General features: G+C 51.3%; 49 protein-coding genes, 1 rRNA gene, 1 riboswitch and 1 other annotated feature. Of the genes, 5 read left to right on the forward strand and 45 right to left on the reverse strand.

Going from position 1 to position 53,468, the window contains the following annotated elements; translation table 11 throughout:
• The 33 genes from A3844_RS21605 to A3844_RS21765 form a co-directional block, all read right to left on the reverse strand.
• A 16S ribosomal RNA gene (locus A3844_RS21605) occupies positions 1 to 265 on the reverse strand; the annotation flags it as partial.
• 456 nt (positions 266 to 721) lie between these two features.
• Positions 722 to 2,098 carry a LysM peptidoglycan-binding domain-containing protein gene (locus tag A3844_RS21610; RefSeq protein WP_425270620.1) on the reverse strand — a complete coding sequence of 459 codons (1,377 nt, stop codon included), beginning with the start codon at positions 2,096 to 2,098 and terminating at the stop codon, positions 722 to 724.
• A 612-nt stretch (positions 2,099 to 2,710) separates the two neighbouring features.
• Entirely contained in the window at positions 2,711 to 3,592 is an 882-nt protein-coding gene (gene ilvE, locus A3844_RS21615; protein WP_074086597.1) for a branched-chain-amino-acid transaminase, read from the reverse strand.
• 4 nt (positions 3,593 to 3,596) lie between these two features.
• On the reverse strand, positions 3,597 to 4,484 hold the full coding sequence (gene pheA, locus A3844_RS21620; RefSeq protein ID WP_074086596.1) for a prephenate dehydratase: 888 nt from the start codon (positions 4,482 to 4,484) through the stop codon (positions 3,597 to 3,599).
• Positions 4,481 to 5,461, reverse strand: coding sequence for a homoserine kinase (gene thrB / locus A3844_RS21625; protein ID WP_074108430.1), 981 nt, complete (start codon positions 5,459 to 5,461; stop codon positions 4,481 to 4,483). The genes pheA and thrB overlap by 4 nt, the downstream gene beginning before the upstream one ends.
• Before the next feature lie 57 nt (positions 5,462 to 5,518).
• Positions 5,519 to 6,805: a homoserine dehydrogenase gene (locus A3844_RS21630; RefSeq protein WP_074086594.1), complete on the reverse strand. Its 1,287-nt coding sequence runs from the start codon at positions 6,803 to 6,805 to the stop codon at positions 5,519 to 5,521.
• Between the two features lie 32 nt (positions 6,806 to 6,837).
• Positions 6,838 to 7,275 carry an ACT domain-containing protein gene (locus A3844_RS21635; protein ID WP_020429271.1) on the reverse strand — a complete coding sequence of 146 codons (438 nt, stop codon included), beginning with the start codon at positions 7,273 to 7,275 and terminating at the stop codon, positions 6,838 to 6,840.
• Between the two features lie 427 nt (positions 7,276 to 7,702).
• The gene (gene obgE / locus A3844_RS21640; protein WP_074086593.1) at positions 7,703 to 9,013 is read right to left on the reverse strand and encodes a GTPase ObgE; all 1,311 of its coding nucleotides are present in this window, start codon (positions 9,011 to 9,013) and stop codon (positions 7,703 to 7,705) included.
• A gap of 15 nt (positions 9,014 to 9,028) precedes the next feature.
• Positions 9,029 to 9,769: a Spo0B domain-containing protein gene (locus tag A3844_RS21645; RefSeq protein WP_074086592.1), complete on the reverse strand. Its 741-nt coding sequence runs from the start codon at positions 9,767 to 9,769 to the stop codon at positions 9,029 to 9,031.
• A 205-nt stretch (positions 9,770 to 9,974) separates the two neighbouring features.
• A complete protein-coding gene (gene rpmA, locus A3844_RS21650) occupies positions 9,975 to 10,286 on the reverse strand; it encodes a 50S ribosomal protein L27 (RefSeq protein ID WP_020429282.1) in 312 nt (103 codons plus the stop codon).
• Positions 10,287 to 10,304: 18 nt separating this feature from the next.
• A complete protein-coding gene (locus A3844_RS21655; RefSeq protein WP_074086591.1) occupies positions 10,305 to 10,640 on the reverse strand; it encodes a ribosomal-processing cysteine protease Prp in 336 nt (111 codons plus the stop codon).
• Positions 10,641 to 10,652: 12 nt separating this feature from the next.
• On the reverse strand, positions 10,653 to 10,964 hold the full coding sequence (rplU, locus tag A3844_RS21660) for a 50S ribosomal protein L21 (protein ID WP_074086590.1): 312 nt from the start codon (positions 10,962 to 10,964) through the stop codon (positions 10,653 to 10,655).
• 14 nt (positions 10,965 to 10,978) lie between these two features.
• Positions 10,979 to 11,063: a sequence feature (ribosomal protein L21 leader region), on the reverse strand.
• Positions 11,064 to 11,166: 103 nt separating this feature from the next.
• Positions 11,167 to 12,408 carry an Rne/Rng family ribonuclease gene (locus A3844_RS21665; protein ID WP_074108431.1) on the reverse strand — a complete coding sequence of 414 codons (1,242 nt, stop codon included), beginning with the start codon at positions 12,406 to 12,408 and terminating at the stop codon, positions 11,167 to 11,169.
• Positions 12,409 to 12,474: 66 nt separating this feature from the next.
• The gene (locus tag A3844_RS21670) at positions 12,475 to 13,317 is read right to left on the reverse strand and encodes a M50 family metallopeptidase (RefSeq protein ID WP_074086588.1); all 843 of its coding nucleotides are present in this window, start codon (positions 13,315 to 13,317) and stop codon (positions 12,475 to 12,477) included.
• Positions 13,310 to 14,173: a M23 family metallopeptidase gene (locus tag A3844_RS21675; protein WP_074086587.1), complete on the reverse strand. Its 864-nt coding sequence runs from the start codon at positions 14,171 to 14,173 to the stop codon at positions 13,310 to 13,312. The genes A3844_RS21670 and A3844_RS21675 overlap by 8 nt, the downstream gene beginning before the upstream one ends.
• Positions 14,174 to 14,426: 253 nt before the next feature.
• A complete protein-coding gene (gene minD / locus A3844_RS21680) occupies positions 14,427 to 15,221 on the reverse strand; it encodes a septum site-determining protein MinD (protein WP_074086586.1) in 795 nt (264 codons plus the stop codon).
• 5 nt (positions 15,222 to 15,226) lie between these two features.
• Positions 15,227 to 15,886, reverse strand: coding sequence for a septum site-determining protein MinC (gene minC, locus A3844_RS21685; protein ID WP_074086585.1), 660 nt, complete (start codon positions 15,884 to 15,886; stop codon positions 15,227 to 15,229).
• A gap of 81 nt (positions 15,887 to 15,967) precedes the next feature.
• Complete coding sequence (mreD, locus tag A3844_RS21690) at positions 15,968 to 16,498, reverse strand: rod shape-determining protein MreD (protein ID WP_083606960.1); 531 nt, start codon at positions 16,496 to 16,498, stop codon at positions 15,968 to 15,970.
• On the reverse strand, positions 16,498 to 17,376 hold the full coding sequence (mreC, locus tag A3844_RS21695) for a rod shape-determining protein MreC (RefSeq protein ID WP_074086584.1): 879 nt from the start codon (positions 17,374 to 17,376) through the stop codon (positions 16,498 to 16,500). The genes mreD and mreC overlap by 1 nt, the downstream gene beginning before the upstream one ends.
• A gap of 56 nt (positions 17,377 to 17,432) precedes the next feature.
• Entirely contained in the window at positions 17,433 to 18,467 is a 1,035-nt protein-coding gene (locus A3844_RS21700; protein WP_074086583.1) for a rod shape-determining protein, read from the reverse strand.
• Positions 18,468 to 18,507: 40 nt separating this feature from the next.
• Positions 18,508 to 19,197, reverse strand: a complete 690-nt coding sequence (gene radC / locus A3844_RS21705) for a RadC family protein (protein WP_074086582.1) — start codon at positions 19,195 to 19,197, stop codon at positions 18,508 to 18,510.
• 15 nt (positions 19,198 to 19,212) lie between these two features.
• On the reverse strand, positions 19,213 to 19,827 hold the full coding sequence (locus tag A3844_RS21710; RefSeq protein ID WP_074086581.1) for a Maf family protein: 615 nt from the start codon (positions 19,825 to 19,827) through the stop codon (positions 19,213 to 19,215).
• 35 nt (positions 19,828 to 19,862) lie between these two features.
• The gene (locus A3844_RS21715; RefSeq protein WP_074086580.1) at positions 19,863 to 20,108 is read right to left on the reverse strand and encodes a DUF4321 domain-containing protein; all 246 of its coding nucleotides are present in this window, start codon (positions 20,106 to 20,108) and stop codon (positions 19,863 to 19,865) included.
• Positions 20,109 to 20,395: 287 nt separating this feature from the next.
• The gene (locus A3844_RS21720) at positions 20,396 to 21,562 is read right to left on the reverse strand and encodes an SPOR domain-containing protein (protein WP_074108432.1); all 1,167 of its coding nucleotides are present in this window, start codon (positions 21,560 to 21,562) and stop codon (positions 20,396 to 20,398) included.
• Between the two features lie 76 nt (positions 21,563 to 21,638).
• Positions 21,639 to 22,811, reverse strand: coding sequence for a glycosyltransferase (locus tag A3844_RS21725; RefSeq protein ID WP_074108433.1), 1,173 nt, complete (start codon positions 22,809 to 22,811; stop codon positions 21,639 to 21,641).
• Positions 22,812 to 23,003: 192 nt separating this feature from the next.
• Positions 23,004 to 24,185, reverse strand: a complete 1,182-nt coding sequence (locus A3844_RS21730) for a glycosyltransferase family 4 protein (RefSeq protein WP_074108434.1) — start codon at positions 24,183 to 24,185, stop codon at positions 23,004 to 23,006.
• Between the two features lie 201 nt (positions 24,186 to 24,386).
• Positions 24,387 to 25,565 (reverse strand): GGDEF domain-containing protein, encoded by a 1,179-nt coding sequence (locus tag A3844_RS21735; RefSeq protein WP_074108435.1) that lies wholly within the window; start codon positions 25,563 to 25,565, stop codon positions 24,387 to 24,389.
• A gap of 49 nt (positions 25,566 to 25,614) precedes the next feature.
• Positions 25,615 to 26,775, reverse strand: a complete 1,161-nt coding sequence (locus A3844_RS21740; RefSeq protein ID WP_074108436.1) for a GGDEF domain-containing protein — start codon at positions 26,773 to 26,775, stop codon at positions 25,615 to 25,617.
• A gap of 139 nt (positions 26,776 to 26,914) precedes the next feature.
• Positions 26,915 to 28,291: a UDP-N-acetylmuramate--L-alanine ligase gene (gene murC, locus A3844_RS21745; protein WP_074086574.1), complete on the reverse strand. Its 1,377-nt coding sequence runs from the start codon at positions 28,289 to 28,291 to the stop codon at positions 26,915 to 26,917.
• 7 nt (positions 28,292 to 28,298) lie between these two features.
• A complete protein-coding gene (locus tag A3844_RS21750; RefSeq protein WP_074108437.1) occupies positions 28,299 to 29,675 on the reverse strand; it encodes a bifunctional folylpolyglutamate synthase/dihydrofolate synthase in 1,377 nt (458 codons plus the stop codon).
• 6 nt (positions 29,676 to 29,681) lie between these two features.
• On the reverse strand, positions 29,682 to 32,318 hold the full coding sequence (locus A3844_RS21755) for a valine--tRNA ligase (RefSeq protein WP_074108449.1): 2,637 nt from the start codon (positions 32,316 to 32,318) through the stop codon (positions 29,682 to 29,684).
• A 561-nt stretch (positions 32,319 to 32,879) separates the two neighbouring features.
• Positions 32,880 to 34,148, reverse strand: a complete 1,269-nt coding sequence (locus tag A3844_RS21760; protein ID WP_083606962.1) for a LysM peptidoglycan-binding domain-containing protein — start codon at positions 34,146 to 34,148, stop codon at positions 32,880 to 32,882.
• A gap of 139 nt (positions 34,149 to 34,287) precedes the next feature.
• The gene (locus A3844_RS21765) at positions 34,288 to 35,703 is read right to left on the reverse strand and encodes a glycosyltransferase family 4 protein (RefSeq protein ID WP_074108438.1); all 1,416 of its coding nucleotides are present in this window, start codon (positions 35,701 to 35,703) and stop codon (positions 34,288 to 34,290) included.
• Between the two features lie 161 nt (positions 35,704 to 35,864).
• Between A3844_RS21765 and A3844_RS21770 the strand changes: the two genes are divergently transcribed.
• Positions 35,865 to 37,106 carry a GGDEF domain-containing protein gene (locus tag A3844_RS21770; protein WP_074086570.1) on the forward strand — a complete coding sequence of 414 codons (1,242 nt, stop codon included), beginning with the start codon at positions 35,865 to 35,867 and terminating at the stop codon, positions 37,104 to 37,106.
• 144 nt (positions 37,107 to 37,250) lie between these two features.
• Here A3844_RS21770 and ypfJ read toward each other — a convergent pair whose 3' ends face one another.
• The gene (gene ypfJ, locus A3844_RS21775; RefSeq protein WP_074108439.1) at positions 37,251 to 38,099 is read right to left on the reverse strand and encodes a KPN_02809 family neutral zinc metallopeptidase; all 849 of its coding nucleotides are present in this window, start codon (positions 38,097 to 38,099) and stop codon (positions 37,251 to 37,253) included.
• A 233-nt stretch (positions 38,100 to 38,332) separates the two neighbouring features.
• Here ypfJ and A3844_RS21780 point away from each other — a divergent pair, with 233 nt between their 5' ends.
• Positions 38,333 to 38,539 carry a hypothetical protein gene (locus A3844_RS21780; protein WP_074086568.1) on the forward strand — a complete coding sequence of 69 codons (207 nt, stop codon included), beginning with the start codon at positions 38,333 to 38,335 and terminating at the stop codon, positions 38,537 to 38,539.
• Between the two features lie 210 nt (positions 38,540 to 38,749).
• Here A3844_RS21780 and A3844_RS21785 read toward each other — a convergent pair whose 3' ends face one another.
• The 10 genes from A3844_RS21785 to A3844_RS21830 all read right to left on the reverse strand — a co-directional run bounded on the left by A3844_RS21785 (position 38,750) and on the right by A3844_RS21830 (position 49,833).
• On the reverse strand, positions 38,750 to 39,688 hold the full coding sequence (locus A3844_RS21785; protein ID WP_074108450.1) for an RluA family pseudouridine synthase: 939 nt from the start codon (positions 39,686 to 39,688) through the stop codon (positions 38,750 to 38,752).
• 23 nt (positions 39,689 to 39,711) lie between these two features.
• A complete protein-coding gene (gene hemL / locus A3844_RS21790; RefSeq protein ID WP_074102313.1) occupies positions 39,712 to 41,013 on the reverse strand; it encodes a glutamate-1-semialdehyde 2,1-aminomutase in 1,302 nt (433 codons plus the stop codon).
• Between the two features lie 61 nt (positions 41,014 to 41,074).
• The gene (gene hemB / locus A3844_RS21795; protein ID WP_074108440.1) at positions 41,075 to 42,073 is read right to left on the reverse strand and encodes a porphobilinogen synthase; all 999 of its coding nucleotides are present in this window, start codon (positions 42,071 to 42,073) and stop codon (positions 41,075 to 41,077) included.
• A gap of 209 nt (positions 42,074 to 42,282) precedes the next feature.
• Complete coding sequence (gene cobA, locus A3844_RS21800) at positions 42,283 to 43,830, reverse strand: uroporphyrinogen-III C-methyltransferase (RefSeq protein WP_074108441.1); 1,548 nt, start codon at positions 43,828 to 43,830, stop codon at positions 42,283 to 42,285.
• Between the two features lie 5 nt (positions 43,831 to 43,835).
• Complete coding sequence (hemC, locus tag A3844_RS21805) at positions 43,836 to 44,786, reverse strand: hydroxymethylbilane synthase (protein ID WP_074108442.1); 951 nt, start codon at positions 44,784 to 44,786, stop codon at positions 43,836 to 43,838.
• 63 nt (positions 44,787 to 44,849) lie between these two features.
• Positions 44,850 to 45,116: a hypothetical protein gene (locus tag A3844_RS21810; RefSeq protein WP_074108443.1), complete on the reverse strand. Its 267-nt coding sequence runs from the start codon at positions 45,114 to 45,116 to the stop codon at positions 44,850 to 44,852.
• Positions 45,117 to 45,278: 162 nt separating this feature from the next.
• Positions 45,279 to 45,926, reverse strand: coding sequence for a precorrin-2 dehydrogenase/sirohydrochlorin ferrochelatase family protein (locus A3844_RS21815; protein ID WP_074108444.1), 648 nt, complete (start codon positions 45,924 to 45,926; stop codon positions 45,279 to 45,281).
• A gap of 531 nt (positions 45,927 to 46,457) precedes the next feature.
• A complete protein-coding gene (gene ccsA, locus A3844_RS21820) occupies positions 46,458 to 47,282 on the reverse strand; it encodes a cytochrome c biogenesis protein CcsA (RefSeq protein WP_074102307.1) in 825 nt (274 codons plus the stop codon).
• 5 nt (positions 47,283 to 47,287) lie between these two features.
• Positions 47,288 to 48,679, reverse strand: coding sequence for a glutamyl-tRNA reductase (gene hemA / locus A3844_RS21825; RefSeq protein ID WP_074108445.1), 1,392 nt, complete (start codon positions 48,677 to 48,679; stop codon positions 47,288 to 47,290).
• 311 nt (positions 48,680 to 48,990) lie between these two features.
• A complete protein-coding gene (locus A3844_RS21830) occupies positions 48,991 to 49,833 on the reverse strand; it encodes a protein phosphatase 2C domain-containing protein (protein WP_074108446.1) in 843 nt (280 codons plus the stop codon).
• A 173-nt stretch (positions 49,834 to 50,006) separates the two neighbouring features.
• A riboswitch (purine riboswitch) is annotated at positions 50,007 to 50,109 on the forward strand.
• A 127-nt stretch (positions 50,110 to 50,236) separates the two neighbouring features.
• Between A3844_RS21830 and A3844_RS21835 the strand changes: the two genes are divergently transcribed.
• From A3844_RS21835 to hpt, 3 genes are all read left to right on the forward strand, one after another.
• Entirely contained in the window at positions 50,237 to 50,797 is a 561-nt protein-coding gene (locus A3844_RS21835; RefSeq protein WP_074108447.1) for a phosphoribosyltransferase, read from the forward strand.
• A gap of 32 nt (positions 50,798 to 50,829) precedes the next feature.
• Positions 50,830 to 52,344, forward strand: coding sequence for an IMP dehydrogenase (locus A3844_RS21840; RefSeq protein WP_074108448.1), 1,515 nt, complete (start codon positions 50,830 to 50,832; stop codon positions 52,342 to 52,344).
• Between the two features lie 70 nt (positions 52,345 to 52,414).
• A complete protein-coding gene (gene hpt, locus A3844_RS21845) occupies positions 52,415 to 52,945 on the forward strand; it encodes a hypoxanthine phosphoribosyltransferase (RefSeq protein ID WP_074086556.1) in 531 nt (176 codons plus the stop codon).
• A gap of 113 nt (positions 52,946 to 53,058) precedes the next feature.
• On the opposite strand, the gene A3844_RS21850 is transcribed toward hpt, so the two are convergent.
• Positions 53,059 to 53,468: transposase (locus A3844_RS21850; RefSeq protein WP_208619447.1), on the reverse strand; the 410-nt coding region annotated here is incomplete at its 5' end.

Below are 53,468 nucleotides of genomic sequence, written 5' to 3' on the forward strand. Positions count from 1 at the left end.
TTACCCCACCAACTAGCTAATGCGCCGCAGGCCCATCCTCTAGTAGCAGATTGCTCCGCCTTTCATCCCTCGCCCATGAGGGTGAAGGAATTATCCGGTATTAGCTACCGTTTCCGGTAGTTATCCCAGTCTAGAGGGTAGGTTGCCTACGTGTTACTCACCCGTCCGCCGCTAAGCTTACCCCGAAGGATAAGCTCCGCTCGACTTGCATGTATTAGGCACGCCGCCAGCGTTCGTCCTGAGCCAGGATCAAACTCTCCAAATTGGTATTTAGAAAGAGCGATTGCTCATTTTGAAACATCTGACGAGAATAAAATATTCTCTATTTTTGGATCCCACTTGCGTGAAATCCCACTCACTCGTTGTTCAGTTTTCAAAGATCAAGCTCGTCATCGGCGCCGATTATCTCGTCACCAGCAACTCTTATAATATATCACGTTCATCAATCAATTGCAACATCTTTTTTTGAAGCATATCAGCATATTGATAGATATTCATGATTCCAATCATCAAACTTTTTTATCATGTCTGCGACTGGATTTATAATATAACATGAATCCTATACTAAATACAACCTCAATTTTTACCAATACAAAACAGTCCTTAGGCCTAATTAATATCACTATGTATGAATTCGCGCCCATGACAACAAAGCATGCTGTAATGCATGAACAATGCATTACAGCATGCTTATAGAAGCTGGACTCAGCCTAAAAAAATGTTAGTTCGAAATCCATGGATTTCGGCTCTTTTTCATAGTACCTTTACGGGTATTCTGATTGGAACGTTGCTTGCCGGCGGTTTTATTGACAGCAGTGGTAGTTTGGCCTGAAGTTTTAACCTTTTGTGCGGATGCTTTTGCTGTACCACCTTTACTCTTCACCGCAGGTTCAGAAACTCCAGCTTCTGCTGTACGAATTGTTTCCTGCTGAATAAATTCCGGCTCCTGTATCTCAGGTATCCGATTATGCGCATAATTCTCCATGCCCGGATACATTGGATATGCCGGAATATTTGATACCATAGGAGCTGCAAAAGTATTGGGAGATACAAAGTTTCCTTGAGGCCCCATATCTACTCCGTAAGGCGAAACCATTCCTGGCATTGGATGCATATAGTCGGGATAAGGATTAACCACAGGCTGCTCATAGGAATATGGCTGAATCGGCTGCAAAGGCATCACTGAACCGCAACCGCAGGAGGGCCATGGCAAATTGACAGGCTGTTCACCATACTGCGGCATAGCAAAAGAGGGGTTTTCGCTGAAAGGACTATTATTAGGATATTCCGGTGCTGAATTCGGATACCAGGCTCCCTGAAAATCTGATACTGGATTCATGCCGTATAGGGAAGCACACTCTGGCATATAGTTCACTGGCTGCATAAAGTTCGGCGCTGAATTCATCCCCATAGCAGCCATGGGCTCGTAGTTCGGATATGCCGGTGGAAAATCCACGAAATATGGATTCCCACTCAGTCCGGGATACCCTAGCGAATTGTCACATGCCGGTGTTTTATTTTCATACCAGGAAGTCGGCTGCACTTCTGATTTCGACTTTTCCATTGGCATCTCATACTTCATTGCTTCCTGTGCAGGCACTGAAATTTGCACAAACAAACTTTGTGTTTCATGAATCATTTCATGAACAGGTGACACTTCCGGTGCTTTGTTTACTATAGGTGAGACCTCAGGCGCTTTGTTCACTATAGGTGAGACCTCAGGCGCTTTGTTCATTATAGGTGAGACTTCAGGCGCATTGTTCATTATTGGTGAAACTTCAGGCTGTACAGGTAAAACTTCAGGCATCTTATTCACTGTGGGTGAAACTTCAGGCTCTTTATTCGGTGAAGGTGCGGGCAGTGTTGTTGAAACAGGGGGCACCACGGCAGAAGGCTGCTCTTTAACTCCGGTGTAATCTTTGGAACCCAGCTTTGTTTTGTCAATTATAGCCGTTGCTTCGGATTGTGGCTCGCCCGCAGAAAGATTGCCCTTCTTAGGAATATTGACAACTTCACCAACCAGCAGTGCATTGGGATTCTTTAGTTGCGTGTTAGCATCAATCATATCCTTTAGTGAAATCCCCCATGCTTTGGACAACTTCCACAGGGTATCTCCTTGCTTAACGTTATGTTTGTAGTAGACCTCATTGTTTTCCGGAACCTGGACGGCTGTCGTAGGGATTTTGACCTTATCTCCAACGGCGAGCACATCCGGATTGCTGATCTGTGGATTGGCCTCAATAATTTTTTGCAGCGGTACTCCGTACTTTTGCGACAATGCATATAGCGTATCGCCTGATTTGACAATGTGTATTTTCACGCAGCAATAACCTCCTAAAAGTTTTATGAGCATTACTTCCCGGCCTCGCCTTGTACAAAACTCCCTTCGAAAGCATACTGAATTTTATTCGAATGGCTTTCTGAATCAACTTCGTGCAAGACTTAACTCCGAAAGAATCTGCCAAGTTTTGCGGGCTCATACTTCTGTGAACGGCGCCTGCACTCAAATAGCTTAGCTGTAATCTCTGATGCCGAATGCCTATCTCAGGATATTCTGCTTCCCAGCTTCTTTATTGCGTACAGCCGCCTCCTTCGTTACTACATCTTATGCAGCCCATAGGCGATTGACATCCCTTAAGCAAAAAAAATCCTTTCATGCATGGCATGAAAGGATTTTTACTGTAACATAAATTTTTGCTATAGGCCCGGCTTATTCCCAAACCTTGTAGCCGTCTTTGTCCACAACATTGCGGAATTCTTCAAGCAGCTGCAACGTAATTGGGCCTGCATGACCTGCGCCAATAATCCGGCCGTCGATTTCACGGGCTGCAATAACTTCGGCTGCTGTACCGGTGAAGAAAACTTCATCCGCAATGTATACATCATGCATAGTGAACGGTTCTTCTTTCAGGGTCAGACCGAGCTTGTCGCACAGCTCAATGATTGCCAGGCGGGTAATACCCTCAAGCGCTCCCAGGTAGCAAGGAGGCGTATAGACTATACCCTTTTTGACGATAAAAATATTGTCTCCTGAGCCTTCGGTTACATACCCTTGAGCGTTCATCATAATCGCTTCGTCAGCCTCTGCCAGATTGGACTGGATTTTGACAAGGATATTATTGAGATAGTTCAGGGATTTGATCTTCGGATTCAGCGCATCCGGAATATTACGGCGCTGTGAGACAGAAACCGCACGAAGTCCGTTCAAGTAAGCCTGCTCCGGATAAATAGCCAGCTGTTCTACAATAATGATGACACTGGCTTTGGGGCAGCGGCGGGGGTCCAGACCCAAATTGCCGGGACCGCGTGATACAATCAGACGGATATATCCGTTATGCATTTCATTAAGACGAATGGTTTCAGCCATGGCTTCCAGCATTTCATCGTAGCTCAACGGAATGTCCAGCATGATGGATTTCGCCGAATCATACAGCCGGTCCAGATGCTCCTTGCATTTAAAAATGTTGCCGTTGTAGATACGGATGCCCTCAAAAATACCGTCTCCGTATAAAAATCCGTGATCAAACACGGATACCTTTGCATTTTCCTTCGTTACGTGTTGTCCATCCAGATAGATCCATTGCTCAGCCATGAACTTACTGCACCTCCGCTTTCTCTTCCTCATAGGTGTATGTGGGATACGAGCCCAGAATCCGCACCTGGCAGCCCAGGGCCTTGATCTCTTCAATTGCCCCGGGGAGCAGGACCGATTCTATCGGTTCCAGCACATCAATATAAAAATAATAAGTACCCAATTTCTTCTTCGTCGGCCGTGACTCTATACGCGATAAATTCAGCCGCCGCCAAGCAAATGCAGCCAGTACCTGATGGAGCGCCCCCGGAAAGTCCTCCGGCAGAGTCACCAGAATGCTTGTCTTATCACCACTGCTTTTCCGTGGAAGTTCCAGCTTCTGATGACCTACCAGCACAAACCGTGTGTAATTGTTATTATGGTCCGTAACCTGCCGCTCTACAATCTCAAGCCCATGCGTTGCTGCACCAAGCGCTGTACCGATTGCTGCCCAGCCAATACCTGGATTCTTGGACACGATTTCAACCGCTTCGGATGTGCTTCCGACCGACTCCAGTTCTGCCCAAGGGGCGTGTTGACGGATAAATTGCAGACATTGCGCCATGGCAACGGGATGAGAAAGGATTTTGACCACTTTGGTGTAATCCTTATGGCCTTCAGCATCTGTGAATTCCTTAGGATTACTGATCAGATTCTGTATGGATGGAAAAATCCACTCTGCCTGCATTGGCAGATCCACTTCGTTGATGAGCCAATCAATATGCAGACTTACCGAACCTTCGATAGTATTCTCAATAGGAATTACGCTGTAGTCCGCCATACCACTAGCCGTGGCCAGAAAAACATCAGAGATAAGCTTATGATGCTCAATATTTACAGGCTCATCACCAAATAAATGCAGCAGCGCTTCGTGCGAGACCGAGCCCTGCGGCAACACTGCTATTGATTTCATAACTGTTTTTCTCCTTTTATCATATCCAAAAATGACCCATTTTGCATCTGGTTTGTTTCAATCAGCTCTGAGACAACTCCTGAAGTACAAGGCAGCAGCCAGCAGGTACGTGCAGGAATACCATGCTCCTCCATCGTTTGTTTCAGAAAGAGCTCCAGCTCCTCCTTACGACTCCCATTCCGCTCAACCATACAGAGCAGCGTAGGTCCGGCACCACTCAATGCAATGCCCAGTGCCCCATGCCCTGTCGCTTCGGCCAGCAGCTTCTCCATGCCGGGCACCAGTGGTGCCCGATAAGGCTGATGCAGGCGATCCTGCATGGCGCGGCCAATGAGATCAAGCCGGCCTGCAGCCATAGCAGCAGTCAAAAGCGAGGTCCGGCTGATGTTATGCACAGCATCTCCTACCGTGATCTCCAATGGAAGCACACCACGCGCTTTGGTGGTAGAGAGTTCGAATTGAGGAATTACTACCAGAACCTCAAGGTCCCGGGGAGGCTCAATCCGGATATAATCCGCATGCTCGCCATCCCAGACAGCTGTGATAATCCCGCCGAAAAGCGAGGCCCCCACATTATCGGGATGCTTCTCCAGGGCAGTTGCCATATCGAACAGCTTGGCTAGGCTCAAAGGGGAACCAATCATTGCATTGGCTGCCGCCATTCCGCCAACAATCGCTGATGCGCTGCTGCCCAGTCCTCGAGTAAGGGGGATCTCGGAGTACATGGTAATGGAAAGCTCCGGAATCTCTACACCGGCTTCGGCAAAGACCATTTGTGCCACCTGGTAGAGCAGATTGCTTTTATCCGTGGCCACACCTGCCATCTCATCTCCATAAAGATGAAATACGGTATCTGCGGATTCCTCCATTTCAATCCAGGCATACAGGGAAAGCGCCATGCCCAATGTATCAAAACCCGGCCCCAGATTTGCGGTACTGGCGGGGACTTTAACTCTAGACCTTCCGTACATACTCATAGCTGGTAAAATCTCCTTCATTATTTTTGCGTAGAGCTGTCAGCAGGGATTTAAGGTTCAGCCTTCCACCCGATAGTGGCTCTTAATCCGGTGAATAACCTTAAGTTGCTCGAGATGCCGCATTACTTTATTCATACTCGCCTTGCTCGCATTGTGCGTCACGATAATAATTTCTGCGTCCGGATTATGCGAATTCGCCTGCTGCACCACGGAATCCAGACTGACATCGTACTCTGCAAATACCTGCGTGATTTTGGCCAGTACCCCTGCCTTGTCATCCACATGAAGCAGCAGGAAATTCTTATAGAAGATGTCTTCGTCACTCTTGAGCTTCTTTTGTTTGTAAGGAACAATCTGCTTTAACCCGTTAACACCCAGCTTAAGATTCTTAATGACGGCAACCAGATCCGCTACTATGGACGTTGCTGTTGGCATTGCGCCCGCTCCTGCACCATAGAACATGGTTTCTCCCACGGCTTGACCATATACATACACCGCATTGTACACACCGTTCACGGAAGCAATCGGATGGCTGGCCCGAATCATCGTAGGCTGCACACTGATACTGAATTCATCTTCGTGGCTCTCGGCGATGCCCAGCAGCTTCATCTCATAACCAAGTCTTTTGGCAAAAGCAATATCCTCCTTGCTCACTCCAGAGATGCCGCTGACACTGACATCACTCAGCTCAACATTGGTACGAAAACCAAGGGTGCCGAGAATAGCCATCTTTCGTGCAGCATCCAAGCCCTCGACATCGGAGGTTGGATCTGATTCGGCATATCCCAGTTCCTGTGCTTCCTTCAAGACATCAAGATAGGATGCGCCTTCCTGGCTCATTTTGCTCAGTATGTAATTAGTAGTCCCGTTTACGATGCCCATAATCTTCACGATTTTGTCAGAGGAAAAGCCTTCGATCAATGTACGGATAATCGGAATCCCTCCGGCTACACTGGCCTCATAAAAAACATCGCACTGTTTCTCCTGCGCCTTAGCCAGAATCTCGGAGCCATGCAGCGCCATTAAATCCTTGTTGGCGGTCACGATATGCTTGCCGCGTTCCAGTGCCTCCAGAATATATTCCTTCGTTCCTGCGATCCCGCCCATCACTTCCACAATAACGTCAATCTCCGGGTCCCGGATAACCTCCCAAGGATCATCGGTAATTATAGCGGCATCCACTTCGATATCACGGGCTTTCTCGGTATTCTTCACAGCAATGCGCTCAATAACAATCGGTGAACCCACCTGACTGCTCAGATCTTCCTGATTTCCTTCTACGATACGGACTACGCCCGTACCTACTGTTCCCAGACCCAGTAACCCCACTTTGACCGGCTTCATTTGAATCCTCCTAAAAGTTTTATGAAGCTATACTACCCTTGCCCGATAATTAAAGCACGTTTCACTCCGGGTATCGCCTTCAGACTGTCCAGCATATCCCCGAGCTCTTCGTTCAAATGCGATATCTCCACAGAGATAACCACATTGGCCCGTCCCTGGAGCGGAATACTCTGATGAATTGTCAGCACATTGGCACCATGAACTGCCACAGATCCCAGCACTTTGGACAGCATACCAGACTCGTGCTCCAGATCAATGGAGATTGTGACAATACGCTCGCGTTCGAGCTGATGGATCAGATGAATACCATCCTTGTATTTATAAAATGCGCTGCGGCTAAGCCCAACCTGTTCTACACCCTCATGTACCGTCTTGGCATCTCCCGCCTCAAGCAGCTGCTTGACCTGCATAGTCTTCAGCACAGCGTCAGGCAATATGTCCTCTCGGACCAAATAATAGCGTTCTTTCACGAACGTCCTCACCTCAAAGACTTTTGTGTTTATATAGTGGACATTATACGGGATGGCTGCTGTAAAATGCAACAACAACTTTTCACATATAACAACCTAGCACTCCGTTGCAGTAAGTTCACACTCAACTCTCTCCGAGCTGCAAGTTGCATTGCCCTTCTGGTATAATACAGCAAAATCCCCGAAAATCCGGGGGTGATCCCATATAAAGGCCACCCATTGCCTAATCAGGCAATATTGGAGAGAATCGGAACGTTCGTATGTCTGCTGGCTGTAAAGAAACCCAATGCCTGACTGCCCTTGAACAAAATCGCTTCTTGGGATTCATTGACGATCAGTTGGGTCCAAGTAAAAAACGCCGGCTGTACCTCCCTTTTCCGGGAAAGCACAGTCGGCGTCTGGTATTAAGCGTCAAGCCGGCAACTACTTAATAGTAGCTGCTATTCTCAACAAACTCGAATTCAAAATCAGCGATACGGACAATGGTTCCTTCCACAGCCCCACGTTTGCGGAGTTCCGCATCTACACCCATGTGGCGCAATGTACGGGCAAGCTTCAGTATAGCATCATGTGTACTGAGCTGCATCCGTTTCAGCATCCGCTCAATCCGAGGGCTGCTGACGACAAAGGCATCATTGTCACGCGTAATGGTAAAGGAGTTATCCTCTTCTGCTTCCAGCTTGTAGACCTTGCGTTCTTTGGTCTCTGCCACTTCTTCCACAACCGGAGCCACAGGAATACTGTCGAGGACATCCGTTGCCCGGTAAAGAAGTTCTTGAACCCCTTGGCGGGTAAGGGAAGAAATCGGCATGATCTCCATATCCGGCCGGAGCTCAGATACCTTCTCACGGAAAGCAATCAGATTAGCCTCTGATTCAGGCATATCCATCTTATTGGCCGCTACAATCTGTGGACGGTCAATAAGACCGGCATTATATTGTCTCAACTCATCATTAATCTTCACCCAATCCTCAAAAGGATCGCGTCCTTCGGAACCGGACATATCCACAACATGAATGATGATCCGGGTGCGCTCAACATGACGCAGGAATTCATGTCCCAGACCTACACCTTCACTCGCACCTTCAATGAGTCCCGGCAGATCGGCCATTACAAAGCTTCGGCCATCGCCTACATCCACAACTCCCAGGTTCGGTGTAATGGTTGTGAAGTGGTACGCTCCGATCTTGGGCTGAGCAGCAGAAACGACAGAAAGCAGAGTAGATTTACCCACACTCGGGAAACCCACAAGCCCTACATCTGCCATAACCTTCAGTTCCATCACAATGTAGCGTTCCTGGCCTTCTTCACCATTCTCCGCCAGCTCAGGAGCTGTATTATTAGCTGTGGCAAACCGGGTATTTCCCCGTCCGCCCCGCCCCCCACGGGCAACCACGACCTGCTGTCCATGTCGGGTCATGTCGGCTATCACTTCCTGGGTGTCATCGTCAATCAGTACAGTTCCTGGCGGAATGCGAACAATCATGTGCTCGGCGTTCGCTCCGTGCTGGCTTTTGTTACGCCCCTTGACCCCGCGCTCTGCTTTGAAGTGGCGCTGATAACGGAAGTCCATCAGTGTACGCAAACCTTCATCCACCCGGAAAATAACGTCTCCTCCACGGCCGCCGTCCCCCCCGGCTGGTCCGCCTTCCGGCACATATTTCTCCCGGCGAAAGGCCACAAGACCATCGCCGCCGTCGCCGCCTTTTACATAAATCTTAGCTTTATCTACGAACATTCATATTCACCTTCCTTACATTTCCAGCGGCAGCCGCAGCTCTACATAGCTCTTGTCCCGTCCGGGCTGTTCCGCTTTGATAATTTTTCCTTGAACTATATTATAAATTTGCCCCTGCAGCAGCTCGGGACTGCCATGATCGCCGTCGCCTTCGAAAGAGATAAGAATGTCTCCTCCATCCTGTGTAAAACCAAGCCGGAGCTTCCTTGTGTCACCATGCAAGGCTAGCCCACTGTACTGATAGGCCCTCACCGTTTGCATAATCACCTGTGTAAGCTCTTCCCCCGTGTCCGCACTGAGCTTGTCCTCCAGCTGCAGTCCTTCTTCTACCAGCACTTCAAGCTCTAAGCTGCTTCTGAAGGTTCGGAAAGACTGCAGATAGAACACGAGCGAAGGAATGCCGAGCTTAGCGATACGGCTGTCCAGTGCGATCCGTTCCTTTATTCTTCCCACACACTCCAGGGATTTATCAGGCTTGCCGAGCTGGATATATCCGTAAAGTACCTGCAGATCATTCATCCAGTCATGACGATGATGATTGAGTGTCCGGTTCGCCGCCTGCTGTAGCGTCTTCTCCTGTACACGCAATTCCTCTTCAAAATGACGCCGGTAGTATACGGAACTGAAAGCAAGCACTGCGGCTATCCATATGCCGAGCAGCAGACATGTAAAAAGGGAGGTGTGCCAATACAAAAGTCCTAAAGGAAGCATTACGGATAACATGACTGCCCAGATCAACCATTTCCAGGATTTCATTCTTTCTCCCCGTCCCTCAGTTCGCAAAATTCATGCCCATTTAGCCGTTCTCTTCACTTGATATTTACCATTTTTCAGTATAACACAGGGTTTCTCAGCAATCACCAGCAATTCAAATTCAAATTCAAATTCAAAAAGATACTCCTGAAAAAAAGCCCCCGGCACTCATGCCGGAGGCTTCTACTTGCAATTTGATTCCGAAAGCTTACGCTTCCAGTGCCGCTGCTACCGGAGCGACATCAACCGGGTACACGCTCACTTTTTTGCGATCGCGGCCCCAACGTTCGAACTTCACTACGCCATCAACCAAAGCGAACAGCGTATCATCTTTACCGATGCCTACGTTAGTGCCCGGGTGGATTTTGGTTCCGCGTTGACGAACCAGAATGTTCCCGCCGGTAACTGCTTGACCGTCAGCACGTTTTACGCCAAGACGCTTGGAGTGGGAATCACGTCCGTTCTTTGTAGAACCTACACCCTTTTTCGATGCGAACAATTGAAGATCCAATTTCAACATGTTGGTCAACCTCCTTCTTTAAATAATGACTTCCTGTATCTTAATATACTTCCCATATGAATCTGCGATATCACCAAGCATGAGTACCATCGACTCCAGTAGTAACTGGACCTTGGCAGACACTTCAGGATGATCTATGGGAACGATTGTCCCGCTAAGAAATCCATCCTTCATCGAAGTATCCAGAACAACGCCTGTCAGACGTTCAATCGAATTCACCGTTCCAACCGTGATGGTGGAAACGCCGGCGCAGACGATATCCCTGCCGTTCTTTGCGTATTCCGCATGCCCTTTTACGGCAAAACCGACAATCGCACCTTGAGCAGAAGCCCGTGTAATCCGCACGTTAATCATTAACGCACCTTCTTACGCTTGAATCTTCTCGATAGTTACTTTAGTGTACGGTTGACGATGACCTTGTTTCTTGTGGTAGTTCTTCTTCGGTTTGTATTTGTAGACTACAACCTTCTGACCCTTACCATGTTTCTCGACTTTAGCTGTTACAGACGCGCCGCTTACCAGCGGAGTTCCTGCAGTCAGACCACCATCGTTAGAAACAGCCAATACACGGTCAAACGTTACGCTTGCGCCGTCTTCAGCTTCCAGCTTCTCAATGAACAACACGTCGCCCTCTTGGACTTTGTATTGTTTACCGCCAGTTTCGATAATTGCATACATTGTACTTGCACCTCCTCATGTCTCAGACTCGCCTAGTCTAGGTGGCAGTTCCCAGGGGGAACGCGCTTATGTACCCGATCGGAGCGGTTGCAGCATGTGTAGGATTAGAACAACCAAACACATACTTGAAGATAATAGCATACATAATCCATACAGTCAATGATTCAAAAATTATAAATTGCATGCACCGGGAGTCCATGGCTCATTCCAGCCACGAACCAATTTTGCCTGTACCTCCGCAGCATTGGCAGATCACCGGGGCAAAACCCGCAGAATCATGTCTCGCCTTCTTGCGGGTCATCTCGAGCAATCCCAAGTGCGTCCAGCCCAGAATATGCGTCTGTGTGCGGTCGCGGCTGATGACCCCCTCGAGCCGTTCCGTAACCATCCGCCGGTGCTCCTCGTGCTGCATATCAATAAAGTCGATGATGATAATGCCTCCCGTATCGCGTAAGCGAATCAATCGTCCGATCTCTTCCGCCGCCAGGAGATTCGTACGTGTTACAGTCTCCTCGAGCGTAGATCCGCCGATGTATTGCGCGGTATTGACATCAATTACAGTTAACGCCTCTGTCTCATCCCAGATCAGCGTTGCTCCACCCTCCAGCGTAATCTTCCTTTCGAAACTTTTGTGGAGCTGTTCCTGCACCCCGTAAGCCGTAAAGATGGACTCCTGTCCATGATAAAACCCCACAGGCTTGTATTTTCCAGGTGCCATGTCATTCAGAAAGGCTTGCGCCTCCCGGACGGCCTTGGCCGAATCAATCATCAGTTCATCACGCTGTGGGTTAAAGGCATCCCTGATGAAGCGCTGCACAATACTGAGATCAGAGTGAAGAAGTGCCGGCGCCACGGCTTCCTGTGACCGGCGGATGATCATTTCCCACTGTGCCCGCAAAAATGAGAGGTCGCCTTCAACGGCCTCCACCGGCTCATCCTCCGAAACAGTCCGCATGATAATACCCTCTTCACGCCTGCGGAGCCGTTCACCCATTCCTTTTAGTCTGGTGCGTTCCGATTCACGGCTGATTTTTTTGGATACACCGACATATTCTGCATAAGGCATGTACACCATCCAGCGTCCCGGAAGTGTATAGTGGGTTGTGACACGCGCACCTTTGCCGCCCCGCGGCTCTTTTCTCACCTGGACCACAATTTCCTGGCCGGGCTCCAGCAGCGTTTCAATGGAGGGCTTCACCTCAGGCTGCCTCTCCAGATGGGGATGCAGCACGTCATCCACATATAAAAAGGCATTCTTCTTCTGTCCGATATCAACAAAAGCAGCCTGCATTCCTGGCAATACATTCATAACCCGGCCCTTGTAGTAGCTCCCGACCAGTCCTTGCTGCTGATCTCGTTCAGCCGCATATTCCACCAGGCTCCCATTGTCCAGAAGAGCCATCCGGGTAACATGCTGCGTGCAGTGAACGATCATTTGTTTCATGGCTTCACCTCTGGTTTGAATCAATCTTCCACTGTCCATTACTAGCTGGACGTTTCATGTCCACATTTACATTCCAAAATAAGAAGAGATCAATTTCTGCTCCGGCACAACGGCCACTATGGTCTTTTCTTCATTCATTACATAGATAAAATGATAATGGTTACGTTTAAATAGACGCAATATATCATCCAAAGGTTTCGCGGAAAAGGCAACTATCGGACGCACCGCGCTTCCCGACTGCCGGTAACGTTCATAAACCGCCTCCCTGTTCATCAAAAAAGAGACAAACCGATACGGTAAATTGCGCTGATCCGTAATGTTCGAATAAAGAAGAAACGCACCGATCATCAGGAGATTCAGACGGAGCCCTCCGCCCGTACCCAGCGGCAGGATGGAGTACAACACCACCAGCAGACTCGCCGCGATGCTCACTCTGCCACACCATAGTAATGTGACATAATAGGGAAGCAGCAGACTAAGCGTCGCCTGAAATATTTTCCCGCCATCCAGAGGGAGTACCGGCAGCAGATTAAACAGACCGATAATGGCATTGGCTTGTATGAAATAAGCCAGGAAGCCGCTGCTTCCATATCCAGCCTGCTGGAGACCATAGGCCATCAATATCAGCAACAGATTCTGCAAAGGTCCAGCAACCGCAATGCCTATCTCCCGGGTCGCGTTAAGCCGTCCATGATCCTCCATTACCGCTACCCCACCAAAAGGAAGCAGCTGTATGGATTTCACGTGTACCCCGCAGAGCAGCGCAGCACACACATGTCCCAACTCGTGGATGAATACAATGGTGAACAACGTCAACAGCTCCAGGAACTGTCCTGTGATCACGGAGAGCAGCATAATCAGAACGAATAGGGGATGCAGCGACAATTCAATACCTCTGATCCTAATCAAACGATACCACTTCAGCGGGATCAATATAAGTCTTGTCTTTCATAATTGCAAAAAAAAGCAGGGGTACAGAAGCATTCTCCTGTTCCTCAAGCCAGCCAATGGTATCTCCGCTCTGAACCCAATCATCCGCAGCCAGCTTCGTTCCGCTTAGATGCCCATATTCAGCCGTTACATCTCCGGTATGCCGTACCGTAATCCGTATTCCGCCCTCTGCTTCTTTGGCAACGGACAAAACGCGTCCTGTATCTACACTTTTCACCGTGAGTGAACTGTTAGAATTTACTGCTGGCATAATCTCCACACCCTTTAATGTTGCTGCAAAGGGACGGACAATGCTTCCCTCAAGAGGAGCATTCAGGTCATGAGCAGCAGTCACTTTCTCGGCTGGAGGATTCTTATCACCAAAAATCGGAATAAACGCCGGCGCTCCGCTGAAATGCTCTTCATACCAAACCTCAGCGGCGGCAAAGTCCATATCCCGGGTGAGGGCATCGGCAATAAACACCTGCACTTTCAGCGCCCAGGGCTGTTGAACGTTGAAGATCCCCCATACAGCACCAAACACAACGAGGCTCGCAATAGTCTTCCGCATAAAGCCCGAAGCAAACCCAGGCTTGTCTCCTCCGCCTTCATCCACCCAGTTATTACGCCGCTGCTTCCACATGGCCTCAGGATCGGGCTCAGGAATCTTGGAAAAATCATGGGAGGCTCCTTCTCCCCATTCCTTGAAGGTTGTTGTCTGGTCAGGCAGTGCGAACAGCGGTGGTACCGCTGCCTTCTGCGAAGCATCATCCTGCTCCAGCAGGTTACGGATACGCTGTTTGCGGCGGCCTTTAATATCTGATTTCTGTTCCATATCGATCCCTCCGGCGGGCTTGTTTACTTTCATTTTATGAACGTCGCAGGCTGCTTTAGAACAAGCCCCGGCCGGACGGGTACAGAAATGGGATGAATGGTATTTAGCTGGAGACTTATTGTCGGCATTCCTGAAAATTGTTAGCGTACATCCTATAAAATCCCTTAAGGTTCGAAGCAAAAATCCCGCCGCAGACTAATCTGCAGACGGGATCTTTGCTGACTCTTGGTACTACTTAGACTATGATTCCGCTTCAGCCCATACCGAAGAACTTCTTCAGCTTCTTGAAGGTACCTGGCTTCCGGTCAAGCTGCATCAGTGGTACCGCATCACCCAGGATACGCCGGGCAATATTGCGGTAAGCGATTGCCGCTGCCGAATCAGGGTTCATTACAGTTGGCTCTCCGCTGTTCGCCGCCTTGATAACCAGTTCATCATCAGGAACAATACCGATCAAATCAATATTCAGTACCTGCAGAATATCCTCAATATCAAGCATATCCCCTGATTTCACAAGTCCCGGCCGAATCCGGTTAACTACCAGCTTCGGCGACTCTACATGGGATTGCTCCAAAAGGCCGATAATCCGGTCCGCATCCCGTACCGCGGCATGCTCCGGAGTAGTCACGACAATGGCCTTGTCTGCCCCAGCAATAGCATTACGGAACCCATGCTCGATTCCAGCGGGACAATCAATCAGGATGTATTCGTATTCCTTCTTGAGTTCAAGAATAATATCCTTTACCTGCTCTGGTGTAACAGAGGTCTTGTCTTTGGTCTGCGCTGCAGGCAGCATGTACAGTTCATCAAAACGCTTGTCCTTCACCAGTGCCTGGTTCAGGCGGCAGCGTCCTTCCGCTACATCCACAAGATCATATATGATGCGGTTCTCCAGCCCCATAACTACATCCAGATTCCGAAGTCCAATGTCGGTATCAACCAGACATACTTTTTTGCCCTGCAATGCAAGCGCGGTGCCAATATTGGCCGTTGTGGTTGTTTTGCCAACTCCGCCTTTGCCCGAGGTTACGACAATCGCTTCTCCCATGGAGGCTACACCCCTTTAAACACATTTAAACCCTGACGTAATTTGACTATATTATGAATTTTGTCGATCTGCATAGCACCGCTCGATAAATAGGCAAATTCCATGCTGCTCTCACGGGTACCCCATTCATCTGGCGGGCGGCTAATGACATCGGCAATCCGCAGTTGTGTAGGTGACAGCAAAGATGCAGCAATAATTGCCTCCTGGTTGCCATCTACTCCGGCATGAGCCATTCCGCGGAGCGCTCCGAGAATATAAATATCACCCGTACAGGTAATCGACCCTCCGGGATTCACATCACCCAAAAACAGAAGATTTCCTTCATGATGCAGCACTTGGCCCGAGCGAAGCATTCCACTGATCAGAAACAGGGCATCACTGTCCTTCTCACCGGGTTCCTCCAACGCTTCAACAGAACGGATCAGCAGATTGCCCTGGCTCTTCAGAATGTTGAGAATGGCTTCTTTATCTTCTTCAGTCACGGGACGGCTACCCAGCTTAATGTCCACATGCACAATAGGTCCGGTCAATATATTCTGATGGCTGTGCTCCAGTTTATAGCGAAGTTCACTTAAGAGATCTTCAAAGGGACACTTGTCGTCTAGCAGGAATACCAGGCCATCCTTGATGCCCTTGATCCTTACATGCTTGGATTGTACTGTCATATGCCTGTCCCCCCATTCTCATTCATTCGTGCCGGGCCAGGCAAATTCCTTCTTTCCCATGTAAGAAAATGCAGTCCGGCTTCACGCTGCCTCTTCCTTGCGGGTCTCTTTCTTCAGCAGTTCAATCTGCCTCCGGAGAGGAACATAAAGGAGCAGGGCAATAGCAAAATGAAATAACATGGTAGGCAGCATGTGATGCAGCAATGCCCAGTTATAAGGAACCTGGCCTAAATTAAATACACTGTAAATGGCAAAAAGCACACTATCCTCAAGAAGGCTGCCCAGCAGCACCACCGTCATCATCAGCGGCAGCGGGGCGCGCGGAATCTGAAATATCAGGCCAATCAGATAAGCGGACAACCCCATTGCGAACGAATGGGCACCAAGAATCCTGCCGTAAAAGACCACATCGTGCAGCATACCGAAAGACAAACCAAGAATAAGTGCCGTATGTCGGTGATGGTATACTGTCACAAACAGTATAACGATAAAAACGAGATTAGGAATAATCCGCATCTCCCAGGCATTCGGAAGCAACCAGGGCATTATCGTGCCTTCAACAATAAATAATAGAAATAATAACAGAATTAATACGGATCTGCGCATCTTCACTATTCGGCACGCTCCTGCGTAAAGACAACGAAGAGTTCCTTCCAGTCCTGGAATCCTGCCGCCGGCTTAATGATTGCAGTAGAAGTCAACCCGTATTCTCCTACCTTAACACTCTCAACTGTTCCGATGGACATTCCGCGCGGGTATATTCCCCCAATACCTGAAGATATGATGGTATCACCTTTGACTACCGGATTTCCAACAGGGATTTTGTTCATGATGAGCATCCCGGATTGCTGGTCGTAGGATTCAATCATTCCGAAGGTCGTCCCTTCCTTGTTGAAGACAGTCGCCGCAATTGGAGGCTGGGAGTTGGGATCATTGAGATCCATCATGGTCATCAGCTTCACCGTGGAAGTGAAATTGCTTACTTTGCTGATTACGCCAACCAGTCCCTCCACAGAGGTGACGGACATATTCAGCTTAATTCCATCCTTAGCACCAAGGTCAATAACCAGCGTGTTGTTGCTCGGCTCTGTGGTCAGACTGACCACATTAGCGATCCGGTAGTCATATTTGTACAAATTCTTCTGAGCATTCGTAAACTTAAGATCGATTTGATATCGATCGTATTGTGCCTTGATGAAGTTATACTGCGCTTTATCCCTGGCGTATTGAGCAGCAACGATTTTGAGCTGCTCATTCTCCTCAGCCAGGTCATGCAGATTTCCGATATCTTGGAACAAGCCCGCTACATATCCAGCGGGCTTGTAGAACAAATTCTGCACAAAACCAGTCGTATCTCTCAGGAAATTCTCCGGCCAGGACAAGGATTTTCTCGTCCCCAGACTGAACCCCATAACAACGATAAACATGACCAGTGTGATCAATAATATGAACAGACGTTTATTGTTAAACAGTTTAAACAGTTTCAACACCCTCTAACAAACGTATTTCTCCCATATTAGGGGTTGACGTTCACAAGCATATACAATTAGCGCTTGGAGCGGAGGCCTGAGCTGCTGCGGCTCTTGAAGAGATGAATATTCTCCAGGGCTTTGCCTGTTCCAATAGCTACACAATCCAGCGGATTCTCAGCAACAATGACCGGCATACCGGTCTCGCGGGCCAGCAACTTATCCAGGTTCCGCAGCAGAGCGCCGCCGCCGGTAAGTACAATTCCCCGATCCATAATATCAGCAGCGAGTTCAGGTGGACATTTCTCCAGTGTTACCTTTACAGCCTCGACAATGGCATTTACGGTATCTGACAATGCTTCGCAGATCTCATCTGAGGTAATGGTCAACGTCTTAGGCAGACCGGTCACGAGATCACGTCCGCGGATCTCCATGGTTTCGGTCTTCTCCAGAGGCAGAGCAGAGCCCACATCCATCTTGAGCTGCTCGGAGGTACGCTCCCCGATCATGAGATTATATTGGCGCTTGATGTATTGAATGATGGATTCATCCGCTTCGTCGCCGGCAACCCGAACAGACCGGCTGGTCACGATACCACCAAGGGAGATAACAGCCACTTCAGTAGTCCCTCCGCCAATATCGACAACCATACTGCCTGTAGGCTCCCATACCGGAAGATCTGCACCAATGGCAGCTGCAAAAGGTTCCTCGATAATATAGGCCTCACGAGCACCCGCCTGCTTGGTAGCATCCTCAACAGCACGCTGCTCCACAGCTGTGATGCCGGACGGTACGCACACCATTACATTTGGATGGCGCTGGAACATCGAGCGCTGTTTCTGCGCCTGACGGATAAAATATTTGATCATAGTTGCCGTGGTATCAAAATCAGCAATTACTCCATCCTTCATTGGACGAATGGCACGGATATTTCCCGGCGTACGGCCGATCATTTTTTTGGCAGATTCGCCAACGGCTTCAATGGTCTTAGTATCTGTATTAATGGCCACAACGGAAGGCTCTCTGACAACAATCCCCTTACCGCGTACATAGACAAGCGTATTCGCTGTCCCCAGGTCAATTCCTAAATCTTTCGTAAAACCACCTAACATGCTTGTATTCTCCTTTTCCTTGTATCTCTGGACAATTGTATTACATAAAACCTTTTTCCTTCAAACTTACAAAACTGCTGTCTCCAATAATCAGGTGATCCAGCACATCGATCCCGACAATCTCCCCGGCCTGAAGCAATCTTGAGGTTAAGGAGATGTCCTCCGGACTGGGCGTAGGATCACCGCTCGGATGATTATGTGCGCATATGATAGCTGCGCTGCTGCATTTCATAGCTGCCCTGAACACCTCACGGGGATGCACAATGGAGGCGTTGAGGCTACCCATGGATAATGTCTCCTGCGCAATAACATGATTTTTCGTATTCAGAAAGAGGCAGACAAAATGCTCCTTCTGCAGATAACGCAGCTGCTCGGTTAATATCTCCGCCGCATCCTGTGGAGAGCGGATAATGACCGGATCGGTCAGCCGGGAATTCGCCATTCGTCTTCCCAGCTCTATGCCAGCTTTGAGTTGCACCGCCTTGGCAGGGCCGATGCCTTTGATATTCGTCAGTTCTTCAATGCTCAGGTCCGCCAGCCCGCGAAGACTGCCTGCCTGTCCCAGAATCCGCTGGGCAATATGAATAGCCGATTCTGCCCGCGTACCTGTACGCAGCAGGATGGCCAGCAGCTCTGCTTGACTTAGTGATTCTGCCCCATAATGCATCATGCGCTCTCGTGGTCGTTCTTCATGGGGGAGGTCCCGCAGCATTAATAATTGCGACTCCATCCCTATCCCTCTTTCCTAATCCGATCCTTGAAGGCCAAGCACTGAGATGCCAAAATCGGACAACATCTCCCCAAGCAGTGACAGCGGCAATCCGACCACGTTAAAATAACAGCCTTCAATCCGTTCCACCAGGGTGGCGCCCAGCCCTTGGATCGCATAGGAGCCAGCCTTATCGGCAGGCTCTCCGGTCGCTATGTAAGCGGAGATTTCATCCAAGCTCATCGCTCTCATGGTTACAGAGGTTACCCGGTGCCGGACTACAGTCTTCTCTTCAGGCAACCCTATGCAGGCTACTCCGGTATACACCTGGTGTGTCCGGCCCTGCAGCAGCTTAAGCATGGCTCTGCTGTCCTGCGGGTCCAACGGCTTGCCGAGCACTTGGCCGTCCAGTACCACGATTGTGTCACTGCCAACGATAACGGATGCACGTTCACCAGCAGATGACAGGACTGCCTCCGCTTTGCGGAGCGCGAGACTGCGCACAATATCCTCAGGTGCAAGACCTGGAGCCGTGCTCTCATCCGCATCGCTCGAGATCACCTTAAAGGGCAAGCCCAGCAGCGTTAGCAGTTCCCGGCGGCGCGGAGAACCGGAGGCAAGAATAATCTGTCGTGAGTTGTCATGCTCCACTGTAGTAGCGTCCCTTCTGAAGTGAACAGCGAATGCTATAGTCTCCGGTAGAGCCAAAGGGCCGTAATAATTCCTGCAAGACTGAGCAGACACAATTTCAAATGAATAGTGATGTCGTAAGTTATGATGTCCAAATCGGCTTGCGGCGACCATTTGAGTACAGTCGAGGCTGTAAGAAAAGACAAAGCTTTTACAGGTTCCAGCAGTTTGGCGATCCACGCCCCGGCTAGCCAGCCCAGAATTAGAAATAACAGCAGTATTCCCACATTTTTCTTCTTCATCTAAGTCTTCCCTCGCCATTTTTTGACACCCTAATTATTATACGGTGAAACGGAGTTCAATACAAACGTAAAATCCGGTACGGAAATGATTACCACTTCCCCAATGGAATTCATAGCTGTATGCCAATCATTGGTATGTTATATAGCACATCTGTATCGGCTGGGACCTGCGAAATAGACTACATAGCATCAGTGAATCATTCAGCTCCCCAAAATAACAGTACTCCCCCGCCCGGCAGATTGCCGGAATCGGGGGAGTACTGTTTCTAATTCATGAAAAGAAGCATTTAGGTCAGGGCTGCCAGCAGGCTCTTCTGACCGGTGAGGAAACTCATCATGGCCTCCTGCACCTCCCACAACAAACCTTGAGCTTGGTTCTTGTTATACTCGTTCAGCGCGGAAATCCCCTGGCTCATAGATTTCTCCAGCCCGGCACAAAGCTTTTGAGCTTCAGCGGGCAGGCCCGGCTCCAATGCTTTGACCGCTTCGGTCCACTGCATATGAAGTGTACTGACCTCTGTACTCTCCGCAGCCTCTTCCTGCCCGCTTAGTTCGGCCGCGGAGAGCCTGCTGAGCTCACCCAGCAGCTTCCCGCTGGCAGCGAAGTAGTTATTCACAGTTTCTGCTTGCCCGGTGTAAGCGGCTTCTGCCGCTGCAGGGAGTGAAACCTCCCTAACATATAGCTCAATACCCTGGTTCTTCAGACCGCTGCTGAGGAGCTTGGCCTGCTCACGGTCCGGCGACATTCCCGCATATACCCGGTTGCCGTCAGCCGGATCGAGACCGGCTGCAAGTCCTGCATCCAGCAGTTCCTGACGGGCCTGCTCTGCTCCTGCCGGAGTGCTGAACACACCGTACTGCAGGAGATAATAGGTCTGTTCTGCAACCTGTACAGAAATGGGGTTCACTCCCGCATTTTTGCTTATATCCTGCGGCAGAACAGCAGTTGTACCCTTACCTTCCTGCACAGCAGAGTTAACTCTCGGCGTGTTGGAACTGCCTGTAAGGCTTCCGCCGCCTATAAAAGACAAGGCAGCATATCCAAGTAGAATGCCGATCCCCAAGGCTCCGGCTATGGATAGGGCTAGCTTCCACCAATAGGAGGGACGGCGGGTATGGTAGGAACCTCCAAAGCCACTCCCTAGAGCGGAAAGGTCACTATAGTGCTCCGTCTCCGTTGCCCAGGCTGTAGCATAGTTGCGTTCCTCCTGGTCCACTTCATGCTCCTGTGCCGGAACAAGAGCAAACTGCGGTTCCCCCTCCCATAAATCAGGCGCATGACCGGATGGAAAAAAATGCGATTTGGGTTCTTCGAAGGTCCCCATTCCGTCCCGCTGCTCTATTTCCGTGTAATCTCTGGCAGTACCCAGCCCGGCTCCTGATCTGCGCTCGTTTGATTCAGGTTTCTTGCTGTTATCCACTTCAAACTTGAACGTCATTCTTCCGTTACTCAAAGCACACACCTCACTATCGTCTATTCTATAAGGAAATATATGATAGACGAGAGATGGATATGCTATGTTGATATAATTACACGAGGCTTAGTACTTTGGCCTGAACTTTCTTCATCTCATAGTGATTTACCAGCGTCCGGTAAGCACGGTCAGCGATAAGGGAGCCAAGCTCGGGGGACTGCAGCAGCTTGATTGCATGTTCGGCCATAGCAACAGTGGTACCGGCCAGCAATATATTCCGCCCGTGCTCACAGTTTAGCGCCTCCGCACCTTTAAGGCTGGTTACTACCGGAGTCCGGAGTGCCCAGGCTTCCAGAATCTTTTTCTGACTGTGGCTGCCTTCACGCAAATATACCAAGACTGCCTTGGACCGGCGTATGTATTCAGCAGCTTGTCCGGGTTCTTCAATAACCTTCACGGAAGAATCCGCTCTGGAGAGGGCCAGCACCTCGGGATGTACTGCGCTGCTTACAATATAGCATTGAACATCAGGTACCTCGGCCCGGATCAACGGGTAAATTTTCTTATGAAACAACATGACGGCGTTCTTGCCTTGAACAGTATGCATGTCCCAGTGAAGCATGATGCCGTTCTCTTTGCATACCGGATCGGTAAATTGATACTCCTGCAGATTCACAAATGGAGGTACAACGTGTACCTTGCCTGCATTGGCAAAAGACAGTGCCTTAAATGACAAGGCATCCCACTCGCTGGCGGCCAGCAGCAGACCGGTTTTGCTCATCAGCTTCCGCTCATCGTGCCGGACCCGGGCCTCGTTTATTTTGCGGTAATGATGCCTGATCTTACGCTGGACAGTCCCTTCCCTTTCCACAGTCCTGCTCACGGTTCTCTGGGCATCCGTAACAATGACTGCACCGGGAAGCAAGGTAGCAATCAGGTCGATAAAGTTGCCCAGCAGACTGTGGGATATAAATACATGACTGTAGGCGTGCTGGCTGCAGAGTTCCTTAATCTCCGTCCGCAGTTCTTTTCCGGCGTCATGGGAGGTTTGGGAACGGAGCCTGTCCAGCGGACGCAGCAGTGTTCTCCGGGGATCAACGGCCTTACCTGCCCGGTGGAGGGTAAGCGCAGGACTAAAATTAGCAAACCGCTCCCGGGCTCCCGGGCAATACTCCAAAAGGTCGATATCAAATTTCTCCAAAAGGATCACAAGAAAACTTTCTGTCCGAAGCTCCGCTCCCTCACTGCATTGATTATGGGCTGAAAGGAACAGCATTCTTTCTCTCATGGCTCTGTCTCCTTGATAATCTATGAAATACTTCAGTCGTCATGTGCAGATATTTGCGCAGAAAAAAAGCAAGCGGATGACATCCCGCCGCTTTTCATGAAACTTTAGATGTAGAACAATAGTACCGTATTCCCTCGCGAAATATTGTCGATTTATGGAGTAAAAAATTCTTTTTTTGAAAAACGATACCATTCAGACCAAACTCAGCAGCTTCTCCCGTACACTTTCGGCCTCATAATTGGCAATCAATGTTTGATAAGCCCGGTCCGCCAGCACTATTCCGCGTTCATGATCCTGAAGAAGCTGAATCACACTGTCCGCAAAGGTTGCGGGGTCATCGGCAATCATAATGTTCCGGGAATGCTCATAGAGCAATCCTTCTGCTCCTTTCGTGGTTGAGACGACGGGTGTCTTCAACGCCCAGGCCTCCAGGATTTTTAGGCGGGTGCCGCTTCCCTCCAGCAAGGGCGCAATAACAACTTGAGCTTTACGCACATAATCTGCAACACTGTCGACATAACCGGTGATCACAATCGAAGGGTCATTTTCAGCCAATGCTGCGACCTCCGGGTGTACATCCCTGCCCACGATATACCACTTAATCCCCGGCACCTTCAATTTGATGAGCGGGTAAATCTCACGGTTGAAATACGTTGCTGCGTTAATATTCGGAAAGTAGTTCATATTACCCGGTAAAATAATCCACTGCTCTTTGGGAGTTTTCACATTAGCCAGATAATCGCCCATACGGATAAAGTTGGGAATCACATGGACTTTATGCGAATTCCCGAGAGAAAGTGCTTTGAATGCCAGTCCATCCTGTTCCGAAGTGGTCAGCAGCAGGTTCGTTTTGTCCATCAGCTTAAGCTCATCCCGCTTCGTCCATACGGCATTGAGAGTATAAAACAGTTTCGCTGCACCTTTCTTCCCGGCTGCCAGCTGTCCGGAGAGTCCACTCTCGAAATTGTGGGCATCCGTGGTGATTACAGCCTCAGGTAGTGCTTCACGCACGATATCAATGCAGCTTCCAAGCAGGCTATGGGATATAAAAATATGACTGTAGCTGTTCTCACGGCACAACCCCATAATCTTGCTGCGCATATCTACATCCACATGACTCATGTAGGAACTGTTGCGCCATTTATATAAGGAGCGGAGCATAGCTTTACGGTAATTCATTGTTCGCTCTACTTCGTGTATTGCAAGTCCCGGCGTTTTCTCCTTTTCCGCTGAAGACTTTGTGTTGCTGTAAGTAAGCAGATCCACATCATATTTGGCCAGTAAAATATTCAGTATATTTCCAGTTCTCAGCTTGCCGCCGCTGTCCTGGGGAAAAGGATTTTCTGCGGATATGAATAGCAATTTCTCCCTCATTGTTTTCGTCTCCTACTCTCCAATAGTCTGATATCTATCTACTTCGTGAAGTATTTAAGATATATTACCCCAATTTGCACCGTTTTTTTGTCGTTTCATGTATTTTCCAAAAATAATTTTCAAAAAATGGATTTCCACACCAAAAAGCGCTCCTGCCCCGGCTGAGGTGAAAGAACGCTCCTGTTATTGTTGTTATTTAGGTTACGAACTCCCAGGGGTTTCCCGGCTTCGCACCACTCGGTTTCTTCCTTGCTGCTTAGCTTGATACAACGCCGCATCGCTTAGTCTGTACAGTGTATTCAAAGGAACCCGCTCCCCCGAGTGGACCGTGATGATGCCGATGCTCACCGTGTAAGGCATCGGAATGCCATCGATCACAGCATCCAGCACACAGCGGCGCAGCTGTTCGGCGGTTCTTCCACTGGTTTCCTCATCCGAGCAATACAGCAAAACAGCGAATTCCTCACCGCCAAATCTGCCGAACAGGTCGCTATCACCAAGCTGGCCCTGTATTTTACGGGAAAAATCCCCTAGCACCTTGTCCCCGGTATCATGTCCGTAAGTATCATTCACATTCTTGAAATGATCGATATCGAGTAATAGAAAAGAAAAGGGGATATTCCCTTTGGCCAAATCGGCAATCTTGGAGCGGGCACGCTGTACAAATGATCTGCGGTTAAGGATTCCGGTCAGTTCATCGAAGGTGGCGACCCTTTCCAGCTCCGCATAGGATTGTTCGCGGGACAGAAGCATGAAACCTGAAGTGCCCAGAAACATCAGCAAATACACACCGATATAGTACAGGGTTTGAAGGATTTCCGGAGCAAAGGAGTTTCTAGCCGCCGGCGTATAGAATGTTAAGGCTGCCCGCCCCAGCAAAGTCAGGATCACTATTCCATAGAGCAGGCCCATCATTTCCTGCAAAGGTGTTTTTTTGCCCTTTATCCCTAGGATGTAAGCTGGATACACTATAAACAACACCCCGGACAGCGTTGCCGAGGCGATGTGCAGTGGCTTGTCAGGATACAGAATATAAATAAGCAGCAGGGAAAGAGCGGACAATCCCGCCAGGGAAAAATAATAGGTTCTGATCCGGCCCGAATAGGCCCCCAGCAGTTTCAGGAGGGAAAAAGCTTCCACCGTGCCTGCCGCCAAGCTCAGGAGGACGTTAAGCGGAAGAGTGAACCGGAGGCCAAGGAAGTCCTCTTGCATCAGGAGCAGCACGATAACCAGTTGAAGAAGCTTTGCCGCCACAAACAGTCCGGTGGTTCTATCTTTTGACTGGCGTGAACGGTAAGCTATAACAAGAAGGACTGTAAATAAATTCCCGAAAAATAGACAAACCAGCAGTGTATTCAGATCCAGATGGACGGCTATCAAACTCACTCCTTGGTGGTGGAACCCTATGTATGCCGCTATCCCGGCCATTCTAACCAGACCGTACTACACGGTTTCGGCCTAGCTGCTTCGCCTGATACAACGCCTGGTCACTAAGCTTATACAACATGTTCAGGGAAGTGAGGGGGCCCGGAAGGACTGTAACGATACCAATACTGACTGTGTACTCCCCGGGATATGTAAAGCTGGAGGCACCCTCCTCCACGGCTTGCCTTAGCTGCTCAGCCCTGCAACCGCTGTCTTCTTCGTCAAGTCCGCAGAGTAAAACGGCAAATTCCTCTCCGCCTACTCTGCCGAACAGATCAAAGGTTTTGAGATTGCTCTGGATGGTGAACACGAAATCCTGCAGAACTGCATCGCCAACGTCGTGGCCCTTCGAATCATTCACTCTTTTAAAATGATCAAGATCCAGCAGCAGCAGAGAGAAAAATTCCTGTTTCTTCACTGCATGGGCCAGTTTCTGTTCCGCTTCCTGCATAAAAGTCCTGCGCCCCAGGATTCCAGTCAACCCGTCATAGGTTGCCATTCTTTTTAACTTCTCATAAGTGTGTTCATTGGATAAAAGAATAAAAGCTGACGAACCTACGATCAGCAAAAAGAACATGCCCAGAAAATATAAATACTGCGGCAGGTTGGGCGAGAGCGCTCCCATACCGGGTTCCAGAAACAGCGCAGTCATCGACCGGATCAGCATCACCACCGCAAAAAGGAAAAAAATGAACCCCATCAGTCCCTGCAGAGGCGAGCCTTTTCGATTCTTCATCAAACGGAATGCAGGATAAACCATAAACAGCACCGCCCACAGCGACGTGGTGGCTACCCGTATATTCGGTCTGTTATAAAACAAGGCAACACTTCCGTAGCTGATCACACTGCAAACGGAGATTGTCCAATAATACAACTTAGCTTTGCGTCCAAACAGCCCCGTCATCAGAAGAAGCGCAGCAATCTCCAAGCCTCCCCCGGCTAGAATCAGAGCGTTGCTAAGAGGTATTGCTATATAGCGGGGCATCACATTCCATACCAGGAACGAGGACCAATAGGCCACTTGCAGCCATTTCGCAGCTATAAACAGGGTGGAGGCTTTGTCTCTGGACGAATGAAGACGATAGAAGCTTGTAAGCAAAGCCGTAAACAGATTTCCAAAGATAAATAGATATAACAGTGTTCGGATATCAAGCTGTACAGCCATAAGTCACACCACCATGTGCGGGGGAATAGATAAATGCTTGTCCCATTACAAGCAAAAACGGTATAGCCGTCCCTTTAGTATAAAGAGCGGTATCCGTTTCTGCGTAAAATGTGCAAATATTAGATTGTAGGCTTCAGGCTCAGTGTTTTTTCAGTTCCTCTGCCAGTGCGTACCCAACCTTCCAAATGTCTCCCGCTCCCATCGTAATCACGAGATCACCTGGAGCAATCCGGCCCTGCAAGTCAGCTAATACAGCTTCCTTGGTCGGCAGATGTCTTGCGCTGGCATTGCTGTTCTGAACAATTAATTCCACCAGCTTGGCGGAACTGACACCTTCGATCTGCTTCTCTCCGGCCGGTGAATAAATGTCAGTGAGAATCACTTCATCGGCTTCACTGAACGCACGGCTGAAGGCATCCAGCAGGAAAAAGGTCCGTGTATAGCGCTGCGGCTGGAATACGGCAATAATCCGTTTGCCCGTTGCCTTGGCTGCGCTGATGGTTGCCTGAATTTCTGTAGGATGATGCGCATAATCATCGATGACAAGAATATCATTGATCTCCCCGAGCACTTGAAAGCGGCGTTTGGCGCCATGGAATTTCACGATGGACTCTGCGATCGCCTGGAATGGAATTCCGGCTTTCAGACAGGCAATCACTGCTGCCATGGAGTTGTACAGATTGTATTTTCCGGGAATGGACAGCTCAATGCGTCCCAGCACCGTACTGCCAAAATTCATGGTATAGGCCACCTGCCGGTCACCTAAAACGATGTCCGTCGCAATGTAATCTGCTACACCCGAATGAATGCCGTAGGTGATGACGCTGCCTTTGACCTCAGGCAACAGCGAGGTTGCTGTTTCATCATCCGCACATACAATCGCCGTACCGTCCTCACGCATCTGATTCATGAATTGAACGTAAGCAGCCTTCAAGCGGCCAAAATCACCCCCGTAATTCTCCAGATGATCCGCTTCAATGTTCGTTACGATCCCCAGCCAAGGATGGTACTGCAGGAAGGAGCCATCGCTCTCATCCGCTTCGGCCACGACGTACTCCCCTTGTCCGGCCTTGGCATTCGTGCCGACATTCATAATTTCCCCACCGATAATATAAGTTGGGTCCACTCCGCAATCTTCCATAATCAACGCAATCATGGAAGAGGTCGTGGTTTTGCCATGCGCACCGGCAATGGCTACGCCCTTGCGTTCATTCAGCAGCCGGGCCAGCATTTGCGAGCGGTGCAGGACCGGAATCTTGAGCCGTTCCGCTTCTACCCATTCCACATTATCACTTGAAAGGGCCGTGGAGTATACGACAAGATCCGCGCCTTTTACTTGCTCGGCTGTATGTCCAATATACACTTTGGCGCCTTTGGCTATTAATTTCTCGGTCAGTTCCTGAGCCACCACGTCGGAGCCCGTTACCGTATATCCCATTTCCAGCATTACCCGGGCAATCGCGCTCATACCATAGCCGCCGATCCCTATAAAATGCACACGTTCAGTAGTATCCAACAGTTCGTCACCAGCCTTTTTCAGAATTGGGTTGCCGTAAAAGCGTACTGCGCACATCAGAAATCAAATACAGCGTTCCGGAGACGACTGCAAGGTCTTTCTCCGCTGTGATCGACTGCAGAAGCTGCAGCGCCCTACCCCAATCATGTTCTACTATAATTACCAAATTTTCTTTGGCATATTTCTCCCGCAGACGTTCTGCGATAGCCTGCAGATCTTCCGCGTCCATTTTCTTCCGGAAATCCGGTTCGGTCAGGATGAGCGTATCCACTATAGGCAGTATATGCTTGAAGTATGACTCATGATGCTTATTTGCCAGCATCCCCATGAGCAAATTTAATTGATTGTACTTGTAAAACTGCGGCAAACTTTTGGCCAGACTCTCCGCGCCTTCGGGGTTATGTGCCCCATCCAGCACGATCCGCGGCGAAGAATGCACTTCCTCGAGTCTTCCCGCCCAAAAGGTGCTGCGGAAGCCTTGCTGCACATCCTCGTCTTCCAGCATAAAAGCCATGTATTGACGCAAGACCTCCAGCGCCATCATCGCTCCGGCTGCATTACTGAGCTGGTGCTCGCCCTTCATTGCGATGTCAAGCTCAAGCGAACGGAAAGGACCCTTGAAGGTAAAAGACTGCAGGCCTTCCTTGAATGTAGCGTTGCTGTAGCTGAAATCATCTCCGGCAAGGTAGAGTGTGGACCTGCTGGCAGCAGCTTTTGCCTTGAGTACTGCGATTGCTTCCGGCTGGCTAACACAGCTGACGGCAGGAACACCCGGTTTGATGATCCCGGCTTTTTCACCCGCAATCTCTTCTACAGTATCCCCCAGAACATCGGTGTGATCGTGACCGACATTTGTAATGATAGACACAATCGGGGTTACAATATTCGTTACATCCAGCCTTCCCCCAAGACCAGTCTCCCATACGACAACATCGGGGTAGCAGACTTCCGCATAATAGAGAATGGCCAGAGCGGTAGCAACTTCAAACATTGTGGGTGAGCCCAGCTCAGTCTGTGCAATCTCTTCGACCAGCGGATGCAGCTTGTTCGCAAGCTCTGCCAGCACCTCTTCAGGAATATCCGTTCCATTGTACTGAAAACGGTTCGTGAATTTGGTGATGTAAGGGGACGTGAAGGTGCCCACGCTGTACCCGCTGTTCATGAGTACACTGGTCAAAAATGCACAGGTCGAGCCTTTGCCGTTCGTACCCGCCACATGAATGAATTTCAGCTTGCGCTGGGGCTGGCCCAGTAACTCCATCAGCCGTTCAATCCGTTCCAGGCCTGGGCGGATGCCGAAAGGAATCAGGCCGTTAATCCAATCCACTGATTCTGTATAAGAACTTAAGGGAGCGGTTCCGCCGCTCCCGATCCACTCATCCATAGTCGATTATCCTCTCAGCTCTGCGATGCGGGCTAGCACTTTTTCACGTTTGGCAGAGTAATCCCCCTGCTTTGCCCGTTCCTCTTCGATGACTTTAGCTGGCGCTTTGGCAACAAAGCCCTGATTGCCGAGCTTCTTCTCCACGCGCTCTACTTCGCTGTTTAGAAGTTGCACTTCTTTTTCCAGTCGGGTAATCTCTTGTTCGATATCAATCAGACCTGCAAGCGGCAGCAGCAGCTCTGCTCCCGTAATCACAGCGGACATGACCTTATCCGGTGTTTGCGGATTAAGGCCTGCCTCGAAGGAAGAGGTGTTACAGAAACGCCCAATGTAGTTATCGTTGCGGGCGATAATGCTTAGTGTTTCTTCGCTCGCGGCTTTGATGATCAGCTCTACCTTTTTGCTCATCGGAACGTTGACTTCAGCACGGACATTGCGGACCGCACGGATCACATCCATCAGCAGGTTCATTTCCGCCACAGCCTGTGGCTGCTCCAGTGCAGCTTCGTACTTCGGCCATTCGGCCAGCATAATGGTATCCCCTTCATGCGGCAGATGCTGCCAGATTTCCTCAGTGATGAACGGCATGAACGGATGAATCAGACGCAGCGTACGGTCAAGCACATAGGCAAGCACTGATTGAGTCTTAGCCTTGGCCGCAGCATCCTCACCATACAGCGTAAGCTTGGAGAACTCGATGTACCAGTCGCATAGGTCATCCCAGATGAAGTTGTACAAGAGACGGCCGGTCTCGCCATACTCGTACGCGTCAATTAGACGCGTAATATCACGAGAAGTTTCGTTCAAACGATGTAAAATCCAGCGGTCTGCTGTCGAAAGCTCACCCGTAATGTCAATATCTGCAAAGTTTACGCCCTCCAGATTCATGAGCGCAAAGCGCGAGGCATTCCATATTTTGTTGGCAAAGTTACGGGCCTGCTCGACCTTCTCAATACGGAAACGAAGATCCTGGCCGGCGGTGATACCCGTGGAAATCATATAACGCATGGCATCCGCGCCATATTGTTCAATAACATCCAGCGGATCAATCCCGTTACCGAGCGACTTGGACATTTTGCGTCCTTCTGCATCTCGTACCAAACCATGTATCAGCACATCGGAGAACGGCTTCTTCCCTGTAAATTCAAGCGCGCTGAAGATCATCCGGGCTACCCAGAAATAGATAATATCGTAAGCGGTAACCAGCACATTGTTCGGAAAATAACGCTGATAGTCGCTGCTGTTCTCATCCGGCCAGCCCATTGTGGCAAACGGCCACAGATTGGAGCTGAACCAGGTGTCAAGAACGTCCTCATCCTGCTTCAAGTCATCAAGTCCGCTGATTTCGCGGGCTTCCTCTTCGGTATCTGCTACAAATACTTCACCCGTAGATTCCGAGTACCATGCCGGAATGCGGTGTCCCCACCACAGCTGGCGTGAAATACACCAGTCACGCACATTTTCAATCCAGTTCAAATAGGTTTTCTCAAAACGCTCCGTAACGAAGTTAACTCCGGACCCATCCTTTTGTGCGGCGATGGCTGCCTCGGCCAGCGGCTTCATCTTTACAAACCACTGGGTGGACAGATAAGGCTCAACTACGGCTCCTGAACGTTCGCTGTGTCCAACCTGGTGTACATGGTCTTCAATGGACACCAGAACGCCCTGTTCCTTGAGGTCCGCGACGATATTCTTGCGGCATTCACTACGATCCTGGCCCTGGTAAGGGCCGGCTTCTTCGTTCATCGTCCCGCTCTCATCCATCACATTGATCTGCGGCAGATTGTGGCGCAGTCCCACCTCGTAATCGTTCGGGTCATGGGCCGGGGTGATCTTCACAGCCCCGCTGCCGAATTCCTTATCAACATAATCATCGGCAATAATCGGGATCTCTCTTCCAATGATCGGCAGAATCAGCGTTTTGCCAATAAGATCTTTATAACGTTCATCCTTAGGATGTACCGCTACCGCTGTATCGCCAAGCATGGTTTCCGGACGTGTGGTTGCTACCGTAATGAAGCCGGTGCCGTCTTTAAGCGGGTAACGAAGGTGATACAGATGTCCGTTAACTTCCTTATATTCCACTTCGATATCAGACAAAGCCGTACGTGCGGCCGGGTCCCAGTTAATAATCCGTTTCCCTCGGTAGATCAGGCCTTTGCGGTACAGCTCAACAAAGACTTGGCGTACCCCTTTGGTCAATCCTTCGTCCAGAGTAAACCTCTCGCGCGAATAGTCCAGAGACAGCCCCATTTTGGCCCATTGTTCATGAATGGTCTCGGCATACTGGTCCTTCCAGGACCATACCTGCTCCAGGAATTTCTCACGTCCCAAGTCATGCCGGGAAATGCCCTGCTGGCGCAGCTTCTGCTCCACCTTCGTCTGGGTCGCGATACCTGCATGGTCTGTTCCCGGCAGCCATAGCGTATCGAAGCCCTGCATCCGCTTCGTGCGGATCAGAATATCCTGCAGCGTGAAATCGAGCGCATGCCCGATATGCAGCATGCCCGTCACATTCGGCGGGGGAATAACAATACTGTAGGCTTCTGCTTCCGGACGTTTACCGGCTTCAAAGAAGCCATGCTCCATCCAGTAAGCATACCATTTCTGCTCTGCCGCCTTCGGATCATATGTGGTCGGCATATCGCTTTGTTTGCTGCTTGGCGCTTGTGGCTGTTCCGCATCCTGCAAATCAGTCAGCTCAGCCGTTCTGTTCTTGTGGTCAGCCATAGTTGAACCCTCCATTTGAATAACAAGTTATAAACACAAAAAGACCCTTCGTCTCAAAGGACGAAAGGTCATTCTTTCGCGGTACCACCTTTGTTTCGCACTATACAAAAAATAAACCCTCGCCCCGGTTCCTCACGGTTCCAAAAGCTTAGCGCGACACTCATGCAGATAACGGCTGCGTCCGGCCACATCCTACCCTGTGCATCACATCTGCGCAACAGGCTTAGAAGGGCGACTCCGGGGCGACTTCGGGGGCTGCATCCTGCGGAAATTCACAGCAACTACAAATTCCGCTCTCTGAAGGGCTAACCGCCTACTCTTCCCGTTCCCAGTCTTTTGATTTTACTTAATCCCATAATACATTCAGTACTATTCCTAGTCAACCAGCATATGCACAACTGCGATTCATATACTATACCCCATCCCACGCAAAAATCCCGGCCGCACCCGGCCGGGACTCTTACTTAAGCCATCTCAGGGGATGTACAATACCTGACCTTCCTCTACATTCTGTCCGGAGAGTCGGTTGTACATCACCAATTCCCTTGTACTTAGCTGATATTTCTCTGCAATCGTGTCCAATGTTTCTTCCCGCTGGACAATGCAGAGCCGGACTTTGCGGAACAAGTCCGCGCTGCCCCGGCCCCCGATGAACCGGCTTTTCCATTCTGTATTATTACCGGTATCCGGTGCTGCTGCTGGCGGTGCCGGCGCCGGGGCATGCTGTTCCTCCTGTTCCTTCCGGGCCCGGCTGGAGCTGAGAAGGGAAGAGAAGGTAAGCTGCTCCCGTTCTTCTTCCTTCGGTTCTTTTTTGCTGCCAAGACCAATTTTCAGGTCAGGTTTCTCCTCGGATACAGGCTCTACATCGGGAGATGCAAAAGCCCCATTGTTCTCATTCTCCTGCTGGGGTTCTGCTACAGCTTCAGCTTCATCCGGCAAGCTTGCTGCCTTCTCCACAGCTTCCGCGAGGTGTGGAGGCTCTTCCTGATACACAGAATGGATCTCTAGAGCTGGCTCACCCGCCTTTGCCTCCAGGACATCATAACCGGTATGAGCATCGAGACTGTGAGTCCGGACTTTGGCTTCCTTGTCCTTTGGCTGTGGCTCAGCTACTGCGGCAGGCTGGTTGTAACCCTCCTCTGCCGGAAGCTCCGAATTCGGCAGAGGAGCCGAAGCCTCGACACCGACAGCATTGCCATGCCCGCTTCCTTGATCATGTGCCGTAATGTCAGTTGCTCCTTCGCCATAGGTCCAGAGCGAATTCTCATAGAGTGCATCATTCTCATGCTCAATCTTGTCAGCAGGAGCTACCTCTAACCGCTCCTCATCTTCAGCAGAATAAGCTACTGTATATTCCTCCTGCTGCCAGGCTGGCTGCGTATCACCGCTCCCGATTCCGCGCAAGGATAGTACGCCTGTGATATTGACTGTACGCATCGTAAGCAGGTCAATATCAAAATTCTCGATCTCCACCCCTATGTCTTCAAGCGAGCTGACCCGTGTCAGCGGAACTGTGATTTCTACGGGAATCGCATGCTCCAAACGCTGGGTCCGGTCATCTTCTCCTCGGTAGAGCCCGGTAAGCAGCAATTGACCATACAGCTCGGCACGGTCCTCCCGCTGAATTACCTGGATGTCCGGGATCAGCTCAACCTCTTCCAGCTCAGCGATTCCCGGAAGTTCTGCAGGCAGATGAATGCGTTCATAAATATCAAACCGCAAGCCGTGGGACTGGTCAAACACGGGAAATGTCCTCCTTCTTGGCATAATCTAACCCTGAGACAAGCCCAGAGCATAAGCCCAAAATGTTACTCCCCTCATGTATATGCTTAAATCCGTAAGGCATGACAACTTTGGACACAGCCTATACCAGGGAATGCCTCTACTCTTTGAGAGCCATTTGGGCATCAGGAATGCAATAATCCTGCGGAAGCCCCTCACGCAGAGCATGAGCCAGCGGACGGTCAGGGGGCATATGTTCCAAAATATCGGCAGGATGAAATGCCTGAGGTAGTCTAATACGCCCCTCACCTTTATTGAACCTTCTGGGAGCGGGATAACTACTCTGCCCATGCTGCATCGACAGGGCTTCATGATACGCCTTCAGTGTCCCCGCTGCCATGCCATCCAGTGTACGGTTATGCTCAGCCCAGCTACGGGCCTGCTTCCCTGTCCGCAGCCGCAGTTCGTCATCTTGAAGCAACTGTTCCAGCTGCACCGCCAGTGCCATGGAATCCTCTGCCGGTACGACAAATCCTGTGACCCCTTGCTGCACCATTTCCGGCATCCCCGCCGTTCCGGCTACAACCGGCGCAATTCCGGCAAGCTGAGCCTCCGTCACCGAAAAAGGCTGTGTGTCCTGCAGGCTGGGCTGCACATAAATATCCGCGGCGGTCAGAGCAGCTGGAATATTGTCCATTTTCCCGGTGAAAAATACCCGCCCCTGCATTCCCTGGTCCAGCACCTGCGCCTGCAATTCTTCTGTAAGGCTGCCAATTCCGGAAATTGCACATACCCAGTCCTGACGGCTGTGCTGCAGAATTCCCAGAGCCGCAATCAGCACATGTACTCCTTTGATATATTCGAGACGTCCGGCGTACATAATTACTTTGAGTCCGTCTCCAAACTTAAGCGGGGCCGGGAGCGCTGCCTTCGCGTCGTACTGCTTCACATCAATTCCATACGGCAGTATACGAATTGGCGCTTCACCCGCATCCTGCCGGTTCACCAGCCTTCCTATCCAGTCCGAAGAAACCAGAATAAGGTCAGAGGACCGGACTCCCATTCCTTCGAGCCGGCGGAAATACCGCCAGATCGCCCGTTTTTCATACTCTTTTCGGGTAAGCGCCGGTTCAAGGCCTTTATATTCAAAATAGGATTCATACGCCAGCGCTCCGTGAAAGCTCGAGACCAGAGGCTTACGCACCTTCATAATCCGCCGGAGAGCATAGGCAGAAATAGGGTCCTGCGCATGGATCACATCATACTTCTCCAGACCGAGAACCGCTGCCCCGCCTTCAAAGACGTAACGGCCCAGCTCAAAGCTGAAGATACCATGCTCCAGATGCAAATGGGGAAACCGGTCCTTATCGAGCTGTGGCAGCAGCACGTTATAGAGAGTTTTTTTGTCAAAGGAAATTCCCTGGTCCAGCAGATACAGCGTATGATCTTCTGCACGGCTTCCCATCAGCGTAACCTCATGTCCATACTCATTCAGCTTGTCAGCCAGCTGCTTCATATATGTCCAAATCCCGCCCATATTCGTAAGCCCCCAATAGGTGACCAGCAATATCTTCATCCGCTTCTCTCCCCGGTTCCAAAAATAAAACGAACAAAATATTATATGAACTTCCCCCATGCCGGGACATGGACAAATGGCAAATTTTCTAAAATAACTTTTAATCACAACCCGAAATTTTCGGGTATAATCGGAATAACTCCTGAAAGGAAATCAACGTTATGTCCAAAGCAAGGGTATTTGACCTTTTTCTGTTTTTTGCCTCTGTGGCCATAGCTTTCGGCGCGAGGCACGCTATAGTGCTAGACCATACATATCTCAAAGCTCTGATCTTATATTGGGCTTTTTCAAGTATTTATTATCAACTGCGCATTGTGACCCGAAGCGGCAATTCGAATATAGATTACGCGATCAGCTACACCTCCTCTTTCGGGGTTTTCGCAGGGCCTATGGGCACACTTCTGTTCGAGGTACTATACCGGTTTACGGTGTTTTTCTATAAAAAGAAGACCAAAACCGCGGACCCCGGAGAATTTCTGGACACCTTTTACAATATCGGTTCCTTTACCATTGGCGGTTCGGGTGGGTACTACCTGTACACGCTGCTCCATCCTTATGCCGCACATATGCCACTGGGCTACTGGCTGCTGTTTCTTCTGGTAGTCTGTGTAACGACGCTCCTGTCGGCGAGCTTCCTGACGCTTACCTTTGCACTCTCAGGTGATATCACCACCCGCAAAGAAGCTATGGACCTGCTGCTGCACAACAGAAATCTGCTGGACTTCAGCAAGGTAACCTTGACGAATGCTTTGCTGCTGCGGCTGCTGCAGATGGAGAAATGGGAAATGCTGATTGCGCTCTTCCTGCTGAACTATGTCGTGAGCATCTCCTTCTATTCCAAATCACAAAGCGCCCAGCATAAATTTGAACGGGACAAGTTCGAGCAGATGGCCTACCGCGACTTTTTGACCGGAACCTTCAACCGCGCCCATATGGATAAGATGATGAAGGAGCTGAACCACAGCAACGAGTGCATCGGTATCGTGGTGGCGGACATCGACCGGTTCAAAAAAATCAACGATACCTATAACCACGCCGTCGGTGACCGGGTGATCATCCACTTTGCCAATACGCTAAAGTCGCATATGCAGGAAGAGGACATTCTGTTCCGCAGCGGCGGCGAGGAATTCACCATGTTCCTGAGACACAAATCCTTTGAGGACTGCCACGCGCAGATTCAGGGAATTCTGGACACGATTGCCGGACACAGCGTCACTGCCGAGTATGAGGACCAGCGGATCAATGTTGTGTATTCAGCTTCCTTTGGCTTGTATTATTACAAGGCGGAAGTGGGGCAGCGGACCTCTATGGAAAAAGGGTATGTGTATGCCGACCAGCTGCTGCTGGAATCCAAGAAGCTTGGCCGTAACCGGCTGTCGTATAAAAATGAACTGGAAGCCTGAGCGGGCAGATGCCCTGTTGTAGCTGCATTGCCCTTTTCAGGGACGGTACCTTTTTTGCATAAAACGGCTGGGCCGTCCTTTACTGGACAGTGCAGCCGTTTTGAGGTTCGAGGTTTATGAAGTTGTTGGCCTCACCTGCTTCCCCTAAAGCTCGGTAGCGTTAAAGGTATCGCCGCCCTCAATGGTACCTGAATGGAAGCCTTTGTAGAACCAGCGCTTGCGCTGCTCTGAAGTGCCATGGGTAAAGCTGTCGGGCACTGCATAGCCTTGGGCCTGCTTCTGAATCGTATCATCGCCGACCGCACTCGCTGCCGTCAGCGCCTCATCCAGATCGCCCTCTTCCAGCAGATTCATCCCCTGGGCATGCTTGGCCCAGACGCCAGCCAGATAATCGGCCTGAAGCTCAAAACGGACCTGGTATTTGTTATATTCCTTCTCGCTCAAGCTCTGACGGACCGAATCCAGTTTCTCTGTAGTGCCGAGCAGCGTCTGTACATGATGTCCCACTTCGTGGGCAATTACATAGGCCATGGCGAAATCTCCCGGTGCCTGGAAGCGCTGCTGCAGCTCGTCGTAAAAGCTGAGGTCGATGTACAGCTTGGCATCACCCGGACAATAAAACGGCCCCACCGCCGATGTTGCTGTGCCACAGGCCGAATCTACACTGCCAGTATAGAGCACGAGCGTCGGGTCCTGATATGTCTTCCCCTCTTCCTGGAAAACCCCGGACCACACTTCTTCCGTATCCGCCAGCACAACGGATACAAAGTCCGCCAACTCTTTCTCCTGAGCCGTCTGTTCATAAGGTGCCGAAGTATTCGTGCCCCCGGACGTGAGACCACCAAGAATATCACCGGCATTCCCTCCGCTGAGCAGCGTTACAATCACAACAATAATGATTCCTCCGATTCCGCCGCCGATCACCTTTCCGCCGCCGCCCATCCCCCGGCGGTCCTCCACATTCGAGCTGCCCCTTCTACCCTGCCATTTCATGGTGTTCCCCCCATCATATAAACACTATCCAGTCACGCAAATGAATCTTATTTCTATTAGTGTTATATACCCAAAATCCGTTAGCTTGCTTTACTTCACAGCATCCAGTTTCTTACATGCTATTGGCTTTACCTACCGTTCGGGCTGAACACACTTATGGTCCTGTATTTCAGGGTTTCACCAACAAAGACTGGCGGGAATATACTTTAAAAATTAGAAAGGAGGCTGATTGCATGATTAGCGCTGATCCCGTATATCAAATTCTGAAAGGATTTGAACAAAAGCAGGAGGCGGCATACCCGCATGCCGGTGGTGTGGACCCCCGGGATTTCAGAACGGTGATGAAGCATATCTATGAAGCCGGCTATATCGATGCGGGCAAACTGACTCAAGCGGGTCAAGGCTATATTCAGGCGTATGAGCGCCGGCTTAACATCTGATCGGCGAGACACGCAGCAGAATCCGGCATAAGCAGCCGCTACCCTCGGGAATCCGCTTCAGAATGTCATACGTCGAACAAGAGCCCCCCAAGGCTGTGCCGGAGCGCAGCCTTGGGGGGCTCTTGACTTCAGTAAATGGGTTATCGTGATGAGCAGGCTCACGGGAACAGTATGAGCCCGGACCTTATAAACCCCTCATCACCAGGGCATTCAAACCTGCTGATCTGCTCCCAGCTGTTCACGCAAGAGCAGCATATCCTCAGGCCATGGATCGGCCACTTCAAGCTGTTCTTTGGTCCATGGATGATTGAACGCAAGTATTTCACCATGCAGTGCCTGTCTTCCGACACCGCCGGAATGGGGAAGCCGACCTGCATTCCAGGCCGGACCGCCGTACAGAGCATCTCCGAACAGCGGATGGCCCATGTGGCTTAGATGGACACGGATCTGATGCGTCCGCCCGGTTTCGAGCTGCACCTTAAGCACTGTACCCCCCTGCAGAACTTCCCGGCCAATGATCCGCGTCACCGCATCCTGCCCGCCCGGAGAGACCCGCCGGCGCGCCGCATGGTGACGGTCTCGGCCAATTGGGGCATCAATTACCTTCAGGCCAGGCGGTACCGTTCCTTGTACGATCGCGGCGTACAGCCGCGAGACGGATTTGGCACGCATAGCCTCGTCAAGTACAAGCTGTGCATACTCATTCTTCGCATACAGCACCGGACCTGTTGTGTCCTTGTCCAGACGGTGAATATGGCGTACGGCGACTCCCCCGCCCGAGGCCGCATAATGGGCGGCAACCCCATGATCCAGAGTGATCTCATTCCCGCTGCCATCGGGGTGGACCGCCATGCCCGCAGGCTTATGGACAACGAGGCAGAAGTCATCCTCGAACAACACTTCAAGTGCTGTCCACGCCGGCTCAATGCCCGCCTCACGGTAAGGGAACAATCCCAGCCGAAGGCGGTCTCCCTTCCACTGTACGCCGCCCTCGCGGCGTAATCTAGAATGGAGCTTAGCGGGCATGCCCACGGTTTCCAGCAGCCACTGATCTATGGCCGCTGCCGGATCTGTAGCTGCGGTAATTACCCGTCCAGGCATAGCCTCCAGCCATTCTCCGCGGCGGGCCCAGGACCCGCCGCCCGTCACGGATAACGGCTCCTTCTCTGCCGTCACAGGGATTTCAAGGCCTGATAATGGGCCTCCAGCGTATCATCAATATCCTGCTCGCTGTGTGCGGCAGAGACGAACATGCCTTCAAATTGTGAAGGCGGAACACTGATGCCCTGATCCAGCATTTTACCGAAATAAGCCCGGAACCGGTCCAGATTACTGGCTTTGGCTGTATCATAATTGATGACCGGACCTTCAGTAAAGAATGGGCAGACCATGGAGCCCACACGGTTAATGGTTAGCGGAATGCTTGTATCCACCGCGTTGCGCATAAGTCCTGCCTCTAGACGCGCACCGAGGACTTCCAGACGGTCGTACACCTCCGGTGTCAGCAGTCTAAGTGTTGTCAGACCCGCTGCCATCGCAAGCGGATTGCCGCTGAGCGTCCCCGCCTGGTAGATTGGTCCAGTTGGAGCAATCTGCTCCATGATTTCCCTTTTGCCGCCATAGGCGCCTACCGGAAGGCCTCCGCCAATCACTTTGCCGAAGCAGGTAAGATCCGGCTCCATGCCGAACAGCCCCTGGGCACAGCCCCGGTTCACCCGAAATCCGGTCATGACCTCGTCAAAAATAAGCAGCGCACCGTAGCCCGTAGTCACCTTGCGCAGCCCCTCCAGAAATCCCGGAAGCGGGGGCACTACGCCCATATTCCCGGCAATCGGTTCCACAATTACAGCAGCAATCTCATTGCCGAAGCGTTCGAAGGCGATTTTGACCCCTTCCAGGTCATTGTAAGGCACGGTGATCGTATTCATGGCCACGCCTTCAGGCACACCGGGACTATCCGGCAATCCAAGTGTAGCTACACCCGATCCGGCTTTAATTAGCAGACTGTCTGCATGGCCGTGGTAAGAGCCTTCGAACTTAAGGATTTTGCTTCTTCCAGTATACCCCCGTGCCAGCCGGATCGCACTCATGGTAGCTTCGGTTCCGGAATTGACCATGCGCACAATATCAACCGAATGAACCCGCCCGACCACGGTTTTGGCCATTTCCGTCTCCAGCAGTGTCGGTGCGCCAAAGCTTGTCCCTTTGACTGCCGTCTCCTGCAGCGCCTTGACCACTTCAGGGTGGGCATGGCCCATAATCAGCGGACCCCACGAGCAGACGTAGTCAATAAAGCTGTTCCCGTCGATATCATAAATGCGTGAACCCGCACCATGATCCACATAGACCGGGGTCAGCCCCACAGATTTGAACGCCCGGACCGGACTATTCACTCCGCCAGGGATATACTGCTTGGCTTCATCAAAAGCCTTGCGGGAAGCCTCTTCCCGCCGCGCCAAAGGCAATTTGCTCATTGTCACCACTCCTGTCCAGTTCGTATTGTGTTATAGATATGACCCGGCTGCTACCAGGTACTTATCTGCGCAGCCAGCGGGCTGCATCCTTGGCAAAATAGGTAATAATGATGTCCGCGCCGGCGCGTTTCATCCCGGTCAGCATCTCTAGCACAACAGCCTGTTCATCAATCCAGCCTTGCAGAGCCGCCGCTTTGACCATGGAATATTCACCGCTCACATTGTAAGCCACCAGCGGCAGATCGAATTGATCACGGATGGTGCGGATCACATCCAGATAAGCCAAAGCCGGTTTCACCATCAGCATATCCGCACCCTCAAGCACATCTGAATCCGCTTCGCGGATCGCTTCGCGCAGGTTGGCCGGGTCCATCTGGTAGGTTTTGCGGTTTCCGAACTGCGGTGCGGAGTCAGCGGCTTCACGGAACGGCCCGTAGAAGGCCGAAGCATATTTTACCGAATATGACATAATCGGCACATGCTCAAATCCGTTCTCATCCAGTCCGGCACGGATCGCATGCACGAACCCGTCCATCATATTCGACGGAGCGATAATATCCGCACCCGCCTGAGCCTGAGACACTGCCGTGCGGGTCAACAGGTCCAGCGAAGCATCGTTAATCACATCGCCATGCACCACGCCGTCCACCGTATGGGTATGAACCATGCCGCAATGTCCGTGATCCGTGAATTCACAGAGACAGGTATCGGCAACCACGAGCAGCTCGGGGTACCACTTTTTAATCAGCCGTGTGGCTTCCTGCACAATGCCATCCTCAGCAAACGCAGACGAGCCGACCGCATCCTTAGTTTCGGGAATCCCGAACAGCAGTACAGCCGGAATGCCCAGCACCGCAATCTCGTCCACTTCCGCCTTCAGCGTATCCAGCGAAAAATGATACACGCCCGGCATCGAGCTGATCTCACTTTTCACACCTGCTCCATAGGTGACAAAAATCGGCTGGATGAAATCCAGCGTATTCAGGATCGTCTCCCGCACCATGCCCCGAATTCCTGCTGTTCCGCGCAAACGGCGGTGTCTTGTAATTGGAAACCCCATGATATTATCCTCCTGTACAGTACATATATAAACCCAAATCGAGTGAAGGCAAAACCCAGTCAATCCCCAACGGTCATGACAATAACCATTCCAATCCGGCCAGGCACGACAAAATCCCTTCTATTTCAGCGAGCTATAACATTAACAATCCACTTCAGTGAGCCCGATCAAGAACCCATCGATCTCAGCCAGTCACGACAAAGCCCAATTCACTTCAGCCTCGTGGTCTCGTTCCAGCGGCAGAGCTCCTGCACCAGCGCTTCAATCGTCGCTTCTTCAGGAAGAAGTCCCGGTGTCAGCCCCGCCTCTACGGCGGTTTGTTCAGTCACGGGACCGATACAGGCAATCTTGACGCCTGCCAGCAGCGGAAGCGGATCTTCAAGCCCCATGCGCTGCAGAATGCTGATGAAGTTGCGAACCGTCGATGAGCTGGTAAAAGTCACTGCGTGGATCCGCTTTTCTTCCAGCAGCTTGAGCAGCTCGATATCGTCTTCACCCGTCACCACGGTCTCATAGGTGTCCACTTCGGTCACCTCCAGGCCGAGCTCCCGCAGCTTGTCCGGCAGCCACTCGCGCGCCAGATCGCCGCGCGGAAGAAGCACCTTCTGCCCCGGCTGCAGCCTTGGCCCGAAGGCTTCAAGCAGCCCCTCTGCCTGGAAGCGTCCAGGCAGCTCCTCGGCCACCAGCCCGCGCTGCGCAAGCGCCGCGGCTGTACCCGGACCCACCGCGCCGATCCGGGCGCGGTGCAGCCTGCGGATGTCCACCTTCAGCTCCGCCAGGTGGCGCCAAAAAAACTCCACGCCGTTCGCGCTCGTAAAGAATACGTAATCGTATTCTTCCAGCGACGCCAACGCGGCGGCAATACCTGCTTTCTGCTCGGCACCTTCGGGCATCCTCGTCTCAATGACCGGGAACTCGTACGGCTCTCCGCCGAGCTCCTCAATCCAATCCACCAGCTCGCTGGCCTGGCTGCGGGCCCGTGTAACCACAATGCGCTTGCCGAACAGCGGCAACGCCTCTGCCCACATGAGCTGCTCGCGCTGCAGCACAACCTCGCCGACAACGATCACGGCCGGCGACTGGAAATCAGCGGCCTTCACCTTCGCTTCAATGTCAGCGAGCGTCCCCGTAAGCGTCTCCTGATCCGCACGTGTCCCCCAGCGGACAAGCGCCACCGGCGTCTCCGGCGCCCGTCCATGCTTGATCAGCTGGGCGCTGATGTAGCCGATTTTGGCTACGCCCATCAGAAATATCAGTGTCCCCGTTGCATTGGTCACTTTATCCCAGTGAATGGTATGGTCCAGCTTATCCGGGCTTTCATGGCCTGTGATAATGGACAGTGAAGAAGCCATATCCCGGTGGGTCACCGGAATGCCGGCATACGCCGGAACACTGATCGCCGAGGTAATCCCCGGCACAATCTCATAATAAATACCGTGCCTGCGCAGCAGCTCCGCCTCTTCACCCACACGTCCAAAAATCGTCGGGTCCCCGCCCTTCAACCGGACTACCGTTTTGCCCTCCAGCGCCAAATCAACGAGCAGCTGATTGATCTCTTCCTGCTTCATCGTGTGGCGGTCCGGGAGTTTGCCTACATATATTTTTTGCCCGCCGGGCTTCATCCATTTCAGCAGTCTGGGACTGGCCAGCCGGTCGTACACCAGCACATCCGCCTTCTTAATACAATCCAGACCTTTGACCGTAATCAGCCTAGCATCCCCAGGTCCCGCACCTACCAGATATACCTTCCCCGTCATTTCTCTCATCCCCTTGCATCCGCCAAAATCTGTTCCGCTCCTCTGGCGATGAGCTTCCTGGCCACCTCTTCACCCAGCTGCGCCGGGTCATACCCGCTGCAGGTTTCCTTCAGGATGACCGAGCCATCCGGTGTTCCCACCATTCCTGTCAATGTAATCAGCCTTTGGGAGGCTGACTTCACAGCTTCATTGTCCAGCACGGCAAAAGCGCCAATCGGCACCTGGCAGCCGCCATTGAGAGCGCCCAGAAAAGTCCGCTCCGCCGCTACCGTAAGCGCCGTCTGCTCATCATCGTATAACGCCAGCAACTTCCGCAGCTCGGCATCATCCACCCGGCACTCGATCCCGAGTGCGCCTTGCCCTACAGCAGGCAGGCATACCTCCGGCGGCAAATACGCAGTTACCCGGTCCTTCCAGCCCATCCGGGCCAGCCCCGCCGCCGCCAGCAGAATGGCGTCGTATTCGCCGTTCTCAAGCTTACCCAGACGTGAGTCGATATTGCCGCGCACCGGCTCAATCTGAAGATCGGGCCGCAGCGCTGCAAGCTGGCTGGAACGGCGGAGGCTGCTTGTGCCTACGCGCGCACCCTGCGGCAGATCTTCGAGCGCAAGACCGCCGTTTGAAATCAGACAATCGCGGGGGTCCACGCGTTTCGGAACCGCACCATTCATCAATCCCTCCGGCAGTTCGGAGGGCATATCCTTCATACTATGTACAGCCATATCTATCTCATGGGCCAGCATCGCCTGCTCAATTTCCTTGACGAACAATCCCTTGCCGCCAACTTTGGACAGCGTTACATCAAGAATCCGGTCTCCCTTAGTTACAATCTTATGAACTTCAAACGTAAACCCAAACCCATGCTCCCCGCTCAGCCGCTCCAAATCGGCAATCACCTGCCCCGTCTGCGTGAGCGCCAGCGCACTTTGTCTGCTGCCTACAATAATCTTCCTCATGCCTCATCCCTCCTGGTACCTGGTAACTGCCTCTGCCTTTGTTTAGCCCACTTCCAGCCTGGGCTACTCATTCAAAGGTATTTCTACCTTTGTTTCGCCCACTTCCAGCCTCGGCGCGTCATTCAAAGGTATTTCTACCTTTGTTACGCCCACTTCCAGCCTCGGCGCGTCATTCAAAGGTATTTCTACCTTTGTTTCGCCCACTTCCAGCCTCGGCGCGTCATTCAAAGGTATTTCTACCTTTGTTTCGCCCGCTTCCAGCCTTGGAGCGTCATTCAAAGGTATTTCTACCTTTGTTTCGCCCACTTCCAGCCCCGGCGCGTCATTCAAAGGTATTTCTACCTTTGTTTCGCCCGCTTCCCGCGCAGGCACCTGCGTCACATTTGACGAAAATCATAACTCACACATTTAGAGTCATCAGGCACGTTTTCCTCTAGCCTAACGCCTTCCTTCAGCCTGACCTATTCCTCCAGACTGCCAGCAGTTCACTGCTTATTCTTCTAAACTTCGGGTGATCCAGTCGTCGATCTCGTCCGCACCCCACTCTATAAAGGTGCCCTGTCGCATCTCATTCAACACATCAACTTCGCCTAGCCTGCGCAGAAGCCGTCCACGCAGCTCCGGCGGCAGTTCCCTGCGCTTGATCTCGGTCCGCAGGCTGTGTAACCAGTCCAGATAGGGCTCATACTCTTCGCCCAGAATCCCAGCCAGCTGCTCCGTGATCTTCGCAGCTGCCGACGGTCCCGCGCCTGAAGTCGACACGGCGACCGTTAGCCGCCCCCGGCGAAGCACGCCGGGGGTAATGAAGCTGCCCGCCTCGGCCCGGCTGGCTACATTCACCGGAAGGCCCAGGCTGCGCGCCTCCCGGGCCACCGACTCATTCACCGCCGCATCGTTGCTGGCGGCGTAGACCAGGAATGCCCCCCGTATATCCCCGGGGGCATAGGGGCGGCTGATCCAACTCAGCCGCCCCGCTTCAGCCAGGGCGGCTAACGTCCCGGTCAGCGAAGGGCTGACCAGAACCACCGCCGCCCCGGCTTCTATAAGCGCGACCACCTTGCGCTCCGCCACCGCGCCGCCGCCAATGACAACCACACGCTGGTCCTGTAGCTCCAGCATAATGGGAAAATACTTCACCATCCAGCCACACTCCTACTCCTGCCACCAACACATCCACTAGCCTGTAACGCAAATCCAACCGTGTACAACGCACATTAGATTCCCGTACCCGCTCCAGGAGAATTTATCGTCAATTCAATCTATCGCGTACATCGAGCCCACTAACGCATATATCAAGCCCTTCATCGCAACACCCGCAAAAACCAGCAGGAACCCCTCCACTTCATCCGAACCAGTATCAAAATTCCCGCACCCGCGTTACCCGAATTTCACCGTCAATCCAATCTCAATTTTACTACTGTCAAGGCCAAATAGAACCCCTTCAGATATCATTCTTTCTTATACTTACCTCGGGCGGTGACCTGTCAACCTCAGCTTTACTGACAGCATGTGGATGGTTAGCACACTTATAGCCCTATAGATGAACTTAGATTTCATAAAAGAAGGGCTAATTTCTCACTTTCGTTCATTGTCACTTAATATGAAGTGTCACTCCACAAGGTAAGCCGTTACTTTCACCCCAAAGAACATCAGTCTCCACATAGCACTCCCCTAGCCCCCCCAGCCGTGAAACTCCGACCAGGAATTGAGCAAAAAATTCAAAATAATGAACCCGTACCCGGCAATAGCCCAGCGGGCCATAGAGGTGCCGCTGCGGCGGGCAGAGCGCTTGAGGAAGATATAGGCAATGTAGACCGCAAGCCCAATCAGGGTGGTCAGCACCTTAGAATCCTGAAACAATGGAGTCCGCCCTTCAGCAATAATCGACATTCCGGCCAGCACCAGCGAAGCCAGCAGCAGGGGAACCCCAGCCAGAATCGCGGTATATGAATATTTGTCCATGGTCTCAAGGCTCGGCAGACGGCGGATGCGATCATCCCATTTTTTGTGCTTCAGCCGCGTATGCAGGAATAGATACATTATGGCAAACACCGTTCCCAGTGTCAGGGCGGCAAAGCTCAGGTTGGCCAAAATGATATGCATCGCCAGCCACCCGTGCACCGCACTCCAGCTCTGCAGTGTATGATCCTCGGCAGTCAGCCAGACCCTGTTCAGCAGGAAGACACTGAAGCCTGCCATGCTGAGCAGCAGAATCGTAAATTCTCCGCCTCGGGTGTAGGCAATCGCAAGTGAGGTCAGCACAATAATGAAGGAGAACCAGAACAGGAAATCATACGGTGTAAAAATCGGCAAACCGTTCTCCTGTGAGAAGCGGATCGCCAGACCGGAAGATTGCAAAAGGCCAACAAAAACAAGAAGCCCTGTGCCCAGCCGCTTCCCGCCCGGATTCCGCTTAAGGCAATCCGAGAAAACAAACAGCAGGCTCAGGGCATATAGCAGCAGAGCTGTATCATATATTCCATTCAGCAGTTGCATCTGGTTCACCCGCCCAGCAGGCCTGCCGGAGCGAACACCGACTTCGGCAGCGTATACTCGCTGGCGGAATCGCGTTCAGCTTCCTTTCGTTCCGGCTCTGCAGAACTTCCGTCGTCTATCCCTGTGCCAAGCTGCTCCTGAAGCGCAAAGATTTGTGTAAAATACTCCAGCGCTTCGTTTCCTTGCTTGCCGCCGGACAGCTCCTTAATGACATTGATCGGATCATGCATCATCTGATTGACAATGCTCTTCGTGAGACGGCGGATAACCTTGCGCTGATGCTCGTCCAGTTCCGGCAGCTTATTGAAGAGACTATCCATCGTATCTTCATATATACCATTGGATTTATCCTGCAGCGCACGGATCACCGGCCGGACCCCCATGGTCTTCAGCCACATCTGGAAATCTTCCAGCTCGGCTTCGATCATAACCTCGATCTTGGCGGCCTCTGTACGGCGCATTTCCAGGTTGGTCTCTACAATGCCTTCCAGATCGTCAATATCGTACAGGAACACATCCGGGACGCTCGCCGCCGCCGGGTCAATATCACGAGGCACAGCTATATCAATCATGAACAGCGGACGCGATGGGCGGCGCTTCATATTCTCAGCCACTTGAGCCGCTGTCAGGACATAGCCATCCGCTCCCGTCGAGCTGATCACAATATCCACTTCATCGAGGTGCTGTAAGGCTTGCTCAATCGTGCTCGGCTTGCCCGAGAACTTCTCGGCAAGCTCCACAGCACGCGACAGCGTCCGGTTGGCGACAATCACTTCCGCCGCGCCGCTGCTGTACAGATGCTTCACCGTCAGCTCGCTCATTTTGCCGGCGCCAAGAATCAGCACTCTTTTGCCGGAGAACATGCCAAAGATCCGCTTGCCCAGCTCCACAGCCGCATAGCTGACAGATACTGCACTCTCGCCAATCGATGTTTCGCTGTGAGCGCGTTTGCCCAGTGTAACCGCCTGCTTGAACAGCCGGTTGAACCAGGTTCCTGTCACCCCTTCGCCCTGGGCAGTCAAAAAAGCACTGCGCACCTGTCCCAGGATCTGCGTCTCACCGATCACCATAGAATCCAGACCGCAGGTTACGCGGAAGAGATGGGCAATCGCCTGCTCGTCTTCATATATATACATATGCTGTGCAAAAACATCGCTTTTCACTCCAAACCACTGCTCCATATAGCTGCGGATGAAATATCCGCACATGTGAAGCCGGTCCACAACCACATAAATTTCTGTCCGGTTGCAGGTAGCAACGACGACCCCTTCCAACACGCTTTTGGTCTGCATCAGCTGATGTAACGCCGCAGGCAGATCCCTCTCGGCAAAAGCGAACTGTTCCCTGACCTCTACGGGTGCCGTGCGGTAATTCAGGCCAACGACGACAATATGCATCGTTTGTTCACCATCCTAATCTCTATTCATTGGTGCAGGCACTGTTGCCGCTCATCCGTAATTAGCTGCTGCCACTTTCACAACTTCTATAAACGCTGTGTTAAGTATATCACATGAAAAAGCACCTTTTGACAAAACCTTTGAACTATTTATGAAATCCAGATAATAATCATTATAAACAAGCTAAACGTCATTGTCGCCCTTAAAATAGCTCCGTACCGGTTCAGCAGGAAATATAAAAACCGTGGCAACGCCATGGTTAGGATCGGTTATTTTTAGATTTTTAATCAGCTTACGCTTGGGAAAACCGCCTACCCCAAATGCAGCACTATACATGTTTTATCATCAGAAACCTTGAGGCGCGGAACCTCCAGCAGCATCCGGTCCTCTTGTTCCTTATCATACAAAGCCCCGGCATACCCCTCAGCCCCAAGTCTCTCCAGAGCATCCGTCAATTCCGTCCATTTAGATTCTTCGGTGTACAAGCCGTCGCTGAACATATAGAGACTCTCCAGATTCGCCCGGTTAAACGTTCCTTTCTCCAAAAACTGCGGGAATCGCGGGTCGCCATTTAATACCCCGTAGCCGTCAATCGTATTGGCCAAGTTCCGGTTGCCCGTGAGGTTAGGTATAAGCGCTCTGCGAAGCTCTGCCGGATCGCTTATGCCTTCGGAGCGAAGCTGCGCCATCTTGTCCAGCGTCTTCCGGTCAACATGCGCCAATTGGGGATGGGTCAGCGCTCTGACCGTACCATCCTTATACCTGGCAAGCAGCATACAATCCCCTGCCTGTACGTATTCAACGCTGTATTCATGGATCTGCACCACGACCAAGGCTGCCGACCACCGATTGGATGCCTCCCCCGTATCCACACCTTCCGCCACCATCTGCTGCCACAGAGCCTGGTTCGCTTCAGTTGCAGTCTGCTCCAGCTTCCCGTGCGGGTCCATTGTCATAAAATGTGCTGCCGCCAGCTGCGCCGCTATATATCCTCCTGTCTGCCCCTCCGGATTCCGGTATGGCGAAAGCGAAGTCGCTCCATCCACAACGCCATACACACATCCCTCTTCATGAATGACCAGCGCATCCTCGTTCCACTCCCCATCACCTTTCAGCGAACAAGTATCCATTTTCCATTGCGAAGCTTCCGGCATCTCAATCACTCTCCCCAGTCACAGTCGTTGTAATCAAATCTAACATATAAATCAAATATTGACACACAATATTGCGAATGATAGCATATAACAAATGATATAAGTCACTATCCCTAACATATAAATGAATAATTCCACCCAATTCCCACCTAATGTCACTTTTAATTCATAATCCCTCTAATTTCACACCCTCTTGTATAAGCTCGTTAATCTGGTATGAGCGTTTCTACAGGCAACCGTAAATTGCCCCAGGCTACAAGAGGCACCGCAAGGCTGAAGGATATCAAGGCGAGAGCCCGCATGATTTTGGTGCGCTTCTCCGTGATGCCGTTTGCCCTCCAGGTGCCTCTTGTAGTCCGGGTTTTTTTGTATATGCTAACACAACTTTTAAGGAGTGAAGACTATGAGCGCATCCTATGCAAGACTCAGCGAATCCATCAGCAACGCTAAAAATGTAAGGATTTATATAAATAAAGATACCGCCTATGATTTCAAGCTTTATCCTTTCGGTGAACGCGGCACTTATATTGACCCCGAGCTGATTAGTGAGATCACGGACAGCCTTGCCGAGAGCATTACGGCGCAGTTCCCTGCTTTTGATTATATCGTATCTCCCGAGCCGGGTGGGCATACCTGGGGGATGCTCGCGGCCTACAAACTGATGAAACCGATGAATATCCTGCGTCTCAGTACCGAATTATACGATAACTATGAAGTTAGCATCAAACGCGAGACGGCGTATAATGAGAACTATATCTATTTTGACGGATTCACTGCCGGGGACCGGGTGCTCCTCGTCGATGATGTGATCAGCTCAGGCGCTACCATCCGCTGCATCGCCCAACAAATGGAACACATGGGCATTCAGCTTGTCGGCGTTCAGGCGATTCTGGCCAAGGGCGAGCATTACAAACAGCTGGAAATGGATATTGGTGTACCGGTACAAGTCCTGTCAAAAGTATAGAAAAAACAAACCAAGAGAGGGAGCGACCACACATGGCTTACTATTATGATCAGCCGTCCAGAACGTTCAGCGAATTCCTGCTGGTGCCGAATCTGACGACCAAAGAATGCATTCCGGGAAATGTCGATCTCAGAACTCCGGTGACCAAATTCCACAAGGGAGAAACGCCAGCCCTGACGATGAACCTCCCCGTGACTTCTGCCGTAATGCAGGCTGTCTCCGACCATAATATGGCGATTGCCCTGGCCAAAAGCGGCGGAATTTCCTTCATTTATGGCTCGCAGCCGATTGAGCAGCAGGTGGAGATGGTCCGCAGAGTCAAGAAATTCAAGGCCGGCTTCGTGCTCAGTGATTCCAATCTGCGTCCCGAGGACACCCTGAAGGATGTGCTGGAGCTGAAAGCCCGCAGCGGCCATTCGACCATCGCGATCACCGACAACGGAGAGCCTACAGGCAAGCTGATGGGCATAGTCACCAGCCGCGATTACCGTGAGAACCGGCTGCCGCCGGACTGCGCGATTACCGGGTTCATGACACCGCTCGCTTCACTGATCTATGCCAATGAAGGCATCTCCCTGACTGAAGCCAATGACATGATCTGGGATCATAAGCTGAACTGTCTGCCGATTGTGAGCAGCAGCGGCCATCTGGTTCATCTCGTTTTCCGCAAGGACTACGACAGCCATCAGGAGTACCCGCTCGAGCTGCATGACAGCAACAAGCAGCTAATCGTCGGGGCAGGCATCAACTCCAGAGACTATAAGGAACGTGTTCCGGCGCTGGTGGAAGCAGGTGCGGATGTACTCTGCATTGACTCTTCGGATGGTTACTCCGAATGGCAGGCCGAGACGATCCACTATATTAAGGAGACTTTTGGGGAGAAAGTGAAGGTTGGCGCAGGCAATGTAGTGGACAAGGAAGGCTTCCTCTATCTGGTCGAAGCCGGTGCGGACTTCATCAAGGTCGGCATAGGCGGCGGTTCCATCTGCATCACCCGTGAGCAAAAAGGCATCGGGCGCGGCCAGGCCTCCTCCGTCATTGAAGTCGCTGAAGCACGCCAGGAATATTACGAGAAAACAGGCATCTACGTCCCGATCTGCTCCGACGGCGGCATCGTGCATGACTACCATATCGTTCTTGCCCTGGCGATGGGGGCCGACTTCGTGATGCTGGGCCGCTATTTCGCCCGCTTCGATGAAAGCCCGGGCCGCAAGCTGCTGGTCGGCGGCAACTTCGTGAAGGAGTATTGGGGCGAAGGCTCCAGCCGGGCCCGCAACTGGCAGCGGTACGACTTCGGCAATGCCGACAAGGAGAGCAAGCTGGAGTTCGAGGAAGGCGTGGATTCCTTCATTCCTTATGCCGGTCGTCTCAAAGATAATCTGGATCTCAGCATCAGCAAAATCAAATCCACCATGTGCAACTGCGGTGCACTAACCATCCCGCAGCTGCAGCAGCAGGCGAAGATTACCCTTGTCTCATCGACAACCATCTTTGAAGGCGGAGCACATGATGTTATGCTTAAGGAAAAGGACAGATCATCATCCTGATCATAAGCAGCCCGTGAACACAGAAAGCTTGCTGCGGCGGGATCATTCTGATTCATAAGGAGCCCACACAATGACGTCATTACAAAAGGTTCTGGTAACCAAAACAGAGCTGCAGCAAAGAGTCCAGGAGCTTGGAGCAGACATATCACGGGATTACGAAGGTAAGGAGCTGGTTCTCATCGGCATCCTCAAGGGAGCAGCCGTATTTATGGCTGACCTGATGCGCGAGATCACCCTCCCTATCGGCATGGATTACATGTCCGTATCCAGCTATGGCGCCAGCTCCACCTCAAGCGGCGTCATCACCGTCAAAAAAGACATCGACACCGACATCCGTGGCAAACACGTCCTCCTCGTCGAGGACATGATCGACACCGGCCTGACCCTGCAGCATCTCAAGCAGCTCTTTGCTCTCCGGGAGGCTGCAAGTGTCCGCATCTGCACCATCCTCAGCAAGCCCTCCCGCCGCCTTGCCGACATCCCCATCGACTACTGCGGCATCGAAATCCCCGACGAATTCGTCGTCGGCTACGGCCTGGACTACGCGGAGCAGTTCCGCAATTTGCCGGAGGTGTGGATTGTGGAGACAGGGGAAGAATAAGTATCTAATACAAGTAGTAAAGGGGCTGTCTCATAAGTAGATTTTCAAAAAAAAGAAACAGCCCATATGTATTCAAGAGGCAGTAAAAAGACAGCAAGGCCGCGATTCTCCTGTTATTGGAGAATTGCGACCTTGCGTTTTTGGTCCACCGTGGCTTGCTTCAGCATATTATGGGCAAGCGAAAGCCAACCGACCTCAAGCGTCACTTTTTCCATGCCGCGAATCAGAAAGCGCCGGAAGCCCCGGTTATTCTTCAGTTGTCCAAATACGCTTTCCGGTTCCGTCATTCGGCGTACGGCCAGGGCATAACCTTCCTCGCTTCGCAGGATGTCCCGAGCCTGCTTCTGGTACCGCAGCCTCTCCAGACTGACAACCACTTCCCGATTTCCTGCTGCCTTGGTGCAGCGTTCCTTCAGCGGACAGCCTTCGCAGCTTTGGCTTCGGTAATGACGTTTGTGAATTTCATATCCGCTTTGTAGTGTCTCCTTGCTCTCTTTGCGGAAATGCAACGTTTCCCCAGCTA

This window comes from Paenibacillus helianthi (genome assembly GCF_001909055.1).
Lineage (GTDB): Bacteria > Bacillota > Bacilli > Paenibacillales > Paenibacillaceae > Paenibacillus_AQ > Paenibacillus_AQ helianthi.

Bases quoted from the DNA above. Each gene is read 5' to 3' on its own strand.
- ilvE (WP_074086597.1), bottom strand. From the start codon at position 3,592: ATGGCTGAGCAATGGATCTATCTGGATGGACAACACGTAACGAAGGAA.
- pheA (WP_074086596.1), bottom strand. From the start codon at position 4,484: ATGAAATCAATAGCAGTGTTGCCGCAGGGCTCGGTCTCGCACGAAGCG.
- thrB (WP_074108430.1), bottom strand. From the start codon at position 5,461: ATGAGTATGTACGGAAGGTCTAGAGTTAAAGTCCCCGCCAGTACCGCA.
- A3844_RS21630 (WP_074086594.1), bottom strand. From the start codon at position 6,805: ATGAAGCCGGTCAAAGTGGGGTTACTGGGTCTGGGAACAGTAGGTACG.
- obgE (WP_074086593.1), bottom strand. From the start codon at position 9,013: ATGTTCGTAGATAAAGCTAAGATTTATGTAAAAGGCGGCGACGGCGGC.
- A3844_RS21645 (WP_074086592.1), bottom strand. From the start codon at position 9,769: ATGAAATCCTGGAAATGGTTGATCTGGGCAGTCATGTTATCCGTAATG.
- rpmA (WP_020429282.1), bottom strand. From the start codon at position 10,286: ATGTTGAAATTGGATCTTCAATTGTTCGCATCGAAAAAGGGTGTAGGT.
- A3844_RS21655 (WP_074086591.1), bottom strand. From the start codon at position 10,640: ATGATTAACGTGCGGATTACACGGGCTTCTGCTCAAGGTGCGATTGTC.
- rplU (WP_074086590.1), bottom strand. From the start codon at position 10,964: ATGTATGCAATTATCGAAACTGGCGGTAAACAATACAAAGTCCAAGAG.
- A3844_RS21665 (WP_074108431.1), bottom strand. From the start codon at position 12,408: ATGAAACAAATGATCGTTCACTGCACGCAGCATGTTACCCGGATGGCT.
- A3844_RS21675 (WP_074086587.1), bottom strand. From the start codon at position 14,173: ATGGAACAGAAATCAGATATTAAAGGCCGCCGCAAACAGCGTATCCGT.
- minD (WP_074086586.1), bottom strand. From the start codon at position 15,221: ATGGGAGAAGCGATTGTCGTAACCTCGGGCAAAGGCGGAGTTGGCAAA.
- minC (WP_074086585.1), bottom strand. From the start codon at position 15,886: ATGACAGTACAATCCAAGCATGTAAGGATCAAGGGCATCAAGGATGGC.
- A3844_RS21700 (WP_074086583.1), bottom strand. From the start codon at position 18,467: ATGTTAGGTGGTTTTACGAAAGATTTAGGAATTGACCTGGGGACAGCG.
- radC (WP_074086582.1), bottom strand. From the start codon at position 19,197: ATGGAGTCGCAATTATTAATGCTGCGGGACCTCCCCCATGAAGAACGA.
- A3844_RS21715 (WP_074086580.1), bottom strand. From the start codon at position 20,108: ATGAAGAAGAAAAATGTGGGAATACTGCTGTTATTTCTAATTCTGGGC.
- A3844_RS21725 (WP_074108433.1), bottom strand. From the start codon at position 22,811: ATGAGAGAAAGAATGCTGTTCCTTTCAGCCCATAATCAATGCAGTGAG.
- A3844_RS21730 (WP_074108434.1), bottom strand. From the start codon at position 24,185: ATGAGGGAGAAATTGCTATTCATATCCGCAGAAAATCCTTTTCCCCAG.
- A3844_RS21740 (WP_074108436.1), bottom strand. From the start codon at position 26,775: ATGGCTGTACAGCTTGATATCCGAACACTGTTATATCTATTTATCTTT.
- A3844_RS21750 (WP_074108437.1), bottom strand. From the start codon at position 29,675: ATGGATGAGTGGATCGGGAGCGGCGGAACCGCTCCCTTAAGTTCTTAT.
- A3844_RS21755 (WP_074108449.1), bottom strand. From the start codon at position 32,318: ATGCCGACCACATATGATCCGAAGGCGGCAGAGCAGAAATGGTATGCT.
- A3844_RS21765 (WP_074108438.1), bottom strand. From the start codon at position 35,703: ATGAAGATATTGCTGGTCACCTATTGGGGGCTTACGAATATGGGCGGG.
- A3844_RS21770 (WP_074086570.1), top strand. From the start codon at position 35,865: ATGTCCAAAGCAAGGGTATTTGACCTTTTTCTGTTTTTTGCCTCTGTG.
- ypfJ (WP_074108439.1), bottom strand. From the start codon at position 38,099: ATGAAATGGCAGGGTAGAAGGGGCAGCTCGAATGTGGAGGACCGCCGG.
- A3844_RS21780 (WP_074086568.1), top strand. From the start codon at position 38,333: ATGATTAGCGCTGATCCCGTATATCAAATTCTGAAAGGATTTGAACAA.
- hemL (WP_074102313.1), bottom strand. From the start codon at position 41,013: ATGAGCAAATTGCCTTTGGCGCGGCGGGAAGAGGCTTCCCGCAAGGCT.
- hemB (WP_074108440.1), bottom strand. From the start codon at position 42,073: ATGGGGTTTCCAATTACAAGACACCGCCGTTTGCGCGGAACAGCAGGA.
- cobA (WP_074108441.1), bottom strand. From the start codon at position 43,830: ATGACGGGGAAGGTATATCTGGTAGGTGCGGGACCTGGGGATGCTAGG.
- hemC (WP_074108442.1), bottom strand. From the start codon at position 44,786: ATGAGGAAGATTATTGTAGGCAGCAGACAAAGTGCGCTGGCGCTCACG.
- A3844_RS21815 (WP_074108444.1), bottom strand. From the start codon at position 45,926: ATGGTGAAGTATTTTCCCATTATGCTGGAGCTACAGGACCAGCGTGTG.
- ccsA (WP_074102307.1), bottom strand. From the start codon at position 47,282: ATGCAACTGCTGAATGGAATATATGATACAGCTCTGCTGCTATATGCC.
- hemA (WP_074108445.1), bottom strand. From the start codon at position 48,679: ATGCATATTGTCGTCGTTGGCCTGAATTACCGCACGGCACCCGTAGAG.
- A3844_RS21830 (WP_074108446.1), bottom strand. From the start codon at position 49,833: ATGCCGGAAGCTTCGCAATGGAAAATGGATACTTGTTCGCTGAAAGGT.
- A3844_RS21835 (WP_074108447.1), top strand. From the start codon at position 50,237: ATGAGCGCATCCTATGCAAGACTCAGCGAATCCATCAGCAACGCTAAA.
- A3844_RS21840 (WP_074108448.1), top strand. From the start codon at position 50,830: ATGGCTTACTATTATGATCAGCCGTCCAGAACGTTCAGCGAATTCCTG.
- hpt (WP_074086556.1), top strand. From the start codon at position 52,415: ATGACGTCATTACAAAAGGTTCTGGTAACCAAAACAGAGCTGCAGCAA.